General features: G+C 54.3%; 54 protein-coding genes, 1 tRNA gene and 1 pseudogene (1 of these 56 cut by a window edge). 36 read left to right on the forward strand and 20 right to left on the reverse strand.

The features are described from left to right. Positions 1-825: 825 nt before the first annotated feature. The 3 genes from JMJ95_RS01895 to JMJ95_RS01900 form a co-directional block, all read right to left on the reverse strand. Positions 826-1617 carry a hypothetical protein gene (locus tag JMJ95_RS01895; RefSeq protein WP_290681839.1) on the reverse strand — a complete coding sequence of 264 codons (792 nt, stop codon included), beginning with the start codon at positions 1615-1617 and terminating at the stop codon, positions 826-828. Positions 1618-1713: 96 nt separating this feature from the next. After that, complete coding sequence (locus JMJ95_RS13885) at positions 1714-2574, reverse strand: tetratricopeptide repeat protein (RefSeq protein WP_367153734.1); 861 nt, start codon at positions 2572-2574, stop codon at positions 1714-1716. Continuing rightward, complete coding sequence (locus JMJ95_RS01900; RefSeq protein WP_290681842.1) at positions 2571-3593, reverse strand: FlgT C-terminal domain-containing protein; 1023 nt, start codon at positions 3591-3593, stop codon at positions 2571-2573. Before JMJ95_RS01900 ends, JMJ95_RS13885 begins: the two co-directional genes overlap by 4 nt. 194 nt (positions 3594-3787) lie before the next feature. On the opposite strand from JMJ95_RS01900, the gene JMJ95_RS01905 reads away from it, so the two are divergent. From JMJ95_RS01905 to JMJ95_RS01925, 5 genes are all read left to right on the forward strand, one after another. Continuing rightward, complete coding sequence (locus JMJ95_RS01905) at positions 3788-4150, forward strand: desulfoferrodoxin (RefSeq protein ID WP_290681845.1); 363 nt, start codon at positions 3788-3790, stop codon at positions 4148-4150. 2 nt (positions 4151-4152) lie between these two features. Continuing rightward, the gene (locus JMJ95_RS01910) at positions 4153-4647 is read left to right on the forward strand and encodes a ferritin (protein ID WP_290681848.1); all 495 of its coding nucleotides are present in this window, start codon (positions 4153-4155) and stop codon (positions 4645-4647) included. 98 nt (positions 4648-4745) lie between these two features. Further along, entirely contained in the window at positions 4746-5273 is a 528-nt protein-coding gene (locus JMJ95_RS01915) for a flavin reductase family protein (protein ID WP_290681851.1), read from the forward strand. A 33-nt stretch (positions 5274-5306) separates the two neighbouring features. After that, on the forward strand, positions 5307-6182 hold the full coding sequence (locus tag JMJ95_RS01920) for a TIGR02757 family protein (protein ID WP_290681853.1): 876 nt from the start codon (positions 5307-5309) through the stop codon (positions 6180-6182). Then, complete coding sequence (locus JMJ95_RS01925; RefSeq protein ID WP_290681856.1) at positions 6152-6850, forward strand: tetratricopeptide repeat protein; 699 nt, start codon at positions 6152-6154, stop codon at positions 6848-6850. Before JMJ95_RS01920 ends, JMJ95_RS01925 begins: the two co-directional genes overlap by 31 nt. On the opposite strand, the gene JMJ95_RS01930 is transcribed toward JMJ95_RS01925, so the two are convergent. From JMJ95_RS01930 to JMJ95_RS01940, 3 genes are read right to left on the reverse strand one after another with little or no spacing between them, the layout of a single operon-like run. Continuing rightward, the gene (locus JMJ95_RS01930) at positions 6827-7867 is read right to left on the reverse strand and encodes an asparaginase (protein ID WP_290681859.1); all 1041 of its coding nucleotides are present in this window, start codon (positions 7865-7867) and stop codon (positions 6827-6829) included. The genes JMJ95_RS01925 and JMJ95_RS01930 overlap by 24 nt on opposite strands. A gap of 13 nt (positions 7868-7880) precedes the next feature. Next, a complete protein-coding gene (locus JMJ95_RS01935) occupies positions 7881-8609 on the reverse strand; it encodes a polysaccharide deacetylase family protein (protein WP_290681862.1) in 729 nt (242 codons plus the stop codon). Positions 8610-8614: 5 nt separating this feature from the next. After that, positions 8615-9853, reverse strand: a complete 1239-nt coding sequence (locus tag JMJ95_RS01940; RefSeq protein WP_290681865.1) for an MFS transporter — start codon at positions 9851-9853, stop codon at positions 8615-8617. Positions 9854-10250: 397 nt separating this feature from the next. Here JMJ95_RS01940 and JMJ95_RS01945 point away from each other — a divergent pair, with 397 nt between their 5' ends. The 10 genes from JMJ95_RS01945 (at position 10251) to JMJ95_RS01990 (ending at position 21110) form a co-directional block, all read left to right on the forward strand. Continuing rightward, entirely contained in the window at positions 10251-10760 is a 510-nt protein-coding gene (locus JMJ95_RS01945) for a dCMP deaminase family protein (RefSeq protein ID WP_290681867.1), read from the forward strand. 19 nt (positions 10761-10779) lie between these two features. Then, positions 10780-11358, forward strand: a complete 579-nt coding sequence (locus tag JMJ95_RS01950; RefSeq protein ID WP_290681870.1) for an HDIG domain-containing metalloprotein — start codon at positions 10780-10782, stop codon at positions 11356-11358. Positions 11359-11775: 417 nt separating this feature from the next. Beyond that, on the forward strand, positions 11776-12411 hold the full coding sequence (locus tag JMJ95_RS01955; RefSeq protein WP_290681873.1) for a response regulator transcription factor: 636 nt from the start codon (positions 11776-11778) through the stop codon (positions 12409-12411). Beyond that, positions 12408-13781, forward strand: coding sequence for a histidine kinase (locus tag JMJ95_RS01960; protein WP_290681876.1), 1374 nt, complete (start codon positions 12408-12410; stop codon positions 13779-13781). Before JMJ95_RS01955 ends, JMJ95_RS01960 begins: the two co-directional genes overlap by 4 nt. Positions 13782-13829: 48 nt before the next feature. Then, positions 13830-15428 (forward strand): MBL fold metallo-hydrolase, encoded by a 1599-nt coding sequence (locus tag JMJ95_RS01965; RefSeq protein ID WP_290681879.1) that lies wholly within the window; start codon positions 13830-13832, stop codon positions 15426-15428. 32 nt (positions 15429-15460) lie between these two features. Continuing rightward, entirely contained in the window at positions 15461-16972 is a 1512-nt protein-coding gene (locus JMJ95_RS01970; RefSeq protein WP_290681882.1) for a hypothetical protein, read from the forward strand. Positions 16973-17030: 58 nt separating this feature from the next. Continuing rightward, positions 17031-18311, forward strand: a complete 1281-nt coding sequence (gene tyrS / locus JMJ95_RS01975; RefSeq protein WP_290681885.1) for a tyrosine--tRNA ligase — start codon at positions 17031-17033, stop codon at positions 18309-18311. A gap of 25 nt (positions 18312-18336) precedes the next feature. Beyond that, positions 18337-19224 carry a hypothetical protein gene (locus JMJ95_RS01980; RefSeq protein ID WP_290681888.1) on the forward strand — a complete coding sequence of 296 codons (888 nt, stop codon included), beginning with the start codon at positions 18337-18339 and terminating at the stop codon, positions 19222-19224. Further along, positions 19221-20066: a lysophospholipid acyltransferase family protein gene (locus JMJ95_RS01985; protein WP_290681891.1), complete on the forward strand. Its 846-nt coding sequence runs from the start codon at positions 19221-19223 to the stop codon at positions 20064-20066. The genes JMJ95_RS01980 and JMJ95_RS01985 overlap by 4 nt, the downstream gene beginning before the upstream one ends. Before the next feature lie 123 nt (positions 20067-20189). Then, on the forward strand, positions 20190-21110 hold the full coding sequence (locus tag JMJ95_RS01990; protein WP_290681893.1) for a hypothetical protein: 921 nt from the start codon (positions 20190-20192) through the stop codon (positions 21108-21110). 61 nt (positions 21111-21171) lie between these two features. On the opposite strand, the gene JMJ95_RS01995 is transcribed toward JMJ95_RS01990, so the two are convergent. From JMJ95_RS01995 to JMJ95_RS02005, 3 genes are all read right to left on the reverse strand, one after another. Continuing rightward, positions 21172-21825: an amino acid ABC transporter permease gene (locus tag JMJ95_RS01995; protein ID WP_290681895.1), complete on the reverse strand. Its 654-nt coding sequence runs from the start codon at positions 21823-21825 to the stop codon at positions 21172-21174. Beyond that, positions 21815-22645: an amino acid ABC transporter ATP-binding protein gene (locus JMJ95_RS02000; RefSeq protein ID WP_290681898.1), complete on the reverse strand. Its 831-nt coding sequence runs from the start codon at positions 22643-22645 to the stop codon at positions 21815-21817. The genes JMJ95_RS01995 and JMJ95_RS02000 overlap by 11 nt, the downstream gene beginning before the upstream one ends. A gap of 148 nt (positions 22646-22793) precedes the next feature. Further along, positions 22794-22919, reverse strand: coding sequence for a hypothetical protein (locus JMJ95_RS02005; RefSeq protein ID WP_290681901.1), 126 nt, complete (start codon positions 22917-22919; stop codon positions 22794-22796). A 158-nt stretch (positions 22920-23077) separates the two neighbouring features. On the opposite strand from JMJ95_RS02005, the gene JMJ95_RS02010 reads away from it, so the two are divergent. Further along, the gene (locus JMJ95_RS02010) at positions 23078-23962 is read left to right on the forward strand and encodes an MBL fold metallo-hydrolase (RefSeq protein WP_290681904.1); all 885 of its coding nucleotides are present in this window, start codon (positions 23078-23080) and stop codon (positions 23960-23962) included. A gap of 5 nt (positions 23963-23967) precedes the next feature. Here the strand turns inward: JMJ95_RS02010 and JMJ95_RS02015 are convergent, their stop codons facing one another. Continuing rightward, positions 23968-24894 carry an AEC family transporter gene (locus tag JMJ95_RS02015; RefSeq protein ID WP_290681907.1) on the reverse strand — a complete coding sequence of 309 codons (927 nt, stop codon included), beginning with the start codon at positions 24892-24894 and terminating at the stop codon, positions 23968-23970. A gap of 117 nt (positions 24895-25011) precedes the next feature. Here JMJ95_RS02015 and JMJ95_RS02020 point away from each other — a divergent pair, with 117 nt between their 5' ends. After that, positions 25012-26394 (forward strand): phosphomannomutase/phosphoglucomutase, encoded by a 1383-nt coding sequence (locus tag JMJ95_RS02020; protein WP_290681910.1) that lies wholly within the window; start codon positions 25012-25014, stop codon positions 26392-26394. A gap of 24 nt (positions 26395-26418) precedes the next feature. On the opposite strand, the gene JMJ95_RS02025 is transcribed toward JMJ95_RS02020, so the two are convergent. After that, positions 26419-27123, reverse strand: coding sequence for a FadR/GntR family transcriptional regulator (locus JMJ95_RS02025; protein WP_290681913.1), 705 nt, complete (start codon positions 27121-27123; stop codon positions 26419-26421). A gap of 108 nt (positions 27124-27231) precedes the next feature. Between JMJ95_RS02025 and JMJ95_RS02030 the strand changes: the two genes are divergently transcribed. From JMJ95_RS02030 to JMJ95_RS02040, 3 genes are all read left to right on the forward strand, one after another. Further along, a complete protein-coding gene (locus JMJ95_RS02030) occupies positions 27232-28875 on the forward strand; it encodes a nucleoside kinase (RefSeq protein WP_290681916.1) in 1644 nt (547 codons plus the stop codon). A gap of 19 nt (positions 28876-28894) precedes the next feature. Beyond that, positions 28895-29743, forward strand: a complete 849-nt coding sequence (locus tag JMJ95_RS02035; RefSeq protein WP_290681919.1) for a LacI family DNA-binding transcriptional regulator — start codon at positions 28895-28897, stop codon at positions 29741-29743. Positions 29744-29854: 111 nt separating this feature from the next. Next, positions 29855-30043, forward strand: coding sequence for a hypothetical protein (locus tag JMJ95_RS02040; protein ID WP_290681922.1), 189 nt, complete (start codon positions 29855-29857; stop codon positions 30041-30043). On the opposite strand, the gene JMJ95_RS02045 is transcribed toward JMJ95_RS02040, so the two are convergent. The 3 genes from JMJ95_RS02045 to JMJ95_RS02055 form a co-directional block, all read right to left on the reverse strand. Next, positions 30040-31722 (reverse strand): glycoside hydrolase family 3 protein, encoded by a 1683-nt coding sequence (locus JMJ95_RS02045; protein ID WP_290681925.1) that lies wholly within the window; start codon positions 31720-31722, stop codon positions 30040-30042. The genes JMJ95_RS02040 and JMJ95_RS02045 overlap by 4 nt on opposite strands. Beyond that, complete coding sequence (locus JMJ95_RS02050) at positions 31719-32726, reverse strand: diguanylate cyclase (protein WP_290681928.1); 1008 nt, start codon at positions 32724-32726, stop codon at positions 31719-31721. Before JMJ95_RS02050 ends, JMJ95_RS02045 begins: the two co-directional genes overlap by 4 nt. 153 nt (positions 32727-32879) lie before the next feature. Next, positions 32880-34406: a DUF4139 domain-containing protein gene (locus JMJ95_RS02055; protein WP_290681931.1), complete on the reverse strand. Its 1527-nt coding sequence runs from the start codon at positions 34404-34406 to the stop codon at positions 32880-32882. Between the two features lie 170 nt (positions 34407-34576). Between JMJ95_RS02055 and ychF the strand changes: the two genes are divergently transcribed. After that, positions 34577-35668: a redox-regulated ATPase YchF gene (gene ychF / locus JMJ95_RS02060; RefSeq protein ID WP_290681934.1), complete on the forward strand. Its 1092-nt coding sequence runs from the start codon at positions 34577-34579 to the stop codon at positions 35666-35668. Positions 35669-35716: 48 nt separating this feature from the next. Then, positions 35717-36157: a hypothetical protein gene (locus JMJ95_RS02065; RefSeq protein ID WP_290681937.1), complete on the forward strand. Its 441-nt coding sequence runs from the start codon at positions 35717-35719 to the stop codon at positions 36155-36157. Positions 36158-36215: 58 nt separating this feature from the next. Here the strand turns inward: JMJ95_RS02065 and JMJ95_RS02070 are convergent, their stop codons facing one another. After that, positions 36216-36911 (reverse strand): lipid-binding SYLF domain-containing protein, encoded by a 696-nt coding sequence (locus tag JMJ95_RS02070; RefSeq protein WP_290681940.1) that lies wholly within the window; start codon positions 36909-36911, stop codon positions 36216-36218. 499 nt (positions 36912-37410) lie between these two features. Between JMJ95_RS02070 and JMJ95_RS02075 the strand changes: the two genes are divergently transcribed. The 6 genes from JMJ95_RS02075 to JMJ95_RS02100 all read left to right on the forward strand — a co-directional run bounded on the left by JMJ95_RS02075 (position 37411) and on the right by JMJ95_RS02100 (position 43054). After that, the gene (locus JMJ95_RS02075) at positions 37411-38331 is read left to right on the forward strand and encodes a hypothetical protein (protein WP_290681943.1); all 921 of its coding nucleotides are present in this window, start codon (positions 37411-37413) and stop codon (positions 38329-38331) included. A gap of 85 nt (positions 38332-38416) precedes the next feature. Beyond that, the gene (locus tag JMJ95_RS02080; protein WP_290681945.1) at positions 38417-38608 is read left to right on the forward strand and encodes an NAD(P)H-dependent oxidoreductase subunit E; all 192 of its coding nucleotides are present in this window, start codon (positions 38417-38419) and stop codon (positions 38606-38608) included. A gap of 2 nt (positions 38609-38610) precedes the next feature. Continuing rightward, positions 38611-39171: an ATP-binding protein gene (locus tag JMJ95_RS02085; protein WP_290681948.1), complete on the forward strand. Its 561-nt coding sequence runs from the start codon at positions 38611-38613 to the stop codon at positions 39169-39171. A gap of 257 nt (positions 39172-39428) precedes the next feature. Continuing rightward, positions 39429-40250: a formate/nitrite transporter family protein gene (locus tag JMJ95_RS02090; RefSeq protein WP_290681951.1), complete on the forward strand. Its 822-nt coding sequence runs from the start codon at positions 39429-39431 to the stop codon at positions 40248-40250. A 543-nt stretch (positions 40251-40793) separates the two neighbouring features. Beyond that, the gene (locus tag JMJ95_RS02095; protein WP_290681954.1) at positions 40794-41774 is read left to right on the forward strand and encodes an HAD family hydrolase; all 981 of its coding nucleotides are present in this window, start codon (positions 40794-40796) and stop codon (positions 41772-41774) included. Continuing rightward, positions 41771-43054 carry a replication-associated recombination protein A gene (locus JMJ95_RS02100; protein ID WP_290681957.1) on the forward strand — a complete coding sequence of 428 codons (1284 nt, stop codon included), beginning with the start codon at positions 41771-41773 and terminating at the stop codon, positions 43052-43054. Before JMJ95_RS02095 ends, JMJ95_RS02100 begins: the two co-directional genes overlap by 4 nt. A 1-nt stretch (position 43055) precedes the next feature. Here the strand turns inward: JMJ95_RS02100 and JMJ95_RS02105 are convergent, their stop codons facing one another. The 4 genes from JMJ95_RS02105 to JMJ95_RS02120 form a co-directional block, all read right to left on the reverse strand. Beyond that, positions 43056-43853 carry a YdcF family protein gene (locus JMJ95_RS02105; protein ID WP_290681960.1) on the reverse strand — a complete coding sequence of 266 codons (798 nt, stop codon included), beginning with the start codon at positions 43851-43853 and terminating at the stop codon, positions 43056-43058. Then, on the reverse strand, positions 43850-44542 hold the full coding sequence (locus tag JMJ95_RS02110; protein ID WP_290681963.1) for a GntR family transcriptional regulator: 693 nt from the start codon (positions 44540-44542) through the stop codon (positions 43850-43852). Before JMJ95_RS02110 ends, JMJ95_RS02105 begins: the two co-directional genes overlap by 4 nt. A 78-nt stretch (positions 44543-44620) precedes the next feature. After that, positions 44621-45154 (reverse strand): cob(I)yrinic acid a,c-diamide adenosyltransferase, encoded by a 534-nt coding sequence (locus tag JMJ95_RS02115; RefSeq protein WP_290681966.1) that lies wholly within the window; start codon positions 45152-45154, stop codon positions 44621-44623. A 16-nt stretch (positions 45155-45170) separates the two neighbouring features. Then, positions 45171-45641 (reverse strand): DUF2703 domain-containing protein, encoded by a 471-nt coding sequence (locus JMJ95_RS02120; protein WP_290681969.1) that lies wholly within the window; start codon positions 45639-45641, stop codon positions 45171-45173. A gap of 118 nt (positions 45642-45759) precedes the next feature. Here JMJ95_RS02120 and JMJ95_RS02125 point away from each other — a divergent pair, with 118 nt between their 5' ends. The 7 genes from JMJ95_RS02125 (at position 45760) to JMJ95_RS02155 (ending at position 53997) form a co-directional block, all read left to right on the forward strand. Beyond that, the gene (locus tag JMJ95_RS02125) at positions 45760-47523 is read left to right on the forward strand and encodes a hypothetical protein (protein WP_290681972.1); all 1764 of its coding nucleotides are present in this window, start codon (positions 45760-45762) and stop codon (positions 47521-47523) included. 67 nt (positions 47524-47590) lie between these two features. Next, positions 47591-48184 (forward strand): hypothetical protein, encoded by a 594-nt coding sequence (locus tag JMJ95_RS02130; protein ID WP_290681974.1) that lies wholly within the window; start codon positions 47591-47593, stop codon positions 48182-48184. 66 nt (positions 48185-48250) lie between these two features. Next, positions 48251-48336, forward strand: a tRNA-Leu gene (locus JMJ95_RS02135). Positions 48337-49026: 690 nt separating this feature from the next. Next, positions 49027-50874 (forward strand): gamma-glutamyltransferase family protein, encoded by a 1848-nt coding sequence (locus JMJ95_RS02140; protein ID WP_290681977.1) that lies wholly within the window; start codon positions 49027-49029, stop codon positions 50872-50874. Between the two features lie 81 nt (positions 50875-50955). Then, positions 50956-51939, forward strand: a complete 984-nt coding sequence (locus JMJ95_RS02145; RefSeq protein ID WP_290681980.1) for a tripartite tricarboxylate transporter substrate binding protein — start codon at positions 50956-50958, stop codon at positions 51937-51939. A 77-nt stretch (positions 51940-52016) separates the two neighbouring features. Continuing rightward, positions 52017-52460: a tripartite tricarboxylate transporter TctB family protein gene (locus JMJ95_RS02150; RefSeq protein WP_290681982.1), complete on the forward strand. Its 444-nt coding sequence runs from the start codon at positions 52017-52019 to the stop codon at positions 52458-52460. A gap of 19 nt (positions 52461-52479) precedes the next feature. Further along, on the forward strand, positions 52480-53997 hold the full coding sequence (locus JMJ95_RS02155; RefSeq protein WP_290681984.1) for a tripartite tricarboxylate transporter permease: 1518 nt from the start codon (positions 52480-52482) through the stop codon (positions 53995-53997). Between the two features lie 226 nt (positions 53998-54223). On the opposite strand, the pseudogene JMJ95_RS02160 reads toward JMJ95_RS02155, so the two are convergent. Beyond that, positions 54224-54364, reverse strand: a pseudogene (locus JMJ95_RS02160) (type II toxin-antitoxin system RelB/DinJ family antitoxin); the annotation flags it as partial. Between the two features lie 363 nt (positions 54365-54727). Here JMJ95_RS02160 and JMJ95_RS02165 point away from each other — a divergent pair. Then, a protein-coding gene (locus JMJ95_RS02165; protein ID WP_290681986.1) for a hypothetical protein crosses the window boundary here: on the forward strand, positions 54728-56440 show its 5' portion. 360 nt of this gene lie beyond the right edge of the window; the window shows 1713 of its 2073 coding nt (coding positions 1-1713); it begins with the start codon at positions 54728-54730; the stop codon falls past the right edge of the window.

The raw sequence follows: 56440 nt of genomic DNA on the forward strand, positions 1-56440 counted from the left end.
GATCTTGCCCTTGTTTGTCATCCTGAGGGTTGTACTACCACCCGAAGGATCTGGTTTTTGCTCCTGAAGGGCCTTAAAATCGAGGTCCATTCGGCCATTAACCCGGCCTCAGGACGACAAGGCGAGGTCCATTCGGCCATTAACCCGGCCTCAGGACGACAAGGCGAGGTCCATTCGGCCATTAACCCGGCCTCAGGACGACAGGCAAGGGCAAGAACGAGGGGGAGGGTCCGCTTTTGGCTGTCGTCTTAAGGCCGTGGAGGCCGGCCCTTGCTGTCAGGGGCACTTGTTGTAATGACCCTGCTGTCATCCTGAGGCCGTGGTCATGGCCGGAGGATCTTGCCCTTGTTTGTCATCCTGAGGGTTGTACTACCACCCGAAGGATCTGGTTTTTGCTCCTGAAGGGCCTTAAAATCGAGGTCCATTCGGCCATGAACCCGCCCTCAGGACGACAAGGCGAGGTCCTCCCCTCGCTATGCTCGGGATGCTGCGCGATTCGGGCGTGGAGCCGCCCTCAGGACGACAGGCAAGGGCAAGAACGAGGTCTTACCCTCGCCTCGCTATGCTCTGGGTGGTCAGATTTAGGATACCAAAACCACCATCCGTCTCAGGAAAGAAGGATAATGGTTTCAGAGTAGGATCGGCTGGATCTGAAAACGGCATGCTGAACCTGTCCGGATAATCTGTTTTTGATATCAGCCTGGACAGGAAGAGAAAGAAAAAGGGGAAAGAGCGCACAGACCGAAGATGAAATTCGGAGGAAAAAAGGTCGAATAGTTTTATTCTTTCCTTGGTCCTCATGGCAATGCATTCCTTCCTTGAATTTTAATGGTTGGCGAGGGGCGTGAGCCTGCCCATCCAGAGATACCCCCATACGGCAGCCTGGTGGGCTAGAAGGGGAGTGTCGCTGTCGTTCCAGTATACGTTGTTCCTATGCACCATCCTTGTGAGGGTGTACAGATGGTCCTTCAGTATCTCGGAAGGCTTTTCCGGAATATCCACCGAAGATGATGTCATTTGGTACCAGCTTCTCCCGGTCCATGCGTAGATGGCTTTCGGTCGGTCTCCTTTCCAAGCGATGGGAACTCTTGGGTTACCAAGTATGCCCATTCTGTCTACGAGTCGGTCCCACGAACCAATTGCGTTGAAAGATGGATTCACAGCCCAGGAAGGAACGGCTGTCGGAAGCAGCATTCTCCCTGATGGCGGCAGTGATGGCGGAACGGGCTGCTGAAGTCGGTGCGGGGAAACGGCATCAAGGGGAAGGACCTGAACATGGTTAAAAGAGGACACCGCAGCTGGGACCGGGTACTGAAGAAGGGGAAGGGATGCGGGATTGATCGATCCGACGACGAAGGCAGTCGGTACAAGTCCGTTTTGGCTCATTGCGCCGTAGACCCAGGCTCCTGATGAAGTCCGCACAACAGGATATCCGTCAAAGGTGACATACCATCCCGCCGGGAGGTTGTAGGGGCGATATACGTAAAAATTCATGCCGGCATAGAGCGGCTGGTTTACGAGAACAGGTTCCACGACATAAACGGAAGAAGCTCCGCAGGGTGCTGCCGGTAGAGAAAAAGAGAGAAGGGCAAGAAGAACGAGTGTAAGTCGTTTCATGATCGGGAGTCCTCCTTTCAAAGAATGCGTTCATTTCCCTGTACAAAAGAAAGGGGGAACCTTCCTGGCCTGCATTTTACAGGGAGAAAACGTCAATCAGTCCGTTTCCCCTTCCGTAGCAGCGGGATCGGGAGGAATATACACAGGGCTTGGGAAGTCTGGAACCGCGTCCGGTGAAGGCGCTGTTTCCAACTGTGCCGGGTCGGTGTTTTCTTCGTTCTGCGGGGCTATTACAATGCGCACCGGCACGAAGGGGCGCAGTTTTCTGTTCGTCTTGTCAGAAGGGAACTGCCCGGGCACGGGGGCAGCGTCCGGGGTGCTTTCTGTCGTCATTTCTTTCGGTGCTGCCTCGGGAGGAAGATGCGGGCTATCCGGAGCTTCCTGATTCGGGGCTTTATCAGGAGGAAGAATTGAAAATCCTCCGGTCGCTGCCGACAGGGCCTCGATTCTTTCCGGCCGTTTTGGATCCCAGAGAGGTTTTCGTCCGTCGCCCGGAGGATAGGCAAGAATCCTGGAGAGCGGCGGGTATTCAGGTTCCGCTTCCAGGGCCTTTTTGTATGCTTCCTGCGCCCTGGAGAACAACCCTCTTTCGTGGTATGCCCTTCCAAGGGCATGCCAGGCTACTGGATTGTCCGGCTCTTCAAGAACAGCCCGTTCAAGGAGAGGGGTTGCCCTGGAGAAATATCGCTGTCCAAGAAGAAGAATCCCCTGCTGAAGAGAAAGGTTCATGGGGGGGAGGGAATCAGGTTCTCTCTGCACCTCCTTTTTCGCTGCCGGAGCGGTGTTTTTGGATGGGGAGGCTTTTTTTGCCGGTTTCGGTTTTTTTTGTTCCGTTGCCCTTCCTTCCGGCTCGGTAACGACCACTCCATTTGCCCCTGCCGGCAGAATTTCAGAAAACAGGGGAAATGCCCAGAGAAAAAGAACCGCCCAAATGCTGATACATGCTGTTTTCTTCATTTCAGGGGAGCCGCCTTTTTCGTCCCGAACCTCGAAGTTCGTACCAGGTCGTTGAGCTGGACGGGATCATTGGGTTTTTCGTTGATCAGTACCACGACCGATTCGGAATCCATGAGTTTCGTGACTTTCACGTTGCCCACTACCCGGGGAACGATTACCACCGGATTTTCCGGGTCAACGGTGATGTATGAATCGCCCCGGATCACCTGGAGAATATCTCCCACAGCCAGGGAATTTTTCCGTCCGAGGGTGATGATGTACTCTCTTCTCTTTAGCGTCGAATCTGCGGTTGGGGCGATGATCCTGCCGATGAGGGAAAATTCATCGTCGCTGACCCCTGATATTTCTCCCGCCGCATCGGCGATTGCGTTCTTGAAGGCTTGCCAGTGTGAAGTGGAAGAAAACTGCTTCCATGTCGGCCGGCTCATTTTCTGTCCCTTGTCGGGAGGTGTCAGCCGGAGAAGGTCGAGCCCATCCTTGTGTATCCGGTCGAAAAGGTTGGTCTGGAGTATTTCCAGCACCGGGTATTCCCTGGCGTTCAGAAAATACAGTCTGTCGTCTCCGGGATTGAAAGTGTACCGCTGGTCACTGCCCGAGGCAATTCTGGAATCCTGCATTTCCCCGTTTCCCCCGTCATACATTCTGACACGGAGAGAGACATCCGTATTCTCGAAGGAACCCAGCGTCTCCCTCTCTTTCGCGAGAACGGAAAAAAGCTCCATCCGGACTGCAAAATCTCCAGGTCGGCGTTCTCCGGCGAACCATCGTTCTGCCGCCTCTTCATCGAGAATCCGGACATCTGTGAAAGGATCCCTTCGAAGCAGAGATGCCAGATATTCTGTCATTTTCCGTTCCAGGACATTGACGGGGTAAAATTTGCTTTCCCAAATTTCATAATCAGTAAAATTCAGCGTCGGCAGAAGAAGCACCGTTTTATTTCCCGATGCAGCCGCATCAGATGAAAAGAAAAAACAAAGAATTACAAGGGCAGCGACGCCCGTTTTCAGGGTCGGTTTCATGGTTTCAGCCTCCACAAAGTTTGGTGCTATCTCCGATATATGTATCGGCGGGCGGAAACCTTGAATGAAGCCATTCTGCGCCTCTCGAAGGGGAACCTCTTCCGACTTCTCTGTGAAAAGAACAAATAAATGCTATAATGAATCCGTTTACAAATAACAACGTCATTTCATATCAAAAGGAGGAAAAATACGGGATGAAGAAGCTGGATGTGTTTAAATGCGATCTGTGCGGCAATGTGGTAGAACTCCTTCACGTAGGAGGGGGAGACCTTGTGTGCTGCGGACAGCCCATGAAGCTCCTCGAGGAAAAAACCGCCGATTCGGCCACCGAGAAGCATGTTCCGGTTGTTGAAGGCAACAAGGTCAAGGTGGGAAGCGTTCCTCACCCCATGACGAACGAACATTACATCGAGTTCATCGAGATCATGGATGGTAACAGGATTTGCAGGAAATTCCTGAATCCCGGAGAGCCTGCCGAAGCCGTCTTCGAGACTTTTGCTCCAACGAAGAGCAGGGAATACTGCAATATTCATGGTTTATGGAAGGTGGATCTCTAAGTATGATAAGCAAAAAGATTGAAGACGCCTTCAACGATCAGATCAACGCTGAGCTCTATTCTGCCTATATCTATCTCTCCATGTCCGCGTATCTGAACTCTGTTGACCTCAACGGCATGGCTCACTGGATGAAAGTCCAGGCCAAGGAGGAATTGGAACATGCCACGAAATTTGCCTCCTATATCGTAGCGCGAGGCGGACGGGTTAAATATAAGGCCATCGAATGTCCCCGGGAAGAATGGGCATCCGCTCTTGAAGTCTTTAAAGGAGCTTATGAGCATGAACGGTATGTCACCAGGCGGATCAACGACCTCATGGACCTTGCCGTGACGGAGAAAGACTATGCAGCCCAGGTCTTTCTCCAGTGGTTTGTAAGCGAACAGGTCGAGGAAGAGGCCAATACCGACGGGATTGTGAAAAAGATGGAGATGATAGGAGAGGGCAGGCACGGCATGTACATGATTGACAAGGAACTCGGGGAGAGAAAGGCCGACTAGGCTGGTTTCCCCCTGCTTTCCCCGCAGTGCGAATGTGGTGTATCATTGAGCAGGAGCCTCGTGTTCCTGCTCATTTTTTCATCAAAGGGAGGACGACCATGGACGCTCAGATTGACCCAAGGGCCCTGTTCACTCTGAATTATGGAGTGTACATCCTCAGCACAAGGTACGAAGGAAAAAAGAACGGCCAGATCATCAACGCCCTCATGCAGCTGACAGCAGATCCCATCTGCATGGCGGCGTGTCTGCACAGGGATAATTACACCACCGAGCTCGTGGAAAAAAGCGGCAGGTTTTCCATTTCGGTCCTCGAAGATGCCGTCCCGCTCAAATTCATAGGAGTGTTCGGGTTCCGCTGCGGTCGCGAATTTGACAAGTTCGGCGAATGCACTTATGAAATCAGCGAGAGCGGCCTCCCGCTCGTGACTGAATACTCCCTTGCCGGTATTGAACTCAAGGTGCTTTCCGTGCAGGAAGTATTCACCCACAAGCTGATCGTCGGCCAGGTGGAGAAGGCTCAGCTCTTGAAGGAAGGAACCCCTCTCACTTATGCCAACTACCATACTGTAAAAAAAGGGAAGTCTCCGGTGAACGCACCATCCGCCGTTTTTAACCAAGTTAAGTGAAGGGCCTGCCCGTTTTTCGGAGATATTAGGAAGGTGAGACGGCTGAAAAAGGAGAATGTCCTGTCCGCAGAAGCACGGAATCTGGCAGGATTTCTGCCCCGCTTCGAGGATGTATACCGCAGGATGAACCGCCGGGAGTTCATATCCCCCGATCCCCTGGAAAAACTCTACCTTTACGACACGGTGGAGGAAAGAGAAGTCGTGGGGCTTGCCGTATCGTCCATTGCCTACGGAAGGGTAGCCCAGATTCTCAGGAATGCGGACAGGCTGCTGTCGGTCATGGGCCCCTCTCCCAGGTCCTTTCTTATGGAGACACCGGCAGGGGTACTTTCCCGTCTCCTTGGCGGGTTTCGTCACAGGTTCACATCCGGGAACGAAATGGTCTCCTTTCTTGCGGGAATAGGGAAGATACTCAGGGAATACGGCCGTCTCGAATACTTTTTTCAAGACTGTCTCAACAGAACCGGGGATTTCCTGGATGGCGCCGCACTCTTCTCCGGCGGAATCCGGGCAAGAGGTGGTCTGGGGAAGAGCTTCCTTCTCCCCTCGCCCGGCGACGGAAGTGCATGTAAAAGATTGTTCCTGTTCCTCAAATGGATGGTCCGGTCTGACGAAGTTGACCCCGGAGGCTGGAAGGTGCTTGGGCCGGAGACCCTGGTTTTCCCCATGGACGTTCACATGTTTAGGATGTGTTCGTGTCTCGGCCTGACGAAACGGAAAACTCCGGACCTGAAAACGGCTCTTGAGGTCACTGGACTTTTCAGAAAGTATATTCCGGAGGATCCGGTGAAGTACGATTTTGTGCTCACCAGGTTCGGGATTCGCAGCGAGATGGACGCGAAAGCGTTCGTCAAAACGTGCCTGGAAGGTGATGAACTGTGGAAGGAAAAGGATCGTACCGGAGAGTGAAGAAGCGGTCTGCGGCAGTATGGTGTTTCCCTGTTTTCTTTTTGGTCTTCGGTTTGTTCGGCGCTTCCGCTGTCCACGGCGGGCTCCGGGAAGCCCTGCTGAAGGCGGCGGCGGCGCCCGGCGATGCCGCCGCCCATGCAGAACTCGCCAGGGCGTACAACCTCAACAATGAACCGGGCAAAGCTTTCTTGGCGGCGCGGCAGTCCCTTGACCTGATGCCCGGATTCCCTCCAGCGGTCCTCGAACTTGCCCATGCTTCCCGGATGAAGGGAAACCACGAGGAAGCGGTGAAACTGTACGAAATGTATCTATCCGACGACCCCGTGTCGGTGGAAGCGCTCGCAGGAAACAGCGAAAGCCTTGCCAGGCTCGAGCGCTGGGATGAGTCCTTCGCTTCGGCCATGGCGGCTATCCGGGAGGCGCCGAAAAGAGCGGAGGGGTACGGTGCCCTGGGACGGGCGTACAGAATAGCCGGCCGTTTCGAGGAGGCCGTGGAGGTTCTCAGGCAGGGACTTGTTTTCCGGAGCGATTCCGTCGACATACTGTACGATCTCGGACTCTGCTGCGTTGAACTGGGAGACCGTACCTCTGCTCTGGTTCAATACGAAAGGCTCCTTGAACTGGACCCGGAGAAGGCATCCTTTCTATTCCGGACGATTTACCCCTGAGAGAGGATCTCCCCCGGGGGTGATCTCGTCGCAGAAATTCTCGTGAAGGAGGGCTTCGAGTCGGTCGGGTTCCGTCGCCGGGAGGGTAATCATGAGTTTTGCGATAATTGCCTCCCTGGTCATGTCCTTACCGGAGATCGCCCCCAGTTCCAGGGTTTTCCTCCCTACTTCGTAAACGCTCAGGTCCACTCCCCCGTAAACGCACTGGGTTGTAATGACTACCGGAATATTCTTCTCCCTGCACCGTGCAATAGGCGGGAGGAGATTCTCGCCAAGATAAGGCACACCGCCGAGGCCTAGGGCCTCCAGGACGATGGCCCGGGGCTCTGCGTCCGTCAGGTGTTCCAGGTACCGTGCCCGGAAACCGGGAAACAGGGTGACAAGGAAAATGGAGTTCTCCACGGAGAGGGAAGAAACGTCCACGGGGTAGGTTCCCGCGAGGAATGGTTCTTTCCCCAGGACTGCCTTTCCCGATAGGATGCAGCCCAGTTCATGGTAATTAATGCTTGAAAAAGCGGTTGAGTCGTGGCTCAGGATCTTCTGGGAACGGGGGCCGTGGATGAGATGCCCGTGGAATGCAATGGAAATGCCTTTTCTTCCTTGTTCCGCCAGGGCGCTGAGAAAAATGAAACCCTCCAGGATATTGGTTTCGGCGTCGGAACCTGGATCACCCATGGGAAGCATGGACCCTGTAATGACGACCGGCCTCGAAAACCCCGGCAGAAAAAAGGAGAGGGCCGAGGCGGAATAAGCCATGGTGTCCGTTCCGTGAAGAATGAGAAATCCGTCATATTCGCTTTCCTCGGCCCTGAGACACGCCGCCATCATCTTCCAGTCCTCCGGGGACATGTTTGAACTGTCCTTAGAGAGCAAATCCAGAACCGTGACTCGGCCGAATCGCTCCAGGCCCCTGACGCCGGAAAGAAGTTCCTCTCCCGGAAGGGATGGTGTCAGACCGTGCATTCCAGGCCGGGATGCAATTGTACCCCCTGTGGAAATAACCAGAAACTCAGCCACGAAATCATCTCCCTCACATGATACTGAACGGGACTTTCGCTGCACCCGCTAGAAATAGGGCATTCGCCATGTAAGCGGAAAACATTTCGTCCAGCGTCACGAATTCAAATCCGTTCTTCCTGAGACGGTCGATTATTACGGGCAGAGCGTCGATGGTCGCCTTTACTCCCGAGTGAAAGAGAAGGATGGAACCAGGGACTGCTCTCCGGACCATCCTGTTTGCGATGTAGGAAGGAGAAACTCCAGTATAGTCCCGGCTGTTGATGTCCCAGAGCACCAGTTTCATCCCGTTCTTTCTTACTCTTTCCACCGTCTTCCTGTCGTACTTTCCTCCCGGAGGACGGAAAAAACGGACCGGAACGGACGTGAGCGCCTCGAGAACAGCTGAGCATTTTAGTATGTCTTCCTCCAGCTCGTCCGCCGAAAGCGAAAGACAGCTCCTGTGGGAATAGGAATGATTCGCCACCGTATGTCCTCTGGAGCGGATTTCCCGAACGAGCCCCGGGTTCTTTTCCGCCATGGAGCCGACAAGAAAAAAGCTCACCTTCACTCCGAGGGAGTCCAGTATGTCGAGAAGAGGAGGCGTGAGCTTTTCGTTGGGACCGTCATCAAAAGTAATTGCCACCGTCCTGACAAGACTGCTTCCGGAGGCGAGCACCGTCGCTCCCTCGAGCCGGAGCGGGCCGGCAAAAACAAACACCGCAGAAAGAAGAACAACCGTCAGGCTACGGAATAATGCCACTGGTATCAGCTCCTCACTTTCCTGAGGATGACGATGCCGAGAATAAAGGTGTAGGAAAGAACGGCTATGGCCAGCCTGATGGAACCGGTGGCCTGGGTGATGAAGCCGAATACGGCGGGTCCGAATATGCCGGAGAATTTGCTCGAAATATCGTAGAATCCGAAAAATTCGGCCGTTCTTCCTGGGGGAATCATTGACGCAAAAAAGCTCCGGCTGATTGCCTGGGTACCGCCCTGAACCATTCCTACCGCTATGGCAAGGGCCCAGAAATGCCATATTTCCCTTACGAAAATGGCTGCGAAGGTAATGCAGAGGTAGAAGAAAAGCCCTGCGAGGATCGATCTTTTGCTGCCGATTTTCGAGGCAAGGGAACCGAAGGCCAGGGAAAATGGAATCCCCACGAACTGGGTAACCAGGAGAGACCCCACCAGGTGGAACATGGGTATGCCCAAGGTGGCTCCATAGATTGTCGCCATGCGGATGATGGTCCCTATGCCGTCGTTGTAAAACCAGAAAGCCAGGAGGAAAACAAAAAGGTTCTTGTAGTTCCTGATTTCCATGAAAGTCGCCCTCAACCTTTCCAGCCCCTTCAGGAAAAGGGGCGCCCCGGAAAGGTGCTTCCCTTCCGGCGAAGAGGGAGGTTCATCCACGAACAGAAACACCGGGATGGAGAAAAGGGCCCACCACAGGGCGACGGAGAGGAAGGAAAGCCGGGCTCCTGCGGTTCCGGGAAGATAGCGGATGAAAAGAAGGTTTGCCGCGAGGAGAATCCCTCCACCAAGGTAACCCAGAGCGTATCCCTGGGAAGAAACGGTGTCTATCCGGTGTGCCGGAACGAGGGAAGGAAGAAGGGCATCATAGAATATCAGGGAAGCTGAAAAGCCTATGGTCCCGCCCATCATGAGAAACAGGGCCAGAACCCAGTTACCCGGTCCTACGAAGGCCATGCATCCCGAGGAGATGACACCGACCAGTGTAAAGATAAAAAGCATTCTTTTTTTCGATCCCTTTACATCGGCCGCCGCACCCAGGATCGGGGCGAAAAAGGCGCTCAGAAAGAGGGAGATGGCAGAGGCATATGCCCAGTAGGCGGTGGAAATGTTCGGTGCCAGCCCAAGGGCGGCGACCTCCTTGAAATATACCGGGTAGACTGCAGCCATGATGGTGGTCGCGAAGGCTGAGTTCCCCACGTCGTAGGAGCACCAGGAGAAGACTTTTCGATCAATGTCACGGAAAAAAAGCATAAAGGCTCCTTTTCGCCAGGGAGTATAAGTCCGGGTAATGAAATAACCTTCCGTATCATATCATTAGAGCAGGGAGAATCTCCACATCCTGAATCCTAAATCCGCTAATTTTTCAGGCAGAGGGAGTGCCGCCGGGCATAAGGTGAATTAGCCCTCCCCAGGGGCGAAGAGATTATCCCCTAGGGGGGGAGGGCGCCTGAGGTGAGAGAAACCGACACGGAGGTCGGGTTTCACAGGCAGGCAGCCGGCGAACGCAGGAAACCGCGGGACTCGCCTGGGCAGTTGTCACGGACGACAATCCGCCCCCCGCGGGGGGCGGATTTAGGCGGAAGAGTTGGTGAGAAAGGGCTTCTCCGGGTGCTATAATCGTAATCGACGGAAAAACGGAGGATGAGACATGACTATTCAGCGGCCGGAATGGGATATTTACTTCATGATGATAGCCGGGGTAGCTGCTTCGCGAAGCACGTGTCTCCGGAGGCGTGTCGGTGCGGTAATCGTGAGGGAAAATCACATTATCAGCACGGGGTACAATGGTGCTCCAAAGGGACTGCCCCATTGCGGCGAAGTCGGCTGTCTCAGGGCGATACTCGGGATACCGTCGGGAGAACGCCACGAAATCTGCCGGGGATCCCATGCTGAAATGAACGCCATCGCACAGGCTGCCTCCGTGGGAACGAGTACGGCAGGCGCGGCGATTTACTGTACCCATGAACCCTGCTCCTTTTGCACGAAAGCGATACTCAACGCCGGAATCCGGAGAGTGGTGTACGTGCACCCCTATCCCGACGAGCTCGCAAGGAGCATGCGGGCGGATGCGGCCGTTACGGTCGACAGGCTGCCGGAAAACGTTTTTTCCATGGTTTCCCCCCTGCTCGAGGGGCTGTTTCAACCGGCGTCACAATAAACTTCGAGGAGGAAACACGATGAACATTTCACGAAACCAGGCTCTTGAACTGCTGAAGAAATACAACAAAGAAGACAGTCATATCAAGCACGCCCTTGCTGTTGAGGCCGCCATGGGTTTTTTTGCCTCCAGGATGGGAGGTGACGTGGAGAAATGGAAACTTGCGGGGCTCCTTCATGATATAGACTGGGAAATCACCCAGGAGAACCCGGAGAGGCATACCCACGAGGGAGCTCGATGGCTTGCCGACGCGGGGTATCCCGAAGACATCTCCAGGGCTGTCCTTGCCCACGGTTGGAGCATCTGTTCAGACACAAAACCGGAAAGTGACATGGAAAAGGTGCTCTTCACCGTAGACGAACTTACGGGACTGGTGATCACGGCGGCCCTGGTTCGCCCCAGCAGATCGGTCATGGACCTCGAAGTCAAATCAGTGAAGAAAAAGTGGAAGGACAAGGCCTTTGCGAGGGGAGTGGACCGGGACCTCATCGTCAAGGGGGCTGAAATGATACCCATGCCCCTGGATACCGTCATCGAGTGGGTTATCCTGGCTCTCAGGGAAGTGGAGGCCGAAATCGGCCTCGGGAGCGGGGCGTAGAAAAAGTATTTCACGCCGTTCCACTAGGCGGCTTTGTCGATGCGGATGTCCTCCCCTAAATCCGCTAATTTTTCAGGCAGAGGGAGTGTCGCCGGGCATAAGGTGAATTCGCCCTCCCCAGGGCGCGAAGAGATCTCGCTCCGCGCTCCTTGCGGAGAGGCCCCTGGGGAGGGCGCCTGAGGTGAGAGAAACCGACACGGATGTCGGCTTCACAGGCAGGCAGCCGGCGAACGCAGGGAGCCGCGGGACTCGCTTGGGCAGTTGTCACGAACGACAATCCGCACCCCCCGCCCAAGCGAGTTCCGGTGACGCTCCCAGCTGAGGTGCGGATTTAGGCCTCCGGTGCCGGTATGATCAAAAACCGGATTTCGCTTTTCCCCCCCGGGGGGATAAAAAGCATGGAAGGAGATGAAAACGATGCCCATACGGGTTGTACTTGCCGACGACCACCCTTTAACAAGGGCGGGAATTTCCGCATACCTCGCCCGGGAAAGTTCGGTTGAACTGGTCGGAGAGGCTGAAGACGGGCACGAAGCATGGAGACTAATCGACGAACTGCGGCCGGATGTGGCCCTTCTCGATATCCGAATGCCGGGTGAAGACGGAGTCGCCGTGGCCCGGAAGGTGAAAGAGTCGTCCCTTCCGGTTTCTGTGGTCATGCTTACCTCCTACGATGCCCAGCAGTATGTTCTGGCATCGCTCAGGGCCGGAGCAAGGGGATTCATCCTTAAAACCGCCACCCCCGAAGAGATTTCCCGGGCCATTTCCACCGTGGCCAAGGGAGGCTTTTACCTTGACTCGGAAGTGGCCTCGGCCGTCGGGGAAAGGGAGTTCGCTCCCGAAGCCCTTTCGGCCAGGGAGAGAGAAGTGCTCATACTCGCCTCGAAGGGGCTTTCAAGCAAGGAAGTGGCTGCCCGTCTCTTTATCAGTGAGCGGACAGTACAAACCCACTTGGCCTCCATCTACGACAAGCTTGGAGCGAAAAACAAGACCGAGGCCCTTCTCCTGGCGCTGAAGTACGGTGTCGTTACCCTTGAGGAATTGCTTGAATGAGGCGGCACCTCCTCCTGATCATAACCTTCGCGATCCTTTTGCCCGCTCTCGCGGTGCTCCTGGTCTCAGGTTTCGGCCTGATGCAGCACGAATGGGCCATGAAATCCGTGGCCCGTTCCTACGTGCAGGACATGGCGGAAAACGTGGCTTCGAGGCTCGGAGGCATCGAGACCAGAAAATGGGGGAGCGAACTCACGTCAATCGAAATTCGGAGATTCAGGGTCTTTACCTGGGGCCCTTCGCTCCCCGGCTGGGTGGCCGTGGTGTCGGCAGACGGAAGAATTCTTTTTTCATCGCCCGGAGCTGATAATCTTGCAGCAATCTGGCGGCCGTCCATCCCCATCGGCCGGGCAGTAGAGATAAGAGACAGCGAGGGAAACCTCTATACCATCGCGGTGAACCCTGTGAGCGGGGGAGACCGGTATGTCATAGCCGCAGTCGCCTGGGACCAGCTTCTTGGCCCTCTGGTGCGGGTGGGGCGACTCTGGCCCATTTTGATTCTTCTTATGGGCGTAGGTATTCTCCTCGCCCTTTGGGCCCTCTGGAAATGGCTCATCGTTCCTCTCAAGGACCTCGTTGAGGAGATCGAAACCCTCCGGTGGGGAAAAGACCTGCCCGCTCTTCCTGATCCTGTGGCGGTAAGCGAGATCGGAAGTCTGAGAACGGTTCTTTACAGGCTTGCAAGAACCGCCGTGGAGCGGACTCTCCTGCAGAACAGGTACGTGAATGACATCGTCCGGGTCCAGGAGGGGGAAAAATCCCGCATAGCCAGGGAACTTCACGACGGTCCCATCCAGAACATCACCGCCATGATCCAGCAGATCCGCCTGTCCCGAATGGCCGGGGACGGCCAGGAAATGGACAGGCATCTCGCAATAGCTGAAGAAACTGCCCATGTTGTTGTACGAGAACTGAGGGAAATGTGCGATGAACTCTCCCCTCCGTGGATCGACCTCGGTCTTGAGCAGGCCATGACTGAGCTGGCCAACCGCCTGGCCCGGCATTACAATATTTCCATCTCTATGGATGTGGACGACTCGGTGGAACTTGGAAGGGAACGGCTGCTTTCCCTGTTCAGGATCTTTCAGGAGGGGGTTTCCAATGCTGTTCGGCATGGGCAGGCAACGGAGATGCGGGCGGAGGTTTTCCGGAAGGACGGAGCTGTTGTCTTCGAGTTCCAGGACAACGGAAAGGGATTTGAACCCGACATGAATTATGAAACGCTGCGGGTGGAAGGACACAGAGGGCTCGCCAATATGCTTGAACGCATGATGCTCGTGGGAGGCAGGCTAGAAGTGGTATCAGGGCGCGGGAAAGGGACCCTGGTGCGGTGCGTCATGCCTGATTTGCCGGAAGCGGCGGCGGTGTGACCCGTAAAAAGACGCAGCGCCTTTAGTCAAAGAAGGAGGAATTTTTCGATGTTGCTGAAAATCATCGGCGCCGCCGGAGAAGTGACCGGATCAAGCTATCTTATCGAGTGCGGAACGAGCAGAGTGCTCGTAGACTGCGGCATTTTCCAGGGAAAAGACGACGACAGAAAAAACAGCGAGCCGTTTCCCTTCGCTGCCGGAAGCCTTGACGCAGTCCTTCTTACCCATGCCCACATGGATCATTCGGGCAGAATACCCCTCCTGGTGAAGGAGGGCTTCAAGGGAAAAGTCTTCGCCACTCTTCCCACCCTCGAACTGGTGAAAGTGCTCTGGTATGATTCCGCCAACCTGATGAAGGAAGAGGCGGAATGGAAAACAAAAAAGAATTCCAGAAAAGGGCTCAAACCCGTGGAGCCTCTGTATAGTGCCGAGCATGTGGACCAGGCAATCCGCCACCTTGCGGCCTCCAGCTATGACGACAGGATAACTGTGGCTCCAGGAGTCTCCGTTCGCTTCCGGGATGCAGGTCACATCCTCGGGAGTGCCATCCTCGAGATCTGGCTCACGGAAGACGAAAAGGAAGTGAAAATCGTCTTCAGCGGCGACCTCGGTCCCCAGAAAACGGTCATGGAACGAAATCCGGCCATCATTCCCGATGCCGATTACGTGGTCATGGAATCCACCTACGGCGACAGGCTCCACAGGACAAATGTCGAGAGCCGGGAGGAATTCCGGGAAGTCTTCACCAAGGTGCTTAAAAACAAGGGGAAGGTATTTATCCCCAGTTTCGTCGTGGACAGGGCCCAGAGAGTGCTCTACGAGCTTTCTCTTCTCAAGGACGAGGGAATCCTTGGAGAATCGGTCCCCATATTCTTCGATTCCCCAATGGGAGTCAAGGCGACGGAAATCTACAGAAAACACATGAATCTTCTCTCTTCGGAAATACAACAGTATGTCAGTGAGGGGAAAGATCCTTTTTCGCCGGGAAAACTGAAATACGTTTCCAGTGTCGAAGATTCACGGGCCATAAATGAAATTCGGCACGCAGTGGTCGTTGCCGGCAGCGGAATGGTCAACGGGGGAAGGATCGTCCACCATCTGAAGCACGGCATCTGGGATCCCAAAAACCACGTTGTGTTTGTCGGTTACCAGGCCAGGGGCACCCTAGGCCGCAGGATCGTCGAAGGAGAAAAGAATATCCGCATCGCCGGCGAGGATGTGACGGTGAAAGCGGAAATTCACACCATCAACGGCTTTTCGGCTCACGCAGACCGTGACGACCTACTCGCCTGGGCGTCAAACTTCACCACGCCCCCCCTGTTCCTCATCACCCACGGCGAACCTGAATCCTCTCTCGCCTTTTCCCAGACGCTCGAAAAGGCCGGGATGAAATCCGTTATCCCCTCCGCAGGACAGGAAATCCAGCTCGAGCCCAACGGTGCCGCCAAAGCGGTGAAACTTCCCGAACAGCCCGTGCTCCTGCGGGGTGAGGAAGTTCCGTCGGTGCTCACGGAGATCCTGACATTGGCTTCCGGCCTGAGGGAATCGGTTTCAGGCAAAGAAGACGAGGACATTCTTCCCCTGCTGCAGTCGACGAAGATTCTTCTTGAAACGGCCAGGGGAAAAATGTCGGCCAAAAAGGCCTAACCTTGCCAGGCCTGAAGGAGGATAACAAGCGAATGGGTGAGGGAAAAACGATGCGCCGGGCAGTTGCCTTTCTTGGAGCGCTCGCCTTGGCTGCCATGCTTTTTACCCTTGCCGGAAGCGTGCCTGAAGGGAAAAAACTTCCTTCGGCCATTCCCCCGCCCGGGGAGGGGGTTCCTTTCCTTTTCATCGAAGCCCGGGGTGATGTCTTCGCTTCAGTGCCGTCGGCATCACTACCCGGTGAATCAGGGAAAAATGCTCCGGTCCTCAGGGGGCTCCGGAGCCTTTTCCCCCTTTTAGCGGAGGCGGAAGAAGTTGCAGTGCTATTTTCCCTGGAACGGGGGCGCATACTAACAGACGGTGTGCTCCGTTTCAGCGGAGATGAATCGGAGAGCATCGCCCGGGGAACAGTCCCTGAAAGCTGGGGGACCTCGCTGGAGGCTGAGAAAGTACCCGGTGAGGGGCTTTTCGAGCTGAAGGGCGGCCCGACACCGCTTTTCCCCCTGTACTTCCGGGGCTGGAATGGGCTCACACTCGTCGGGACGACTCCGGACAGAGTGAACGCCATGATTGCTCTTCTTGAAAAGGGCACCGGAGGAATGAACATTTCATGGTCCGTGGAAAAAAGGTGGCCCAATCATTTCCTGTTCTTTGACGGCGGACTTTTCTCTCACTTCGCCTCGCAGGAGGGTATTTCCGTCGAGCCTGGAGGAATATCGGTGACTGCGGCCTGGAGGGGAGATCGCTCAGGGGGGCGGCTGAAATGGGAGGCCGACGGACTTGAAGCTCTGTTCCGCCGCGGCGAGCCGAAAAAAATAGCTCCTGTCATGTGGGACGACCGCTTCCTTGCCCCGGAACCCTTTATCGCATCCTTCGGAATCAGCCTGCCGGAAATACCCCCGTCTCTCTTCAGAAGGGCCGGCGCCGGTGAATGGAGTCTTCAGGACACGGTCGGCATCGGAGGAAAAGAACTGAATGAATTCTTGCCGGGGCCCGTAATGGTTTCTCTCGGTGGCACAGGCAAGCTCCTTGTCTTCTCACTGCCGGGAATCCTCTTCCAGCTTCCTGACAGGGGGACCGCCGGAACGGCGTTTGCCCGGTCCTTCTGGAGCCGGGAGTGGACCTCCCTTGTGCCTGCCGTTGAGAAACTCGAAGGGTTTCCCGAGGGAGGAACCGCCTCCATACCGTTCTCCATTGTGTGCGCGGCGAATTCTGAAATGCTCAGGATCGGTGTAATCGACGGGGAATCGCTGAAGTCCGAAAGGAAAAAGAAAATAACCGATTTCGTTCCCTTGATGAGGGAAGGGAAACGGGCAGTGTTTTGGGCTTTTCTGGACGGTCCCGCTTTTGCCGAAGCCATCCGGAGCCTGGCGAGAACCGGGAAGATCGTTGAAAGAATGGGCCGGACCATAGGCGTGAATATGAAAATGGTGGTCCGCGCATCAGAAATCCTTGAAAATTCTGGAGTGCTGACGGTTGTCATGCCTTCTCTTGGAGAAGGTGTCCTCGAATGGACGAAACCCCCCTCGCCGGCGAAGGGGAAATGATAGAACTCCGCCCGGAAACATACAGCCCGGAAGCGGTATACAATCAGGAGGGAGTACTATGTTCTCAGATGCGCTACAGGTCCTCAGGGAAAGGGGACACATCGAATGGTGCAGTAACGACGAGGAACTCGGGGCCCTGTTCCGGCGGGAGATGGTCACCGCCTATGTCGGATTTGACCCTACGGCGGACAGCCTTCACGTGGGACACCTGATCCCCATAATGGCTCTCGCATGGATTCAAAAATGCGGCCATCGTCCCATACCTCTTGCAGGCATGGGCACGGGGCTCATCGGTGACCCCTCCGGGAAAAGCAAGGAGAGAAACCTGCTCACCCTGGAAAAAGTAAAGGAAAATCTCGAGGGAGTGAAAAAGCAGCTAGCTTCCTTTCTCGATTTTGACAGCGGAGCAAACTCCGCCCTCTTGATCAACAATTACGAATGGCTCGGGAAGCTCACTTTCTTGGAAGTACTCCGGGATGTGGGGAAACACTTCTCGGTCAACTCCATGATTTCAAGGGAATACGTCAGGAGTCGTCTCGAAGACCCGGAGAAGAGCATTTCCTACACTGAATTTTCCTACGTCCTGCTCCAGGCTTACGACTTCCTTTACCTTTTCTCGAACTTCGGCTGCAGGCTCCAGATGGGCGGAAACGACCAACAGGGCAATATCATTTCCGGAGTGGATCTCATCCGGAAAAAAACCGGGGGAGAAGCCTTCGGGGCAACCCAGCCCCTCCTTCTCACGTCATCCGGAACAAAATTCGGAAAGACGGAAGAAGGGGCCGTATGGCTTGACCCCGCAAGAACCTCGCCCTACAAGTTCTACCAGTTCTGGATGAATGTGGAAGACCAGTCGGTGGAAAAACTGCTGAAGCTTTTCACGTTCCTGCCTCTCGACGAAATAGCCGGAATCATGACACTTCACGGAAAGTCTCCGGAGCGCCGGGAAGCCCAGAGACGCCTCGCCTGCGAGGTTACTGCCATCGTTCATGGTGCCGCAAACGCCGAAACGGTGAAGAAAGCCAGTTCGATTCTCTTCGGGGAATCTTTCGAGCCCAGGGAACTGTCGGACAACATGCTCCGGACCCTTTCGGCGGAAGTCCCCACGGGCGAGGTTCCCAGAGAATTTCCCCTTCCCCTGGTGGACCTTCTCACGTCTTCAGGCGCCTGTCCTTCAAAAAGCGAAGCCCGCCGCCTGATCAAAGGGGGCGGACTCTACGTGAACGGCGAACGGATCGTTGAAGAAAACCGTCAGGTCAAGGAAGAGGACGTACTGGGCGACCGGTATCTCTTTGTTCGGCTGGGAAAAAAACGGTTTTTCATGGTTCTTTTCCGGTAAACCTCCTCGGAGGGAGGGAATAAAAATGGCGAAGATCGAATGCTGCTGGTACATCGGAGAATCCCTCCTGCCCTGGGAGGCCTCAGTTGCGGGAACCCTTGCCAGGGCGCTGATACGAAGCGGGACTGTTCTTCACGCCTATTCCGGGTCGGGAACGGATCTCCTGAACATTCCAGGGCTTCTCTCATGGCGCTCAATGCACACCATAGAAAGGGCAGCGGCGGCCGGGACCAGGGGAAGGCTGTGGCATCTGTGGGGAACCCCTCCTTTCTGGTGGGGGCTGGTCAGGCTCAGGGCGAGAACCGTACACACCCGCTTCTCCCTGAAAACGGAATGGAAAGGCCATCCCACGGTGTTTTCCGCTACCGAGTGCTCCGGAGGAGAAACCTATATCCCCCCGGCGTTCGAGGTCAAGGTGAACTGGGGAGGAGAAGGTCCGGGAGAAACTTCCCCGGGAGATGAGTCTCTTCTCTGCCTTCTTGCGGGAGAGACTTCGGGAGAAAACGACTATTCTTCCCTTCTCGGAAGCATGGGGGCGGACTTCCGTCTGCTCGGCCGGGCAAGCGAGGAGACGATGCAGCTTCTCTCCCTCGGCAGGACAATGCTGCTCATAGAAAACCCTGTTCCCTCTCTTGCCCTTCTTTCGGCCAACGGGGCCCTTATGGGAGTCCCGACGGCGGCCCCTCGGTCGCCGGTCATGGATGAGCTCCTCGGGAAGGAAGGGTATGTCTATCTTGATCCATCTGCGGGAGCCGATGAAAAACGGTGGGTTCTGACCCGGCTCGCCGGTGAGGAAGGAAGAGCCGCTTCCGCTGCCGCAAGGCGCCATGTATCCGAACAGTTCACCCCTGAAAAGGGAGCGAAAAAGCTGGAAAACCTCTATATCTCTCTTTCCGGGGGGGACGCCCGTTGAAAGGTCGGGCAGCTGTTCTCAACGGTATCAGGGAATGGATCAGGCCAGGCTGGCGGGCTTTGGCAGTGGCGTCCTTTTTTTCCGGCGGGCTCAGGATCATCAGGCCGAGGCGGAATGTGGCCCTCGAAAATCTCCGGCTGGCCTTTCCGGACTCCGATGAAACATGGAGAAGAGATATACTGACGAAGTGTTACCAGCACATCTCCTGGATGGTGGCCGAATATCTCTCCCTTGTCTCGAATCCCTCCCTGGTGCATTCCTGGGTCGTGGAAATCGAAGGGAAAGAAATCCTGGACACATTACGGGATTCCGGCAGGGGGGCCATCATCCTGACCGGCCACGTGGGAAACTGGGAACTCCTGGCGGGATGGCTCGCTCAGGCGGGCTATCCTCTTACGGCAGTGGTCCGGAACCCGGACGACCCCAATCTCTCCGAACTTATTGAAACCTACCGTGCCGCGCTGGGAGTAAGAACCATCCAGAAACATTTCATAATGAAAGATGCCGTCCGCCTTGCGAAAAGAGGGGGGTTTATCGGACTTCTTCCGGACCAGGCATGGCATTCCACCGGAGTCCACGGTCCCTTTTTCGGCCGGATGTGCTACACGGCTGGAGGTCCGGCCGCCATTGCCCACCTGGCAGGAGTGCCTGTCGTTCCGGTTGTCTCCTACAGGCTTGCCCCCTTCAGGCACAGGGTGGTCATCTCCCCGCCGGTTCCCATGGCCGAAGGCGAGAGAAACGCAGCCATTCAGGAAAACACGCTTCGCATGAACAGGGCAATTGAAGAAATGATCCGTCCTTTTCCCGAACAGTGGCTCTGGCTTCACAGGCGGTGGAAGTAAAACCTCCCTGGGCAGAGAAAGGAATGAAGCCTGCGAAACTAGTCCTGTTCCGTATTTTTCTCTTGATACTCCGATCTTTTGATGCTATTCTATTGCAAAACATCAGAAGAGGAGGGGTTGGTCATGATATTCGAGCTCATGTCGAGAGGAAACATCGCGCGCCTCCCTGACGACATGACTGTTGACGGCCTGCCCGACGGGCCGTTTCCGAGGGTCCTCCTTCTTCTCCCTTACAACAGGTATCTCGTGGGTTCCGCGACCATGAAACACTATGAACGCTGGACTCTGGGGAAACTCGGAACGGATGAATCTACGGAAGTTTTTCTATACGAAGGAAAGCCGAAGACCCTTCTGCTCGGTGAAGTGGAGAAGGCGACCATTTCCGCCGAAGTGGTTTCACAGCTGAAAGCATTCCTTTCCGGGCAAATGCCTCCTCCGGGGGAACACATGCCTTCGGCTCTTATTCTCAGGGGGCTTATAGGGGAGGAACACCTTCTGGGAGAAGGAGAATTTCTCCAGAACGAAGAAGCCTTTTTCGATGTACTGGAAAAGGACGTTACGGCCAAGATGGCCTATTGGGCCATAAGGCTTGCCCTTTTCAGGAACGATTATGAAGCCGTATCCAGGGTCAAGACCTGGATGAAAAGTGCAGCGGATGTATTCGAGGGCGTAACCCAGCCTCCGAAGATCTGGTTTTCTCTGACAGATTTGCCCGGGAAAAAGGACATCGAGGAGATGGAAGGGCTCGCATTCTCCCTTGACGACCTCCAGAGAATGAACTCCCAGTCCTCGCGGCCGGTTGTGCTGTACAGCAAGTCGGGATACCTCATTCTCTCCGATTTTGGAGGAGAAGGCCCAGATTCAGCTTTCAGGATATGGATGTTTCTCCCCATTACTCTCTGGAATGAAATGCGGGAACGGAGAAAGCTTTCCATCCGGGAGATTGTCATGGCATCATGGGGATACCTGGACGGCCTGGGTGCGGAAAAAGAGCGGTCCCGGTACTCCCAGCGGACTGCGGCACAGGGAACAAGAACGGTATAAAAACAGGAGAGAGGCTTTTCGGCCTCTCTCCTGTTTTTATACCGGCTTTGGGAAAACCCGTTCAGCTGACTTTCCATTTCTTTTCCACACATTGAAGGGAAAAGCTCGTTACGCTCGTCATCACAAGGTAAATTATTCCCACCGCGATGAACGTTTCGAAGGACGCATAGGTAACGCTCCTCACCTGCTGTCCCACCATGGTAAGTTCTGTTATGGCAAGGGTGGACAGCAGGGAAGATTCCTTGATGAGGGTGACGAACTCGTTCCCGATGGCGGGGAGCATGTTCCTGATAGCCTGGGGAAGGATTATGAAGCGCATGGTCTTCAGGTACGAAAGACCGAGCACCTTGGATGCTTCCCACTGTCCCTTCGGCACCGCTTCAATTCCTCCCCGGACAATTTCACCCACGTATCCCGACGAATTGATTGAAAGGCCGATTATGCCGGCGGTAAAGGCAGGCAGATTCAGCCCGAGGGAGGGAAGTCCGAAGTAAATCAGGAAGAGCTGGATGAGAAGCGGTGTCCCTCTTATAATATAAATATAGGTCGCTGCGGCAGCCCGAACGGGCGCAAAGGGAACCACCCTGAGGGCACCGACGAAAATGCCGAGAATTGCCCCGAACAGGACGGAGAGAGCAGAGGCCTGAATAGTCACCTTCGCTCCGGTAAGCAGCATATGGAGATATGGGACGATGGCGGAAAAATCAAGCGTCATGCCGGCATGCCTCCTTTTTGTCTCCTTCGGTAAGCTCTTTCCCGAAGTGTACGAGCATTCTCTGGAGGAAGAGCTTTGTCCTGGGAAGTTCCGGACAAGAGAAGATTTTTTTCGGGTGTCCCTGTTCGACGATATTGCCGTCTGCCATGAAAAGCACTCTGTCAGAGACTTCTTTTGCGAACATCATCTCGTGGGTGATGATCATCATGGTCATACCGGAATCGGCGAGGCCTGCGATTACATCAAGCACTTCGCCCACGAGCTCCGGGTCGAGGGCGCTGGTCGGCTCGTCAAACAACATGATTTTGGGATTCATCGCCAGAGCTCTTGCAATGGCCACCCTCTGACACTGGCCTCCAGAGAGTTCGTTCGGCCGCGCGTTTCTCTTTTCTTCCAGCCCGACCCTCTTCAGAAGGGCCATGGCGTTCTCAAAAGCGTCTTCCCTCGAAAGTCCGAGAATTTGGATGGGGCTCAGCGTGAGATTGTCCAGGACAGAAAGATGAGGGAAGAGATTGAACTGCTGGAAAATCATACCAACCAGGCGGGCGATATCGCGGTTGGAATGGCTTGCCCCGTCGGTCCTCTTCCCGTAAAGGTAAATCTCTCCGGCGTTTATTTTCTCCAGTCTGCAGATGCACCGCGCAAGGGTGCTTTTCCCCGAACCGCTTGGTCCGATAACCGAAACCACTTCCCCTTCCCGCACTGAAAGAGAAACGTCCCGCAACACGGACAGACTGCCGAAGGATTTATGAAGACCCCGCACCTCAATTGCGGGAAGGGAAGCGGAAGAATCTGAAGGGATCGCTTCGTTATTGGACACACCCGTCACCTCCTGATTAACTGGAACATTATAGCGCAACCGGAGGCAACGTCAAAGAAAAAAACCGCCCCCTAAATCCGCACCTCAGCGGGGAGCGTCACCGGGGAACGCTTGGGCTGGGGGTGCGGATTCAGGGGGGCGGCTCGTTCTACTGGTCGTACCGGGATCTGTAAGTATCGTGATTCAAATCGGACATCAGGTTGTTGAAGGTATCGGAAGAATCGTCCCGGGAAGTGCTTTTGCCGCCTTTCAGTTCAAGTTCCGTCTTTTCCATGATGCATCTCCTTTGCTGCAGAATAAAGAATTACAAAAATGGTCCGTACCAAAGGTGAGCAAATTATAGCACATGGTCCGGACTGCGCAAGGGGGATTGCCAAGACTTTTCGTTTGCCTCACAATAAACGCAGTATACGGAATAAGGGGGACAGGCTTGTGGAAACAGTAAAGCTGGGAGCTGCGACGGAGTACATTCCGGGACGAGTGAACGTGGGGGTTTTTCTGTATCAGGACGGGGCAAGGCTGGTTGACAGCGGACTGGATGACGAAGCGGGAAGAAAAATCGCCCGTATGCTCGAGGAGAGAAAAATTCCTCTCCGGAGAATCGTGACGACCCATTCCAATGCGGACCACTGCGGAGGAAACGCCTTCCTGAGAAAAAGGACCGGCTGCTCGGTAGCGGCGACCCGCCTTGAGTCGGTAGTCATTGAAAATCCGGTCCTCGAACCTCTTCTGCTCTGGTCGGCTTTCCCCTTTGCGGAACTGGGGAACAAGTTTCTCCAGGCGAAACCGTCGGAAGTCGACATGCTCATAGAAAACAGGGGGGTGTTCGATGAATCCGGACTGGAAGCGGTACCCCTGCCGGGGCATTTTCTCGACATGATCGGCGTCAGGACGCCCGATGATGTTTTTTTTGTTGCGGACTCCGTCTTCTCGGAAGATCTCATCGAAAAATATGCCGTTATGTTCGTCCTCGATGTGGGTGCGGCCCTGGAAACCATCGACCGGCTGGTCGAGGCCCAAGCCGCCTGGTTTGTTCCAAGCCACGCGGCCGCCACCGAAAACATCGTTCCTCTTGCCGAGGCCAATCGGAAGGGGCTGCTCCGGGTGAGCGAGGCGGTTCTGGACTGCTGCGGGGAGCCGGCCGGCAGGGAGGAAATCCTTCGGGGCCTGGCGGACCGTTTTTCCCTTTCCATGTCGGTGAGTGAGTACGTTCTGAACAGCGCTGCCGTAGGAGCGCATCTTTCATGGCTGAGAAAGCAGGGGCAGGTTTCTCCCCTTGTGGAGAAAGGGGTTTTGCTCTGGCGGAAAACTTCCTGAAACAGTTAAATGCCGAGGAGCCTGATCCAGAAAGGAAGGGAGATTGCCGAAAAGATGGTTGTTACGGCAATCACTTCTCCGGCGTACTTGTCGTCCATACCCATTCCCTGGGCCACCACGAGAGAGTTTACAGCCACAGGCATGGCGCTTACGAAAACCACTACCTTAAGCATAACGGGATCCACCGGCCACACGAGAAGGAACGCCCATACCACCGCAGGCTGAACCATGAGCTTGATCAGAGTGTCCCTCCATGTTTTCCGGAGCATGGCGGGAACGGACCTGAAAGACAGCCCCGCTCCCACGGCGAGGAGCGCCATTCCCGTCCCGATGTCGCCCAAGACCTTCAGGGTGACATCCACCGGGCGCGGAAATTCGTTCACTCCTGCAAACGAAAAGCCTATCCCGACGAAGCAGGCGATCACCATGGGATTGCCGGCGAGCTTCTTTACCGAGTTGAGAATGGACTTCGGTGAAATTCCCCCGGAGAGGACAATCTGGGATGCCGCGATGGAAATTATGTGGTAGCCTACAAGGCTCATGGCGAAATACAGGGAGAGGCTCTCGAGTCCCGTTGAGCCAAGGGCGATCGAAACGGCGGGAATGCCCATGAAAACCTGGTTTGAACGCATGGAGACGAGCGCGGAGATGGCGAGCCGGTGCCGTTCCTCACCGGCTCGCCTGCCTGCGGCCCAGGCAATCAGGGGCATAAGAAGATAGCTTGCATGGACTGCCGGAAGAAGGTTCAGATTCCCTGCGGCCGTAAGGTCCGCCCTGGCAGTGAGCCGGACAAGAAGGGCAGGGATCGAAAGCCAGTAAAGAATCTTGTTGTTTTCCCTGAACGTGCTCCTCGGGATAATTCCAAACTCGGTGAAAGCCCACCCGATAAGGATGATTGCGGCAATAGGGAATATGATGGCAATTTCATTCATGAAATAAACTCCTTGTACCCCTCATCGGGCTTTTTTTCAGTGAAGTAATATTGGTCGATTATAATACAGTCGCAGGTTTCAAGGCACAACAAAAGTATACACAAAGGAGGATCGTTTATGCAAATCTCACCTGTCATTTTTCGCGAATACGACATTCGGGGTGTTGCCGATTCCGACCTTCCCGATCCGGTGGTGGAAGCCGTAGGAAAGGCCTTCGGTACCTGGCTCCGCCGCCGCGGCGTGGACAAGGTCGCTGTCGGAGGAGACGTCAGGCTCTCCACGGCAAGAATAGAGCAGGCTGCGGTGAGGGGCCTGACCTGGGCCGGGCTCGACGTGGTCAGGCTCGGAACGGTTACCACGCCCATGCTGTACTGGAGCATACCGGGGCTCTCTCTCGGCGGAGGAGTCATGATCACCGGGAGCCACAATCCGAAGGACATGAACGGCCTCAAGCTTGCCTGGGGAACGTCGACCCTTTACGGCGACGAAATTCGGGAGATTCTCCGCATGATCCTCGAGGACGATCTCCAGAAAGGTTCTGCTGAAGGCAGGGTGGAAACAGCAGATATTTCCGGCTTATACCTCGAGATGCTGCAGTCAAAAATCACCCTCGGTCCCAGAAAGCTCAAGGTTGTGGCAGACTGCGGGAACGGAACCGCCGGCCTTCATGCCCGCTCATTTCTGGAGTCCCTGGGGGTCACTGCGGTCCTGCTTTTTGAAAAGCCTGACGGGACATTTCCCAACCATCACCCCGACCCGCAGAAACGGGAAAACCTCGTTTCTCTCATGGAGGCCGTCGTCAGGGAAAAGGCCGATCTCGGCATCGCCTTCGACGGCGATGCCGACAGGCTGGGCGTGGTGGACGAACGGGGAGAGATAATTTGGGGAGATATCCTCATGACTCTATTCTGGAAGGAGATACTTCCGAAGTACCCGGGAGCGGAAGCCATTGTGGAGGTAAAGTGCTCCCAGTCCCTTGTGGATGAAATTCTCAGGCTCGGTGGAAAACCGCTTTTCTGGAAATCGGGGCACTCCCTCATCAAGGCGAAGATGAAGGAGATTGGTGCCGTTTTCGCCGGTGAGCTTTCCGGCCATTTCTTTTTCGCGGACGAGTATTACGGTTTCGACGACTCTTTCTATGCTGCGGGAAGACTCCTTCGGATACTCTCTCACGGCACGGGAAGCCTTTCTGCCATGATCTCCCATGTGCCGGTTTACCTGAGCACGGCCGAAATCAGGATCGACTGTCCGGACGAAAAAAAATTCGCCGTGGTGAACGCAATTCGTGACAAGGCGCTGAAGGATCATGAAGCCATCACCGTGGACGGGGTCCGGATACTGTACCCCGAGGGGTGGGGGCTGATCAGGGCCTCGAACACCCAGCCCGTGATCGTTACCCGGTGTGAGGGAAAAACCGAGAAAGCCCTTGAAGAAATCGGGGCCGACGTAAAAATGAGGCTCCTCGCCGAAGGACTGCCCGATTTCGAGTGGACCTTCTGAAAAAATACAGCGAAAGGGAGGTCGTCAGATCTCCCGTATCCCCTCGAGGGCAATTCCGTTCTGCAGGGTGCGGTATACCCTCTGAACATGAGCGGTCATGAGCCTGGTTACCCTGTCCAGGTCCCTTACGACGATGGCGTCGTACACGTCTTCGTGTTCTCTCAGGAAAATTTCCTTATCGTCGAGGAGCGCGTAGATTCGTTCGTGGGTGGCCATGATGAGGTTGAACGTCATCTTCACGATATTGACGAAGATGAAGTTGTGGGTGGACTCGGCAAGAACAAGGTGAAAATCGTAGTCGCACTGGGCGCGGTGTTCCAGGGATTCCACGTCTTTCCCGGTCTTTGTCAGGATCCGTCTGATTCTCGTCAGGTCCGAAGGCGAAGCGTGCTTGGCTGCCTCCACAGCGATGGCGGGTTCAAGAACGAGCCTGGCCTCAACCAGTTCCAGGATCGCTTCGTCCTGGAGAGGCACCTTTCCCATGCCGCCCCCCTCGCCCCGGGACCTGCGCACGAAACGCCCCTTCCCGGGGATGCTTTCGATAAAGCCCATCATTTCAAGGATTCGGAAACCCTCCCTGAGGGAGCTCCGACTGACGTTCAGTTCCTCGATGAGCTGCCGCTCAGGAGGAAGAGCCGACCCCTGGGGCAGGGCTCCCTCGGCGATCATTCTCTTTACCGTTTTAACGACCTGATCGTAAATCTTTGTTTTTCCTCTTCCGTTCTCCATGGGCTTCTCCTCACAGTGTTAGGCTGATAGGAATATGATAAGATACAGCATAGTCTACTTTATACATCAAGGCAACATCCTTTTTCCCACCTGAGAGGAGGAGTCTTCATGGCGTTTACCGTCCATGTGAAAAACGGGCCCGTTTTTTCGAGCGACGTTCCCGTTACAGGAAAGGCAGTTCTCTCCGAAAGCCGCCCAGAAGGCGGAGACGCTGTCGTAGCCTGGAGAGTAAATAATTATCTCAGATCCCTCGACTGGGTCATCGAAGACTCGGCGGAAGTCGAGTTCATCGACACCTCGTCCTTTGAAGGAATGGAAGTCTACCGGCGTTCCCTCAGCTTTCTCCTTGTCCTTGCCTGCCGGAAAGCCCTGGGCCGAAACATTGTCCTCAGGCATTCCATCAGTGAAGGGTATTACTGGGAAGACCCGGAAGGCGATCTTTCAGGGGAGGATCTCCAGTCCGTCAAAATAATGATGGCGGACCTGGTATCCAAGGACCTTCCCTTCGTCAGGAAAGTCGTCTCCCTCGACAAGGCACGGAAGATTTTCGAACGGCAGGGAAGCTGCGAAGTGGCGAGGCTCTTCAAATGGGCAGGGGTCGATCCGGTTGAACTGTACCGCTGCGCCGACATGTACGGCTATTACTACGCTCCCCTGGCACCGTCCACGGGATACTTGAAGCTTTTCGACCTCAAGCCCCTCGATCCGGGAATGGTGCTCCAGTTCCCGACGATCAACTACCCATCCACCCTTCCTCCTTTCAGAGCATCGAAGAACCTTTCCTCGGTGTTCCTCGACTATGCGCGGTGGCTTGAAGTTCTCGACCTGCGAACCATGGACAGTCTCCACAAGAAAGTCGCAGAGGGCAGGGCTCTCGAAGTCATTCTTATTTCCGAGGCTTTCCATGCCCGAAACCTCGGGAAGATTGCGGAAGAAATTTCCTCCAGGTCCAAGGTCAAGATCGTCGCCATTGCCGGCCCCTCGGGATCGGGGAAGACCACAATCTCGGAACGGTTGAAGATTCAGCTTCAGGTTTGCGGAAAAAATCCCGTAACCCTGGCAATGGACAACTATTTCGTCGATCGCGAGAACACCCCGAAGGACGAGGAGGGCAACTACGATTTCGAGGTTATCGAAGCTCTTGAACTCGAGCTTCTCGAGGACCACCTGAAACGCCTCCTCGCCGGTGAGGAAGTTAATGTTCCCCAGTTCGACTTCATCGAAGGAAAGAAGTGGCCCGGAAAGAAAGTTCGCCTCCATCCCCGGGACATTCTTATCATGGAAGGCATTCACGGCCTCAACGACAGGATTACCGACGTCATCCCGAAAGAAGAGCGCTACGGAATTTTCGTATCCCCCCTGACAGGCGTCTATCTTGACGACCACAACCGGACGAGCACAACCGACAACCGGCTTCTGAGGAGGCTCGTGCGGGATTCCAGAACCCGGGGACATTCCGCAGAATCGACGCTCACCATATGGCCGAAGGTCATCAGGGGAGCCATGAAATACGTCTTTCCCTACCAGAAACGGGCGGATATCATGTTCAATTCATCCCTTCCCTACGAACTCTCCGCTCTCCGGGCTTATGTCGATCCGATTCTGCACACCGTCCCGGAGGAATCTCCTGTCTACGGGGACGCCCAGCGCCTTCTTTCCATGCTTCGTTTTATTCCCATGATTCCGTCTGAAAACATTCCCAATAATTCCATAATCAGGGAATTCATCGGCGGATCCTGCTTCGACGTATAGCGGGAAGCGGGACGGCGGAATGGCGAAGGCGACCATGGAGGACGTCGCCCGTCTGGCCGGTGTGAACAAAGCCACGGTCAGCCGGGCGCTGCGGGGTGACTCCCGCATATCCCAGGCAACAAGGGAAAAGGTCTGGAAAATCGCGAAAAATCTGGGCTACAGGCTTGATCTGGCTGCAAGCAGCCTGTCGGGAGGAAAAACGGGGATTGCCGCTCTTGTCCTTGATGAAATGGATCCCTGGCTGACCGGTCCTTTCCTTGAGGGGCTCAATAGAGTGCTCTCAAGGACCGGAATGGATCTTCTCCTGAAGCTTCCCGGCTGCAATCCGGGAGAACTTTTTTCCTCCCTCGAAGCACGGCACGTAGATTGCATACTCTGGGCAGGAAGGGAGGAACGCTGTCTTGAACATAAGGGGACGTCATCTACTACTCCCATGGTCACCGCCGGCTTTTCTCTCCCCCCAAAACCCGCAGTCCTCATTTCTCCTGAAAGAACTATGGAACGCCTGAAAACTCTGGCAGGAGAAACCGGAACACTGAGATACTGGAACAGCGGAGGAGTCCCTCTCTTTCCTTTTCTCTCCCGGATGATCGTGCCATGGAAAACGGGAGAGAAAAAAATAACGCTCGTGATTGACGGAGAGGACCAAACTCCCCTGCCCGGCGAACGGTGTGTTTTTTGCACGCGGCCGGGAACACATCCTCCGCTTGGTATGTATTCCATCGAATGGCCTGCTTTTGAATTCGGCGTTACGGCGGCGCGCATCCTCGTCAATGTCCTCCATGGCCAGTCACCCGTGCCGGAAGTTACGTACCTGGTACCTACCCTGAAATCACCGGAAGGGGATACATTACCCTACGTAAAATAAACAACGGTTCACCAGAAAAAAATACATCAACCCATGTTGACAGATTCGAATCCTGATGTTATAAATAGCCCGTAAGAGAAACTAAGGTTTACATTACGGGAGGTCTTCGACATGATGTGGATAAAGGATGCTAACGGAAATTGGTACTGCGACAGTCCTCTTTGCACATGCTCCCCTAAGGCTTCCGCATGTGTATGGGACAAAAACGACGAAGGATCCTGGTTTCTCGCCCAGCCGGCGGCTTCTATCTCCGGGATGCCTTCTCTCCACTGCGGCAGCGCCATGGTCCTTGCGGGCTAAGGGGCAGGAGGCTGGAATTCTTCCTCTCCCCACCCCATCGGGTAAAGTCCGGGCAGTGCCACAGGCAGTTTGCCTCTGGGCGGTGAATTGCCGTTGAGGATTTGGCCAAGGGCCTTCATTGTGGAGGGTATGTCGCTGTAGAGCGCGAAAAAGCCTTTCACTCCGGGAAGAGACAGCAGTGAATAAGGGGTTCGGGCGGAGAGCAGGAATAATTTGTCCTGGCCAAGGGATCTCAGAAGTTCGAGCCATCGTTCATTTTTCCAGCAGTCGTAGTCGGCTGCGAAAATCACTTTCTGGCCCCCGAGTTTTCCCGACAGGAGTCTGATATCTTCGGTTTCCGGATTCATCGGGATGGTAAAAAGGGAAAAAAACGGGCAGGCATCCACGAGGATTTCTGCGGCGGCTTTCTGTTCTTCCGGCCAGACCAGCGGGATTTTTCCCCTAATTCCTATTTTTTCCGCTGCCTTCTTCCAGCTGCGAACAAGAGTCACGCTTTCAGCTGCCGTTCTGTCTGCCACCAGTTCTCCTTCAGGATCAGGCACACGGGCATTCCGCGTTTCTTTCACCTCCCTGAAGAGACCAGCCTCAGTCTTGAGTTCGAATATTCTTCTCACCGCTTCATCGAGCCTCTGCGCTGGGATGGTTCCCCTCCGGCAGGCTTCCAGGATTGTCTCGAAAATGACGAAATGCTCCTGTTCTTCGTACCCCTTGTCCGCACCGAAAAGAAGAATATCCGCACCCGAATTGAAAGCCTCTATGGCCGCCTCGGCAATGGTCCTTCCTTTTTTCAGGGCACCCATGCCCATGGAGTCAGTGATGATGACACCGGAAAAGCCCATTTCTTTTCTGAGCATGCCGAGGATGGACGGGGAGAGGGTGGCAGGCCGTTCAGGGTCGAGAGCCGGGACAAGCACATGGGCTGTCATGACCACTGGCACTCCTGATTTTACGAGGGTGCGGAAGGGAGGAAATTCCGTTTTCTCCAGTTCTTCTCTTGTGGAAGAAATAAGGGGCAGCCCGGAATGGGAGTCCGTTTCGGTGTTCCCGTGTCCCGGAAAATGCTTTGCCGACGGAATGACTCCCTCTTTTGCAAAAGCTGATGCCATAGCACCGGAGAGCCTTGAAACCAGTTCAGGGGAGGACCCGAAGGAGCGCACACCGATGACCGGATTGAAGGGGTTGTTGTTCACGTCCGCCACGGGAGCAAAATTCATGTTGATGCCCAGGGCGGAAAGTTCCCTTGCGATCACGCCTGCTGCTTCGGCGGCGAGTTTTTCGTCGTTTGCCGCTCCGAGGGCCATATTGCCGGGGAAGCGGGTGACTCCCTCCGTAATCCGCTGTATGAGACCTCCTTCCTGGTCAATCCCGATAAGAAGAGGCCATGCACCCGATGACGAGGCAAAGGACTGCAGTCTCCTGGAAAGACCGGCAACCTGTTCCGTCGAAACGATGTTTCCCCGACTCGAATAGAGTATAACTCCTCCTATCTTCAGATCGCCGATCAGCCTTTCGAGATTCGTCGAGAGTCCCGGACCCTCAAAATAACACATCATGATCTGCCCGACCTTTTCTTCGAGGGACAGACTGCCGGTCCGTTCTCCTGCTCCCGTATGCCGGATGCCCGAGAGAAGCAAAAAGAACATGAGCAGGAGAAGAAGGATATTCCGGTTCCCTGTCATTCCAATGTTCCTTCCAGGTTTGAATATAATTTTTCCAGGAACTGGTCTTTGGTCATGGGGTAATTCCCGCTGTAGTACACAAATCCGTATTCGATTTCCACGGAGAACGGGAAGGTCTTCTTGAGTTCCTGAAGGGAGTCCGGCAGATCCAGGAGCTTCAGGCTGGCGTCCTTGGCTCCCTGCTGCGGAGTTTCCGGGAGGAGAATGAGTATTTTCCTGTCGCCGAGATAAAACGCCATGTCACTGGCCCGTATGGTACTGCGAACGAAGGCGGAGTAGGCTTCAAGGAAGGAGTTTTCCTTCTCCTCCTGGTAGTTCAGTCCGGGAATATAAGTGAATTCTACGTCCAGAAGGATGCCGGAGAGCCACCTCCTGTAGCGGAAAGCCCTGTTGAGTTCCTCCGGAATACGGATGGAAGCGTATTCCGGAGAATAGAGACCGGTTACCGGGTCGTGAAGGGCAATCACTCCCCCGGTCGAGGCAGGTTTTTTCCGCTGTTCCGGCAATTCAACAAGGGCGAAAAAGAACAAATCGTCGAGAGGTGCCTTGAATATGGCGAATTCCTTGTTGCCAAGGCTGACGGAGTCTTCCCCGGGAATAAAAAAGTCGGTCACCGGCTTTCCCGCCGGCGCTGCGACCTGAACCAGGGAGGCAAATGCATCGTTTCCTTCAAGAATGATGCCCTGGGAGTCCGCGGTAAGAACGGGGAGAGGGAGATTCGCAATAGTCGGACCGGCGGGCCGGTCATAGACAGTTGCGGCCGGAAGGGGGTCAATCTCCCGGGAATGAGGTTTTCCCCGAAGAAAATGATTGAGGAGGATAATGGCACCGGAGACGGCGGAAAGCACCCCAAGCCATGAAATGATGGGGAGGGTACCTGATTCCAGGGAAACAACCGTGGCAATCATTCCCTGGGAAAGGAGCTGGATAGGATAGAGGAGATGAAAATTTTTCCTCCTGATGGCCGAGGCGTATGCGGCGCACAGAACAAAATAGACTGTCATAAGGAGCGCCCAGAAGGGCGCTCCTGTTTTCAAAGGCGCCGATTGTCCTCCGAGGAGGAAGAGCGCAACGGCGATCGGAAGGGATATGAACGGCGGGAAAGTGATCCAGGCGCTCATCGTGTGTACAGCTTCTCCGTCCTCATAACGGTGCCGTTACCTAAAAACGACGGTCTCCTCCGCAGGGAAGCTGATTCTGAAGAGGACCTCCACCCTTTTCTTCTCGCCGGGAGCAAGAGAAAGTTTCCACGACAGGATGCTTTCTTTATCCTGTTCGTCCGGCTTGGGTTCGATCTTTATGGTCTCGACCGAAATCTTTTCCCGGGCCGATACAGGAATTCTGTCCTTGAGGACCACGGAAATTTTCTTTTCAAGACCGTTGGTGATTTCAATGAAATAACCGTCTTCAAGCCGTCCCTTCCCTGTCCAGGTGCTCCCCTCCTTGGACACCATCTTCTCCCTGACGGCCTTTACCAGTGGCATCTTCCCGAAGGCCAGCAGGAGATCCGTTCCGGCCCCCTGTTCAGCGAGGCGTGTTTTCGCCGATAGCCTCCCGTCAACGGAAAGCTCTGCCGGACCGGGAAGGAGGGGAGTGGGGAGCTTCTTTGTTTCGGCCGTAATCCATGCCTCTTCAGAAAGCACGGGAACCGACACTATTGAAACGTCGCTTTTCAGATCGAATTCTCCAAGAAGAAATTCCGCTTGTCGGTTGTCTCCGGGAAGCGTCCCCTTGGCCATGGTGGTCATGTCCGTCATAGCCGTGAGAATTTCCGGCGGGGCGGCCGGGGCGGGAACAGCAAGCTCGAAATTGGCCCTCGAGGATATCTCAGCCATTTCCTTCATCACGTCACTCCGTCTCACTTTTTTCGCCGCAAAATCGGCTACGAGCGGAGGAAGATCGGGAGGGGCAACCGTAGTGGACGGCACCGCGGTATGAAAAAAAAGGTCCCCTTCCAGAACAATCCCCGTATGCTGACGGGCTCCGGCTAGGAGGGATGAGTGGATGGCGCCTGAAGGAGTATCGAGATTCATCCTGTAAAAGGGGTTCCACCCTGCCTGCTGGGTCCATGCCTCCACGAAAAGCTGATCCCCGCCCTCGACCCGGGCGGAAATCCGGACGGCCGTGTCGGAATTCGGTGGCATCCGGGAAGAAAAATCTGCCGTCAGGGCGTCAAGGATTTTCTTCGTCTCGTCCATCTCCGCGGAAACGGCGATAAGTTCCGTTTCAAGGTTCTCTCTGGTCTTCCTGGCGGCATCTACGTATTCCGGCATGTCAGATCCCTTGAGGTCTTTTGGCAGAGGCCCGGAAAGAAGCTCGAAGGACTGCTTTATCGCCGAGGTTCTGCCCGTGAGAACGGCGAGTTTTTTTTCGTTTTCTTTAATTTGGGCATGGAGATCCCTCAATGCCTCAGGAATCCACCCCGGTCGGGGAACGCCGGTCGCCTCGAAAGACATGATTTTCTGCCCGTCAGCGGGGAGAGGGCGGACTGTGGACGGGTCGAAGCTTCCCGGTAGATCAAAGTTTACGTGAGGAGCGACGGGTACCGAGAAGAGGACGCGGGCACCCCTCGGATAGAGGTCGACTTTCGCTACGTCGGGAAGAATGGGTTCAGCAGAGCCAAAGCCGGCGAAACCAAACAGGACCATAGCGTATGTTGCCAGTACAGTGCAGGCAAATTTCATTTCACTTCCTCCTTTCATCCCCTGTGCGGGGGGAGATCTTTTTCAAATGATATCAGAAAACACCCCGGAAGAACCGGATATGTCCGTCGATTCTTGTTTTTTTGTTTTTCCCCGGAAACGGGTATAATGCTTTTCGGGCAGCAAGCCCGGAAGCAAAGGAGGGGAGCAGCGTGCTCAAATGTGGAATAATAGGCCTTCCCCTGAGCGGAAAAAGTACTGTATTCAATGTGGTCACCCGCGCGGGCGCCGAGGTAAAACCCTATGCAAGCGGAAAAACAGACCCTAACAGGGCGATGGTCAACGTGCCGGATGAACGGTTCGACAACCTGGTCCGGATTTTTGGACCGCGGAAAGAAACGCCGGCGACGGTGGAATTCGTGGATCTCGCCGGGCTGTCGAGGAATGCGAGCAAGGGAGAAGGTCTGGGGAATTCTTTTCTCTCCTTCGTCTCCGAATCTGACGCTCTTGTTCATGTGATACGCCTGTTTGAAAACCCGGATGTGCCTCACCCGGAAAATACCATCGATCCAGTAAGGGACTGGTCGATAGTGGAAATGGAGCTTATTTTCCGGGACCTTGGCGTCATCGAGAACAGGCTTTCCAGGCTCAAGGCGAAGAAAAAAAACATCCCCTCCGAACAGGCCGAAGAAGTCCTGCTGGAAAAATGCCAGGCCTGTCTCCTGGAAGAGCGCCCGCTGAGGGACCTCCATCTCACCCAGGAAGAAATTCGCACCTTGAGCGGTTTTGCCTTTGTAACGCTGAAACCGGAAATGATCGTGGCCAATCTTGACGAAAGCCAGACGGATGAACACCTCCCTCTTCTGGAATCACTCCGTTCCCTCGCCACGGAAAAAGGTCTGAGCTTCGTCAGGGTTTTCGGGAAAATGGAAATGGAACTTGCGGACCTCACGCCGGAGGAGCAGGCCGAATTCATGCAGGACCTGGGAGTGAAAGAACCCGGACGAAACCGGCTTATCACCGAAGCCTACAAGCTTCTCGGCCTCATCTCCTTTTTCACTTCCGGCAAAGACGAGGTAAAGGCCTGGACGCTCCGCCAGGGAGAGACAGCCGTTGATGCGGCAGGAACGATCCACTCCGACCTGGCGCGAGGGTTTATCCGCGCCCAGGTGGTTTCCTACGACGATTTTGTCGCCCATGAAGCGTCCCTGGCGAAGTGCCGCGAAAAAGGCGTTCTTCGTCTCGAGGGGAAGGAGTACAAAGTCCTCGACGGGGACATGATAGAAATACGCTTCAATGTCTAGTATGGTAAAATCAGATTTCAAATTTTCCATAAAGAGGAGGCGCTTCTAATGGCCATGCCAATGCAGGTAAGTCTCGACGAAATTCTCTCCATGCTTCTCGCGAGGGTGGACAGCCTCGCCCTGAGCGACGAGAATTCGAAAAGCAAGTTCAATATCATCACCCGCGTACTTTACAAAAAAGGAATAATCACCGACCAGGACGTGATTGATTCCATCAGGGAAGAGCACAGAATGCTGAAGAGCCTCGGCCTGATTGCCGAAGAACCTGAAGAGGATGTTGTTTTAGCCATCGCCGAGAACATTCTCCAGTGGATCAAGGGTGACGTGAACGCCCTGAAGAAGGGCATGGAAGAATACGAGAAAAAGATGCAGGAAGCCATGAACAGGCAAAACCAGAAGCCCAAGATCGACATCGCTTCCCCGGCGGTGCTGCAGCAGCTCAACCGCATGGGGGGAAAGCAGGGAGGCGGCAGCAAGCTGATCCTGTAAAGCCTGACTGACCCGAACATGAGGGCCCGCCGTTCTTTCCGGCGGGCCCGTTTTTTCGTTACTGACTTTTTGCCGTCCGGATAATCCGTTCGATTTCAGAAAGCAGTGGTTTGACCTTTGGGTTGGAAGCTCTTTTGTTGAACGCCTGGGCTGGGGTGACCGGTGCTCCCCAGTAGACCTGGTTTGCGTTCCTGTCGACGGTAATGCTCGCCCCTTCCAGGGATAGCCCCGCAAAAAGCCCTTTCGACATGGAATAGCTGTAGATCGATGCCCTCAGCCTGTAGTCCGTTCCCAGCTCTCCCCGCCTTCCTACGGGCCCGGCAGCCACAGCCAGGTCACCTCCGAGCTTGACGTTGTTTCCCTTGAAGCCGTCAAGCCCCCTGTCATTGGTAATGACCAGCACAAGGGCTATGGACTGCGCTCCTATCTGAAGCCCCCAGGAAGCCCCGGCGATAGTGGCGAAAGAAGGACCGTACCATTTTTTCGTCCCGTGATCCCTCCTCAGAACGAGACCTTCTCCGTACTGGCCCCCGAAAACGAGGCCCGCCTTTATCACCGAAGGGAAAATGGCAACCCCTTTCGCCTGTTCCAGAAGCTCTCCCATGGTTTCGGCATCCTTCTGCCGTGCCATTTCCCTGAGGATCCTGATAGAATCCTCTATTCTCCCTGCCGGGGTGGAAGCCTCTCCGAAAGAGGGCGCCCAGAGAAAAAGAATTGAAAACAGAAAGAGTGCCGTCAGGCATTTGCTTCGCACATTCAACCCCTCCATTCCATAAATCTCTAAAAAGGGACTTTAGCACAAAGTGTTCTTTCCCGACAGGGGAAATTACCGTTCGGGCAGTAACCTTCAAGCACATTCCGCAGAACAGGGTATATCATGCGGGGTAGGACTAAATTCGCAGTTTTTCAGGCAGAGGGAGTGTCCGCCGGGCATAAGGTGATTTCGGACCGTCAGGGGCGAAGAGATCCCGCTCCGCGCACTTTGCGGCCATACCCCCTTGGGGACGGCACGGGGCGGAAAAACGGCATGGATGTCGGTTTCACAGGCAGCCATCCGCCGAACGAAGGGAGCCGCGGTGATCGATTTGGCGGTTGTCATGGACGACAACCCGCGCCCCCCCGCCCAAGCGAGTTTCGGTGACGCTCCCGTTGCCTGCGGATTTAGGAAAGGATAGGGTATTTGACTCTCTCCATGCCATGGGATACACTTCCAATCGGTAATTATCCCGCCGACAGACGGAGGTAAACATACAATGGACACCATGGACCGTATTGAAGACCTGCTGGATGAAGCTTATTCCACGGACGACCCCGAAGAGATGGAGCACCTTGCAAGGGAAGTGCTCGCCCTTGACGAAAATAACGTGGAAGCCCTCATTCTGTTGGCTGACACCCTTGAGTATTCGCAGGAAAAAATCGACATGCTTGAAAAAGCAAGGAATGCCCTGGCTGACGATATGGAGAATATACACCTTGTCTCCGGAGAAAGCCTCCTCGAAGACGAATCGGGAATGCTGTATATTGCGGTAATGCAGCGCCTGGGATTCGCCCTCTTTTCCGAGGGAAAGAACGATGAAGCACTCGCCATCGCACGGGAAATTGACCGTTATGACCCGGATAGAGAAACCCTCGGCAGAACCCTTCTGTATCGTGTTCTCCTCGAAATGGGGAAAGATTCGGAGGTCCTCCAGGAGACACTGCGCGACGAGGAAACGAGCCCTGCCATGGCTCACAGCAAGGCCATAGCGTCATTCCGTCTTTCAGGTGCCGGACGGACATCTTACAGGGCGCTCTGGGAAGCATTTGCCGCCGGACCTGACATCCCCTTTTACATTCTGGGATATTTCGACGAGCCTGAAGATGAGTCGGAAGAACTGGAGGAAGAGTACAATTTTGCTCTCCTTTTTGAGGATATCTGGTCTTCGGAAAACGAGCTGATCAAATGGCTTACACGGGGAACAATCCTCCTTGGGCTTACTGCATCCCTTTTTCCCCGGGAGACGGCGGAAAAAATGCTCATCCTGGCTGATGCCCTCGACATCGCAGATCTGGCCGAGGAAGCCATGGTCAAGGCTGAAAGCAGGGGGGACTGGGGAGTGCTTTCCAGGGAAGAGCGTATCGCCGAAGCCCTGAAAATCATTTCCGAGGGCACTTACCTTCCGCTGACGGAATGATACCTCCGGAGGGAATGTATCATCAGAGTCTGCAGGGGAACTGTCTGCCACGTGCGCGTAAGCGCCAAGATAGCCGAGATAGATAATGGAAAAGATAATGAGCATGCTCGGTATTGAGGAGAACGGGACTACGGACGATCTTCGCTTCACGCTGAAGCCCGTCCCGTGCCTTGGATGCCGGGGACTGTCCCCGGTCGTCATGATCGTTGATGACATCCACGGAAGGCTTGCTGACGATCCGGCGAAACTTCGGGCATGTCCCGACGATTATTCCTGATTATGCTTGAAGACCTTTCCCACCATATCCTTGATATCGCGGAAAACGGAGTGAACGCCGGAGCCGATGAAATATCGGTGGAAATCGACGATTCCGCAGAAAGACTTCTTTTTTCCGTGAAAGACAACGGGCGGGGAATGACGGAAGAAATGGTGAAGACCGTTGTGAATCCCTTCTATACCACGAGGACTGAACGACGGGTGGGACTCGGTCTTCCCTTTCTCAAACAGCTTGCTGAACTGTGCGGCGGAACCTTTTCCATCGACTCGGAACCCGGCAGGGGGACGGTAGTGACGGCCACCTTCCTGAAGTCGTCCATTGATTTGCCCCCCCTCGGAGACATCCCTTCGACCCTCATGACCCTTTTCATCGGGAACCCGAATATTTCATGGAAATATACCCACCGGCGGAACGGGAAAGAATTTACAGTGGACAGCAAGGAGCTCAGGGAAGCCCTCGGGGGAGGGAATCCCTTTCTCGAACCTGCGATCGCCCTGGGAGTCAGGGAATTTATCAAAACGAATATAGACGAACTGTACGAAAAACCTGGAAAAACACTCTGATCACATGGGTGAAATGAATGACCGGCAAAAAATTCGAAGCCCGGGCGCTCTAAGGAAGTTCTTGTCATCACCGCCGGCTGCCTTGACGTCGTCCCGGGTTAGATCCTGCCTCCAAGACCCCGGGATTCAAGCCGGCGCTGTCAGGGTGGAAAAATCATAGCCCTCGAATGAGTTAAAAAAGAGAAATCCGGGAAATTGTTCCGGATTCCTCCAAAGAAAAATTTCAATCACAATACGTACAGGAGGAAGGAAAGAGTATGAAAACACCTGCAGAACTTGCAAAAGCGGCGTGCGCGGTATCAAAGGTTAAGGGGAATCTTTCGGTCCGCCAGATGATGCTCATGGGTATTCTAGCGGGAGCGTACGTTGCCTTCGCAGGATGGCTGATGACGGTTGTTTCCCACGACATGACCCAGCACTTCGGCAGCGGATTCACCCGCTTTATGTCCGGCGCCGTGTTCAGTGTGGGGCTCATGATGGTGGTCATAAGCGGTTCGGAACTTTTCACGGGGAACTGCATGATGCCCCTGGGCTATTTCGCCGGCTGCACTCCACTGAAAAAGATCCTCAGGAACTGGGGATGGGTTTACACCGCCAACCTTATCGGCAGCATCCTCATCGCAGTCCTGATTTATTTCTCCGGCCTTGCGGACAACGCGGTCGGCGGAAGGGCACTCCAGGTTGCGGCGGGCAAGATGTCCCTCCCGGTCATCCAGGGATTCTTCCGCGGAATCCTCTGCAACTGGATCGTGGTCCTCGCCGTCTGGATGTCCATGGCGGCCGGTGACATCATCGGAAAGGTCTGGGCGATCTTCTTCCCCATCATGGCCTTTGTTGCAGGCGGTTTTGAGCACTGCATCGCCAACATGTACTTCATGTCTCTCGCCCTTCTTCTCAAGGGGACTCCCGCAGCGGTCAGCGCCTCCGGGCTTACGGAGCAGGCGATGTCCAGTATTTCTCTCGGCGGGTTCTTCAACAACCTCATCCCCGTGACTATTGGGAATATGGTCGGCGGCATCCTGTTTGTCGCTGTCTTTTACTACTTTATTTTCCAGGACGGCCTGACCGATCTCGAATAAAGGCCGGCAGAAGGTAATTCCATGGAGGGGCGTCCCTAAACCTAAATCCGCAGGTTTTTCAGGCAGAGGGAGTGTCGCCGGGCATAAGGTGAATTCGCCCCGCCAGGGGCGAAGAGATTATCCCCTGGGGGACAGCGCCCGGGCCGAGAAACCGACACGGATGTCGGTTTCAGGTGCAGTTGTCAAGGACGACAATCTGCACCGGCGGCCCAAGCGAGCACCGGTGACACTCCCGCTGCCTGCGGATTTAGGCTAAAGGCGTCTCTCCTTTTTTATATGGTATAATATACACAAAGAAAGAAGACGATACCCTGCGATGCCCGTGATCGTGATATTTGTCTTGAGCCAACACTCGAACCTTGCGGGGCTGACAGTTTGGGCCGGTGAAGGAGATGCTCCGGCATTGACGGAACTGAGGCTCAACAGGCCCCAAACGTTAAGGACCGGGTCAAGACGTTCATGACACGACATTGCGGGGGAGGTAGATACAGGGGCGGGGAGAAACAACCTCGCCCCTGTCTAGTGTAAAAAGGAGGCGCACCCATGTCCGCAGGCATCACCGCGCCGTTCTGGCATCCGGCTTTTTCTGAAGGTTTCATCCTCGACTGGGATGGAGTTCTTGCTGAAACACGGCTGAACTTTGCCCCCATACGCGCCAAATATTTTGACGGAAAGTTCGTCCCCCTTTTCGAGGCGGTGGAAACCCTCCCTCCCCCTCTTGGAGAACAGCTCAGAAAAGACATCTATGACGTGGAAATGGCGGGCGCTGAATCGGCGGTGGCCGTCGAAGGAGCCCGGGAATTGGTTGAATGGCTCGAAGGGGAAGATATCCCCTGGTGCGTTGTCTCAAGAAACTGCATGGACTCCATATCCCTTGCCGCCGAAAGGGCAGGTCTTACCCTTCCTCCGGTGGTCCGGAGCCGGGACGTGCCGCCTCTGAAACCTGCTCCCGAAGCACTCTGGTCTGCGGCGGAACAGATCGGCGTGCCCTCAAAGAAATGCGTCATGGTGGGAGATTTTGTCTACGATCTCGTGGGTGCCCGCCGGGCAGGAATGCGGGCCGTGCTCGTTCAGCGTCCTGAAGCGGAGTGGAAACACTGGGCGGATGTTTCCTTCGATCGGCTTTTCGAGTTCGTGGAATCCCTCAAAAATCCGGAAGCCCTGGTTCCCTGGGAGTATGCTTCTCTCGTTTCCCAGAAAGGGGCTGACAGCCTTCTCTCGGGACGAAAAAAAGGGGCGGTGCTTTCATCGAAAGCGCCGGACGTTCTTTCCCGGCTCCTGGAAAAAGCGGAGGAGGGAATGCTGTTTTTCCAACTTGACGATCAGGCCGCTCATCTTTCTCCGGACCAGTGGAAAAAACTGCCCGGCCTTTCCCCTGTCTGGCTGGACCAGCCTTTGAAAATGGCGGCTGAATACGTCCTGGAAATCCGTTTCCCCCTTGCCTCCCTTGTAGAGAAAGAAACATCCCCGGACGGGCTGGAGTGGGAAACCCTTTCCGAATGTACAGGAGGGAGCTTGGAATGAACTCCCCGGGTACAAACCGGTGGGAAGTCCCCCTTGCGGAACGGATGCGTCCGAAAACCCTCGACGAGTTTACGGGCCAGGGGCATCTTCTCGGACCGGGGGCGCCTCTCCGGAAGCTCCTGGAGTCAAACCGGACGCCGAGCTGCATTCTGTACGGCCCCCCCGGGGTTGGAAAGACGACCCTGGTCAGGCTCATGGCTTCGGAAACAGGAAGAGACATCCTGGAGATCAACGCCGTCTCGGCGAAAGTGTCGGAACTCCGTGACCTCGTAGCCGAGGCGTCCAACCTCAAGGCCATGAGAGCGGGTCACGCCGCTATCGCATTTGTGGACGAAATATACCACTTCAACAAGAGCCAGCAGAACGCCCTTCTGCCGTCGGTGGAGAAGGGAGACCTCATCCTCGTGGGCACCACCACTGAAAATCCGTGGTTTGAAATCAACAAGACCCTTCTTTCCAGGATGGTTGTTTTCCAGCTCAACCCCCTTTCGGAAGAGGAGCTCGCAACGCTGTTGAAACGGGCTCTTGCCGATCGGGAACGGGGGCTCGGGAACCTGGAAATCGACGCCGAGGAAAAAGCCTTGCGGCGGATTGCGTCCATGGCCGGGGGAGACGCCCGGCAGGCCCTCACCCGGCTTGAATTCATCGCCGCTTCCGTCGCGGCACGGGGCGGTACGATCCTTACCGAAGAAGGGGTGCTCTCCGCCCTTCCCCTGGCGGCAGTCCGGTTCGATAAGGCTTCCGAAGACCATTTCGCCGTAATTTCCGCCCTAATAAAAAGCATCAGAGGATCCGACCCCGATGCAGCCGTATACTGGCTGGCACGTCTGCTGGCCGGAGGGGAAAACCTCCGGTTCATTTGCAGGCGCCTTCTCATTTCCGCCGCTGAAGACGTGGGGCTCGCCGACCCGAATGCCCTCACTGTCGCGGCCGCCGCGGTCCAGGCCGTCGAAATGACAGGCATGCCCGAAGCCAGGATCATCCTCGCCGAGGCGGTCATCTATCTAGCCGCGGCTCCGAAGAGCAACAGCGCCTATCTTGCCGTCGACGGCGCATCCAAGGCCATCGAAAAAGGAGACCTCCAGGAAGTCCCTTTCCACCTGCGGCCCGACGGTTCGGGGTATGTCTACCCCCACGACGATCCCAGGCACTGGGTGCCCCAGAGGTACATGGACATGCAGCGCAGGTTCTATTTTCCTGGAACGCTTGGAATCGAGGGGCAAATGGCTTCCCGTCTGCGGAAATTCTGGAGACGGTTCAGCAAAGAAGAGGACTCCTAGCTTACAGGCCTTTCAGGGTGCCGAAAAGTTCGTAGGCGAGAATGCCTGCAAGCTCCCGTAGGGCGAGAGAAGTATTTCTCAGCCCCGCTGCTGAGGGAAGCAGATCGGTGGCATTGATCCTACCGGCTCCTTCAAGGCGCCCGGAGGAAAGAGCGCGCACGGGGATAGACCCGAGAAACCGGGCAGCCGAATTCATGGACCGGCGAAGATGAAACCCGGACGTCACCAGAATGACTTCATCAAATCCCCTCTCCCTGATTATCTCCGACGAGAAAAGAAAATTCTCCCAGGTAGTTCTTGACTGTCCTTCTACAAGCAGCTCGCCTGAAAAACCGATTTTCTCCGCCGTCCGCCGGACCATTTCTTCTATCCGACCGCCTGCCGCCTTTTCCGGATACCCCCCCGAATAGAGAAGGGGAGCGCCCAGTTTCCGTGCGACAGAGGCGCCTGCAACAAATCGCTGAAGGGTTTCCGGGCTCATGGTGAAGACGGTATCGCTTTCGTCGGCGGACCAGATCCCTCCCGCCGGCACAAGCACGACAGGGGCTCTTCCCTCCGCGCCGTTTATTTCCAGCGGATAGGGTTCTTCCAGGGGGATGAGGAAAAAACGGGCTGTCAGCGGAATGGAAAAGACATACAGAAAAAAGGCAAAGAAAAAAGCGAAAGAAGAAGGGGAAACCCCCTTCCTTTCGCTTTTGCGGTAAAAAAACAGTCCTCCGAGAAGTGCGCCGGTCACAAAAACCCCGGGAAGGGTCAAAAAAGCCCCGATTGCCTTGTAAAGAAAATAGGTAAAGGTCATTCTCCGTAGTTATATTCCATGGAGAGTTCAGCCCTGTGGCTCTTCAGGAATTCAAGAAGGCTGTTCTTACTTGTTGTAATGTGCGCCCTCGTTTCCTCCCTCGCCTTCGGTCTGTCTCCCGAAAGGACGGCGTCTATGATCGCAAGGTGTCCCCAAGTGAACCGGGTGATCGGGGACCGCTCGACGGAAAAGGGTCTGCAGAGGTTGATCAGGTCGGAGATATTGTTCAGCATCAGTGCAAGGAAGCGGTTTGTGCAGGCCTGATAAATCATCAGGTGGAAGGCCCTGTCCTCTCTGACGTAGGTTTCTGCAGGTGTGGCATCGGTCATTTCTTCGAAAATTTTCCGGTATTTCAGAAGTTCGTTCTTCGGCGGCCGGGTACACAGATTTTCAACGGCGAGAATTTCCAGTTCCGTCCTCAGCTCGTACAGGTCGGCCGCATCCTTCATGCTCGGCAGGGTAACAAAAGCTCCACGCCTGGGGGTCAGCGTCACTAGGCCGGTCTGGGCCAGCTGCCGGATTGCCTCGCGAACGGGGGTTCGTGAAACCGCCATCTGCTCGGCGAGTTCGATCTCTGAAAGCTTCGATCCCGGCCGGATGGCCCCGTTGACAATGGCTTCCCTCAGTTTTTCATACACAATCTGTCGCAGCCCCTGATTGAATGCCGGCGACAATGGATTCTTTTCCACAAGAATTGACCTCCCCTTACAGCACAATGTACTCATTATACTGCATGAGAAGTACTTGTAAAAGTGCCTGAAACGACCTTACGGACAGGTCGTTGGTTCTCCTTTTTTCTCCCGTTCCAGGTGGTCGTACCACAGGGAGAGGGCGTATATCCCGTCCGAGAGGCGGTTGACATATTGATACGCATCCTCCGCGAGCTCTCCTGTCCGAAAAAGCCTCACCGCCGCACGCTCAGCCCTTCGCGCCACGGTCCGGGCCACGTGCAGTGCTGCCCCTGGCGTGGAATCGCCGGGCCGGACAAAATGGAAATTCTTGCCCGTCACTTCCCCAACCTTCTCAGTAATTTCCTCCAGCATACGGATATCCGGGCAGGAGAGTCCCGGATAGAGGGCTATATATCCCATGAGTTTCCCCAGTTCCTGCTCGAGCATACACAGCCGTTCGCAGATCTCGGGGTATTCGCACAAAGACCGGGCCATTCCGATGTGTGCCTGGCATTCATCAAGAGTCCCGTAGGTTTCCACTCTCGGATGGTCCTTCGGAATTCTCTCGCCGTTTCCAATGGACGTTTCTCCCTTGTCCCCTCCTTTTGTGGTGATCCAGACATCTCCCATGGCTGACACTCCCGTCTCAGTCCTGTATGCAGCCCGCGCAGGTATCGCAGCTTCCTCCTCCGCAGCTCTCAAAGGTGGAAAACACCACACGGATGAGAGCGTCGGTCAGCACTCCGGGGGGCAGAGCCTGATACTCCCTGCCTTCAATCCCCAGGGTTCGCGTCTTGAAGGATGTGCCGTCCGGGAGGAGGCATCCCTCGCACATTTCGTAGCTTACCGGAACTCCGAGAACTTCCTCGATGCTTTTTTCTTCTGGGATTCCCGTTTCCGGCGAGAAGAAGGAAATAAAGTTCAGTTTCCCCGCGTTTCTCTCCGTTATAGTGTGGATCTCCATAACCTGGAGATCCGGCTGTATGTTCAGGTTCGCCAGCTTGGGCGAAAGATTTTCGATCACGGAAAGAAGATGCGTTTTTGTTTCTTCGCAGGGAGCGCAGGAAGCCCCTGAATCCCCTGACGGAACGTACTGTCGTATTATCAGTTTATTCATCAGTTTAACCTCCTCTTTGAATTTCTTCATTATACACTCCATGCAGGCCGGGGGGAATGAAAACCGAGCAATATGGTATAATTAAATCAATGTATAACCATACCAATTAACAAAGGAGATGATTTCCATAAAAAAATTCCTGAAAATCCAGCTTCTTTTCATCATTGCTGTGGCTGCAGCTTCTCTTCTCTCTGCAGCCCCCTCTCACGCGGCCATGGGAGAGATTCAGGGTTTTTCCTTTTCCGGTTTCGGCCCCGGGGAAAGTTCCGCCCCCGACGGCAATCCCGACGCAGTGTTTTCAGTTTCAATTACCGGCTTTGGCGCCCTTGCCGACTTCTCAATCCGTTCCGAAGACGGAAAATCCGCATGGGACACCACACCAGGAAATAACATACCCGGGATTCACGTTCAGGACGGCGCCGGGAAACTGTTGACGGACAGCAGCAGAAGTCTTCCCATTACCCCTTTCCTCCTTGGGGCTTCCTTCGTCCTCACTGTGCATGACGACGGTTCCTTGGCCAGGGGAGGCAAATTCACCCTGACCGCTCTTTTTGTCGACGGATCGCAAAGTTCGGCGACGGTGGAAATACCTCCATCCGTGAAGGAGGAACCCGCGCAGTCCGCCCAGGTACGAATCCTTTCCGCCCGGTGGAGCGATGAGGCAAAACGGGATCTCACGGGAGATTACGAAAAATTGGCGGGGGACGGTGTTCCTGACGAGGCTATACGGGTCGTGATCCAGGGCAGCGGAAAACTGACCGGCGTTACCGTGAGAAGCATCAAGGGTGACGCAGCCGAATGGGACACTCTCCCCGGAAACAGCGCCTGGCTCGTGGCTGTCACATCCTCGGAAAAAGTGCTGAACCGCAAGGACGGAAGCATCGAAGCCGACCTGAAGGGAAGAACCACCCTCGATCTTCGCCTGACCGACAACGGTTCCATCAAAAGGGGAAGATCAACCTTCGAAGTGAACCTTGCTTTTTCCGACGGCTCTGTGGTGAAACGCGAAGTGACCGCTGCACAGGCCGGGCATTCCGGAGACGCTTTCGAAGGGAGTGCGGCGCTCCTCGGCCCCGGCAACCGTGACCTTACGGGAAGAAATGAACAGAGAGCCGGCAACGGCAAGCCCGACCTCGAGGCGGAACTCAGGGTGGAAACAACGGGAACCATAGTGGCAGTAAAAATTCATACCATTTCCGGAGCCTCTGGTGAATGGGACACCATACCGGGAAACGGCAAATGGCTTGTAGTACTCACAGGTGCTGACGGCGCCATTCTCAACCGGGCGGATGGATCCGTGTCCATACCGGTGTCCGGGCCTTCGGTATTTCATCTCTGGTTTGAGGACAACGGAGCCTTTCCCGAGGCAGAGACAAGGGCCGCGGTGACATTAACATATGATGACGGCCGCGTCCTCTCCCGACAGATTCAGTCCCCTTCATCGGGACGTCCCCAGAGGGACCCCGTGCAGGATGTTCAAAAGGGACAACGGGAGATACTGCTTTCCTCTCCAAGGCAGGCATCGAGCAGCGACTACGTGGACAAGGGTGAACGCCCCGGAAGGAGCGGGAAAAAGGACTGGGTTTTCGAACTCCAGATCAAAGGAAAGGGGAGGATTGAGAGCATGTCTCTCCAGGGCACTTCCTCAACCGGCATGGCAATGTGGGACACCATAACGGGCAACGGATTTTCCCTTCTGGGCGTAAGCGCTCCGGGAAAGGGCCTCCTCAACAGGGCTGACGGAACAGTGTCCTTCGATGTGCCCCCGCACAACAACCTGACGCTCTTTGTGGAAGACGACGGATTCCTCCGCAGAAGAGGGCAGAAACAATTCAAAGTCACGGTGACATGGAGCGACGGAACCGTCACCGAAACAAACTGAGAAGCCGATAAGATCAGGGAATGAAGGGGCCCCTTCATTCCCTGATCTTCAAAAGGGGATGGTACCGATGAAACGCCTCGCATTCTCGTTGCCTGCCCTAGTCCTCCTCTTTCTTTTTCTTTCCGCCTGTCCGGCATCAGCGTACAGCGGCTACCCCCTGGGGGGAGTATGGGAATATTCAGGAACCGTCACAGTTACCATTGATGGAAAACAGGCAGTACTCAGAGATAGCGGCAGAATCACCATCGACTCCGGGTATTCCTATGACTGGTGGAGCGATGATTTCGACGAGAAAATCAGGACATTTGGAGCGAAAGGGACTTTTTCCCTTTCTCTTTCTCCGGAGATCAGGGAAGACTACAACCATTTCAGGCAGGTTTACCAGTGGTATAATTTTCGCTCCTTTGAAATCTCTGTTGATGATGCGCTGTATTTTATGGAAGTAACAGGCCGAACCCGGGCAGATCTGAAAATTACGAGGACTATCGGCGGACGTCGGGTTTCGGCGGTTTTTTCAGCGGTCCGTATCAGGTGGGACGAGGACTGGGATGACGATTACGGGGATGGATTGTTTTTCGGCGTCGGCGGTGGATGCAGTACCGGAACCCGACTTTCCGTTTTCTTCCTTCTTCCGCTGCTTTTCCTGAGCCGGAAAAAATGACCCTGAGCAGGGCCCTGTTCTGCGCTGGACATCCACAGGAGAGTATGGTAAAAATTACCAGTGCCGGCCGGGGTGGCGGAATGGTAGACGCAGCGGACTCAAAATCCGCCGTGGGCGACCACGTGGGGGTTCGAGTCCCCCCCCCGGCACCAGTTCAGTAATACCAAGGGTTTCCCGACATCCACAATGTACGGGAAACCTTTTTTGTCTTTTTGTCCATGAAACATCGTTATTTCGTCTTCGAATCCGCTGGGGTTGATTTTCCACAGTGAACCGCCGCGGTTATTGAATCAGTCCACCCATTCCAGTGTCGCGAATTCCACCTCTCCAAGACCTCGCCAGAGACCGCTTCTTTTGATGACCCCGCATCGCCCAGCCTGCCGCTGTGATGGATCAGGCCTTTTGCGTCTTCCCGGGCATTGAGGGGCAGATTTGCCTTCTGTAACGTTGGGGGCGCACCCCCCAGTGTCAATGGACACACACTTTCCCGCAGGAGCACACGTCAGCTCGTGACCATACAGATGCAATTCAGGGAACCTCTGAAAAAGCCCCGTGAAATTGCACCTTCCCTCGGTGGAGGCGTTCGCGAGCGTTTTTTCAGCGGCTCATTGATCCTCATCTCCCTGTAAGGCAATGTTCCGGAAACTTTTTCAGAGGTTCCCTGAATTTACAAGCATTAGCGTTGATGATATCATTTAGAGGGTTCAAAAAAATAATGCAAAGTTTTTGCCAGCATATATCATGCAATATCGAGAGGAAACATAATTTCAGCTCATAAAATTTCCAAATCACGGTTGCTGCCCCTTGAACAGACAGATTAGCTGATTGTTGCAACGGATTGTATGTTTTTGAAAAAACAAACAGTGCATGAAACATCAGTAGCAGAGAATTCCAGAATATACCCACTTTACCCATGCAATGCATTCATAAGAATATGTTTTTATGCTCAATTGGCAAATGAGGCAATGATTTTAATAGCATTAGCAGCATTTAATATTAGCAGCTTTAAAAGATTTTTCCTCTCTTCAGTTGCAGCTCGACTAGAAAATTTTAATAAAGTGGTCAATGGAGGTTTTTATGTCATGAATTTTGATTTTTATTATTACCCCAATCCCTCCCAACGGATCGTTACAATTTCGAAAAATGGTATGGTGGCTGCTTCACAGCCTTTGGCGGCACAGGCAGGTCTTGATGCAATGAGAAAGGGCGGCAACGCGATAGACGCCGCAATTGCTGCTGCGGCCTGTTTAACTGTTGTGGAACCCACTTCGAACGGAATTGGAGGAGACGCTTTCGCCATTGTCTGGACGAAAGGAAAGCTTTTCGGGCTGAATGCGAGCGGTTATGCCCCAAAAGGTGTTTCCATTGAGGCCATGCTCAAACTAGGGTATAAGGAAATACCCAAACACGGAATTCTTTCAGTCACAGTACCGGGAATACCATCCGCCTGGGCTGCCCTTACTCAAAGGTTCGGCATTCTGCCTTTGAAAGAGACAATCAAAGATGCTGTGAAATATGCTGCTGACGGATATCCTGTATCTCCCTCCGTTGCGTCAAATTGGGCTTCAGCTAAAAAAGAGTACGAAAAATATACCGGTGATTTATCCTTCCAGCCCTGGTTTGAGACCTTCGCGGAGGGAGGCAAAACACCGAAAGCCGGAGAGATCTGGTCGTCAAAAGCTCACGCTGAAACGCTACAGGCAATCGCTGATACCAACGGAGAAATTTTCTATAGGGGAGCATTGGCGGAAGCCATAGCAGATTTCTCAAAAAAACACGGAGGATTCTTGACAGTTGCTGATCTGGCTGAATATCGACCGGAATGGGTAGAACCGATAAAAATTCGCTACCGCGGATATGATGTGTGGGAAATACCGCCGAATGGGCAGGGGATAGTCGCGCTTATGGCTCTGAACATTCTCCAGGGATTTGAATTTCAGGCTGACTCTGTTGAAACAGTCCACCGGCAGATAGAAGCAGTCAAAATTGCTTTTGCTGACGGATTTGAGCACATTACGGATCCTGCACATATGACCCTTTCGTATTCGGACCTGCTTTCTGCAGCTTACGCTGCCAAGCGCCGTTCACTTATTTCGGAACGGGCAGTTGTGCACGAAGCAGGTGAACCTTACGGAAGCGGAACAGTTTATCTGGCAACGGCAGATGGCGAAGGAAATATGGTCTCGTACATTCAAAGCAACTACAAAGGTTTCGGTTCAGGAATTGTAGTGCCCAATACAGGAATAGCGCTCCAGAACAGAGGATGGGAGTTCTCTCTCAACCCTTCAGACCGAAATGCTCTTAAAGGAGGGAAAAAGCCATACCACACAATTATCCCCGGGTTCATTTCAAGGGATGGAAAACCTGTGGGACCTTTTGGTGTAATGGGAGGTTACATGCAGCCCCAGGGACATTTGCAGGTTGTCATGAATCTCATAGATTTTTCCATGAACCCCCAGGCTGCGCTCGATGCTCCAAGGTGGCAGTGGATGAAAGGAAAGGAAGTTAAAGTAGAGCCGAGGTTCCCTAACCATGTTGCTCAGGCCTTGGCCCGAAGAGGACATGAAATTATTTCCTCTCTGGATTCAAATGGGTTTGGAAGAGGGCAGGTTATCATACGAGATCCGGAAACAGGAATCCTTGTGGGAGGGACGGATCCAAGAGCTGATTGTCAAATCGCCGCATATTGATCAAGAGCAAGCGCTTGCTCTTGATCAATATGGCTTACTTAGGTAGTCAGAAATACAATATAATTCAGAGGAGGTAAAAAAATGATAACTGTGAAAAAAGTTTTTGCAATTTTGTTGCTGTGTGTTCTGGTGCTTGCAGGAAATGCTCCTGCAGCGCCTGTCGAGGCAGGTCCGGCAGATGATTATCCTAACAAGGCCATAAAGCTTGTGATCCCGTACGCACCCGGGGGAGCAACTGACATAATCTACCGTATCGTAGCAGAGTATGCACAGCAGGAATTGGGACAGCCCATTGCAGTAATCAATATGGGAGGCGCGTCCGGAACCATTGGTTCAAGAAATGTTAAAGATTCCGCACCTGATGGATATACAGTCCTCGGGAGCCACGATGTTATTGCGACAGCTTTTTACTCTCAAGTCGTGGATTACGCTTTTGATGCCTTCGAACCGGTTTGTCTGCTTACTTCTACTCCGAACATAGCAACAACACACGCAAAAGAGCCCTGGCACAATATGGCTGAACTTTTGGAAGACGCTGCCAAAAGACCGGGAGAAATTGTATGGTCGGTAACATTAGGTTCAACTGATCACTTTTTCCTGATGGGACTCCTGAATGCAGCAGGACTTCCCATAGATGTTCTGCGAATTGCAGGCTATGACGGAACAGGGCCTCAGATCACGGCTCTTCTCGGAAGACATACAAACGGATGCATGACGAATGTTACTTCGGGTCTTTCATACGTAAAAAGCGGAGACCTGAAATTCCTCGGGGTCGCCCATCCTGTACGTATGCCTCAAATTCCGGACGTCCCCACTTTGAGAGAACAGGGGATTCCTTTCGACCACGGAACAAACAGAGGTGTTTTCCTCCCCAAGGGAACACCGAAAGAGATTGTTGACAAACTCGCCGGTGTTTTTGAGAAAGTGATGCAACATCCCGACGTTGTAAAAAAGATCAGTGATCTTGGTACGATAGTGAACTATAAAAGCCCGCAAGAGTACAAGACTTTTCTTGACGAGACCATGAAACTTTATGGAGAGCTCAGTAAAATAGCAGACCAATAAATCCGAATGGCACCGGGAGACAGGGCCGGCTCTCCCGGTGCCATTAAGCTGAATATAGACGGGAGGGTGAGTTTGTCGTGAAAAAAGATGTCGCTCTCGGCACGGTAATGGTCATTATCTCATCAATCATGATTTGGCAGGCAAACTTGCTGCCGCGGGGGAACAAATGGGACATGCTCGGCCCTGCGGCCTACCCGAAGTGGATAAGCTGGGCATTGCTGATTCTCTCTGTCATTCTCATTTTATCCTCGCTTCGCAGGAACGGAAAAGAATCCTGGAACTGGACAGCATTAATACTTCCCGGATTCACTTTTTTGATCCTTATAGGATATGTTTTTATTATGCCGAGGATGGGATTCATCATTTCAACTCTCCTCTTCCTGGTTATCCTTCAGGCGCTTTTATCTCCTTCACAAAAAAAACCATGGCTTTATATAGCCTGTGTATCTCTCTTCTTTACCTTTGCTCTTTACCTGGTGTCTTCTTATTTGAACATTCAGCTTCCAGTCCTTGCACTGTAGCCAATGGTAGGTGAAAAAAATGGATGTTTTTGTTGCAGCTTTAGGCGAGGTTTTTACTTTCAGAATCATGGGATTAATGACGGTCGGGACCCTGGCAGGCATTGTAGCAGCGGCTATTCCCGGTTTTACGATTACCATGGCAGTGGTGCTCACATTGCCATTCACTTTCGGTATGACTCCGATAGAGGGCTTATCCACGATGATGGCTGTATATGTCGGAGGGTACTCGGGAGGTCTCGTATCAGGAATACTGCTTGGAATACCGGGGACACCCTCTTCTGTATGCACCGTTTTCGATGGTTTTCCCATGACGAAAAAAGGACAGCCCGGGAGAGCTCTCAGCCTCGGTGTATGGGCTTCCTTTTTCGGAGGGCTTATAGGCGCCGTGATTTGTATCCTTTTGGCCGTGCCGATCGCTCGTTTCGGCCTGAGATTCGGGCCATGGGAAATGGCTTCACTCATTTTCTTCGCCTTGACTCTTATGGCAAGCCTGGGATCCAAATCAATAATCAAAGGGCTTATGGGAGGTCTTCTTGGTCTTCTCCTGGCTACCGTCGGCATTGATCCCATAGGGGGAAGGCCTCGGTTCACGTTTGGGCAGTATAATCTGACAAGCGGATTTGCTTTTTTGCCTGTTCTTATAGGTCTTTTCGCTGTTCCGGCAATGATTCTGGCCGTTCATGAAATACAGGAATCAAAAAGAAAAGGTGAAACCAGGGCTGAATCATATGTGCCAAAGAATTTGGCAATTCCCTGGATTCAGTCTTTAAAAGAAATATTGCATCAATGGGTGAATGTGCTGAGATCAGGAATTATCGGTGTGATTGTCGGAGCGCTTCCCGCTGCAGGCGGCAATACGGCAACGTTTCTTGCATACGACCAGGCGCAAAAGTTTTCCAGGAGATCGGACGAATTTGGAACAGGTATACCTGACGGGATAATTGCTTCGGAGGCGGGAAATAACGGCGTTGCTGGAGGGTCATTGATTCCTACGATTGCTCTTGGGGTGCCCGGAAACTCAATTACGGCTGTTATGATCGGGGTTCTGATTCTTCACGGAATCACTCCGGGTCCTCTGTTGTTCCGTGAACAGCCCACGCTTGTCTACGGTCTCTTTATTGCACTGGTCATTGCTCATTTTTTCATGTTGGCAATCCATTTTGCGGGTATACGCTGGTTTATCCGGGTTGCCCAGGCACCCAAATATGCACTTGTAGCGGTTGTTCTTGTAATGTGTGTTGTTGGTTCGTTCGCTTTGAATAACAGGTACTTTGATGTTTGGGTATTTACCTTTTTCGGGTTGATCGGATATATCCTGAACGGGGCTGGCATGCCGCTCGGGCCGGTAGTTTTAGGCCTGATTCTCGGCCCGCTGGCAGAGTCGAATCTTCGACGGGCACTAATGACAAATCCAGACCCAATGTTGTTCTTCACGCGCCCCATTTCCATGACCCTTATACTCCTATCTTTGCTGTCCATCGTTTATTCTGGTCTGCAAATCTGGAGAGCCGAAAAACGAAAAAAACCGAAATTCTGAAAAGCGGTATAGTGGTCTATAGTGGTCGGAACGATGGAATACCCGTCCGGTGAGGGATCTGTAGGAGGACAGGGTGGTGTGGCTCGATCCTGAGAAGGATGAAAGAAAGCGGGAAACTTTAACCCCGGAAAAGCGACAAGTCGGTTGACAGACACCGCTGTCCTTGCCACGCTTCTGGACTCGTTTTACATCTCGCTTGAACTGGCTGGAATGTACCGGGTCAGCATCACACGCCCAGGTCCTCGAACAGAGCATCCGCGCTATCAAAGCGCTTACCCTTGCCAGCCTCCGGCTCTTCCATAGCTTTGGCCGTGGTGGCATTTGGCACCTGCACAGCAAAGGGCAGGCGTTTTTCATCGGCAATCCGCTCCCCGAGTTCCGCTTCGTTGAGCGCGTGGGTCTCCAGTACGATCAGGAACTTGTCCTCGGAACTCCACCGTTCAGGCCGCCCTCCGTTTCCAGGCGCGGCTTCGCCGCTGCGCGCTTCTTCCCGCCATTTCGCCAGTTTTTTTCAATATTTCCGGACCGGGTGTCTGGGAAAAAAAACCGCCTTCATGCTATCATGCTGACCGTAACCGATCACAAGGAGGGAACCTTCGTTCCTCGAAGGTCTTCAAGGTATTCCGTCGCAACTGCGGAACCATCCCGTCCTCCAAGATTGTTCAGCTGGATGCGGCCTTGTGAGCTATCGCAAAAATCCTCGCCATAGACCCGGGAGGTTCAATTGACCATGAAGCCGTTTCTGCCGAAAATCATTCTGCGTTTCATCGTTCTTATCCTCTGTTTTCTCCCCGCCTCCTCTTATGCTACTCCTTCTCGAGAAGAAGCTGAAAGGCTGTTTGCCGAAATGCTGCTCGAGATCGAGGTGGCGGCAAAAACAGCCGAGGCAGAAATTGAAAAACTTCCGAGCATTGTGGACGATGAACGTTCGCGGATCAAAAACGCTCTTGACCAGTGGGCGAATACTCGGCTGACGGAGATTGTCGAGGAAAATTACGCGGACGTGGAGAAGGCATTGGCGGAGACAAGGCTTCCCCAGGAAGAGGGGACGTTCAGCGTCTGGTGGAAGCAGACCAAGGCAGGAGCGGGCAGCCATGACGACCTGAAGAAGCTCGTGGAGCTTTTTTTCGCCAATCTGCAGCCCCGTCTGTCCTCCGTCAGCGAGGAATTCCAGAGGAAAATACTGCAAAGTCTTGAAGAAGAGACGCAGACTCATCTCAAAGAATCCATGGAAAGAATACGGAAACCCTTTCTCGGTATTCTCAGACAGCGTCTTCCTGTTTACAATACGATTCCCATTCCGAACACAGACAGGGCAGTCATGTCCTACAGTTCCTCAGGAAAAAAGAACGCCCATTCCGAAGGGACCATCCCTCTGAAAGGCCTGGTGGGCGCGGCCCTTGTGCTTCTCGGAAGAAGAATTATCACCAGGATTATGAAATTCATTGTCATCAAAATCGCCGGGAAGGTTCTCGCGAAGCTCGTCCCTGTCATCGGATGGGCCCTTTTGGCCTTTGAAGTCTATGACATGGCCGGAGCCCGTGACCGACTAGAAGAGGAGATGCGAAAATCCTTCCTCGAGGAATACAAGGCGGAAATCAGCGCGGAGACGCTGTGGTGGAAAAGTGAAAACGGAACCGGCCCTTCCATGCGGGACGAGGTGGACCGGAACATCGGGTCGCTGCTGAAAAACTGGGAACGGATCTGCCGGTCCGAAGCGGACTCCATGATCCAGAGCGCCCACATCCTTTCCTTCTCCGATGAGGTCAGAGAGTACGTTTCGCGTCAGATCAGCGAAGGTGCTGAATTTGGGACGGTGCTCCAGAAAATGAGCATCCTCTGGGACGTATTCGGCCAGCTGCTGGCCCAAGGTCAGGTCCAGGTTTTCGAATCCATGCTCGTTTCAGCCCCTGACAGGAGCGAACTGCGGCTTCTCGCAAAAAGTCTCGGCCCGAAACTTCCGGAGCTGTACGAAAAGTACGGGAGGGACTTCTTGCAGGCGGTCGGCAAGATCGGAGTGCAGAATTATCTCTCTTCCGAGGAATGGAACAGGAGAGAGATCGACTGGCACCTCCTCAACGAAAATCTAATTTCTCTTCCCGACATCGGAGACAACAGGGAGGCGGCAGCCGGTCTGCTGACCCTCCTACTGGAAGGAGCACCTCTTCAGGGGATGTCACCCGATACTCTGGCAACCATAGCGGGACAGAAGGGCCTCTTCGGGAAAATGTGGCAGATCCTCAAGCCCGACATAAACAGGACAATTCTCCTGCTGGGGAACAGAAGAGCAGCGGCCCACATCGCTGAAAGCCTGGAGCTCTATCCTGCGGCTGCATCCGTTTTCCTGAAGAGTTACGGCCCGGAGTTCTGGAGCGCATGGTCCCGGGAGGAAATCATCGACCTGCTGCAGATCACCGATTTTCGGTCGGTCAATTCCGGAAAG

The sequence above is a fragment of the Aminivibrio sp. genome (assembly GCF_016756745.1).
Lineage (GTDB): Bacteria > Synergistota > Synergistia > Synergistales > Aminobacteriaceae > Aminivibrio.

Coding starts and splice junctions, on each gene's coding strand:
- JMJ95_RS13885 (WP_367153734.1), bottom strand. CDS start 2,574: ATGAAGAAAACAGCATGTATCAGCATTTGGGCGGTTCTTTTTCTCTGG.
- JMJ95_RS01905 (WP_290681845.1), top strand. CDS start 3,788: ATGAAGAAGCTGGATGTGTTTAAATGCGATCTGTGCGGCAATGTGGTA.
- JMJ95_RS01990 (WP_290681893.1), top strand. CDS start 20,190: ATGATATTCGAGCTCATGTCGAGAGGAAACATCGCGCGCCTCCCTGAC.
- JMJ95_RS02020 (WP_290681910.1), top strand. CDS start 25,012: ATGCAAATCTCACCTGTCATTTTTCGCGAATACGACATTCGGGGTGTT.
- JMJ95_RS02045 (WP_290681925.1), bottom strand. CDS start 31,722: ATGACAGGGAACCGGAATATCCTTCTTCTCCTGCTCATGTTCTTTTTG.
- JMJ95_RS01945 (WP_290681867.1), top strand. CDS start 10,251: ATGACTATTCAGCGGCCGGAATGGGATATTTACTTCATGATGATAGCC.
- JMJ95_RS01965 (WP_290681879.1), top strand. CDS start 13,830: ATGTTGCTGAAAATCATCGGCGCCGCCGGAGAAGTGACCGGATCAAGC.
- JMJ95_RS02155 (WP_290681984.1), top strand. CDS start 52,480: ATGGATGTTTTTGTTGCAGCTTTAGGCGAGGTTTTTACTTTCAGAATC.
- JMJ95_RS01980 (WP_290681888.1), top strand. CDS start 18,337: ATGGCGAAGATCGAATGCTGCTGGTACATCGGAGAATCCCTCCTGCCC.
- JMJ95_RS01900 (WP_290681842.1), bottom strand. CDS start 3,593: ATGAAACCGACCCTGAAAACGGGCGTCGCTGCCCTTGTAATTCTTTGT.
- JMJ95_RS01910 (WP_290681848.1), top strand. CDS start 4,153: ATGATAAGCAAAAAGATTGAAGACGCCTTCAACGATCAGATCAACGCT.
- JMJ95_RS02025 (WP_290681913.1), bottom strand. CDS start 27,123: ATGGAGAACGGAAGAGGAAAAACAAAGATTTACGATCAGGTCGTTAAA.
- JMJ95_RS01895 (WP_290681839.1), bottom strand. CDS start 1,617: ATGAAACGACTTACACTCGTTCTTCTTGCCCTTCTCTCTTTTTCTCTA.
- JMJ95_RS01995 (WP_290681895.1), bottom strand. CDS start 21,825: ATGACGCTTGATTTTTCCGCCATCGTCCCATATCTCCATATGCTGCTT.
- JMJ95_RS02130 (WP_290681974.1), top strand. CDS start 47,591: ATGAAACGCCTCGCATTCTCGTTGCCTGCCCTAGTCCTCCTCTTTCTT.
- JMJ95_RS02125 (WP_290681972.1), top strand. CDS start 45,760: ATGATTTCCATAAAAAAATTCCTGAAAATCCAGCTTCTTTTCATCATT.
- JMJ95_RS02040 (WP_290681922.1), top strand. CDS start 29,855: ATGATGTGGATAAAGGATGCTAACGGAAATTGGTACTGCGACAGTCCT.
- JMJ95_RS01960 (WP_290681876.1), top strand. CDS start 12,408: ATGAGGCGGCACCTCCTCCTGATCATAACCTTCGCGATCCTTTTGCCC.
- JMJ95_RS02085 (WP_290681948.1), top strand. CDS start 38,611: ATGCTTGAAGACCTTTCCCACCATATCCTTGATATCGCGGAAAACGGA.
- JMJ95_RS01970 (WP_290681882.1), top strand. CDS start 15,461: ATGGGTGAGGGAAAAACGATGCGCCGGGCAGTTGCCTTTCTTGGAGCG.
- JMJ95_RS02075 (WP_290681943.1), top strand. CDS start 37,411: ATGGACACCATGGACCGTATTGAAGACCTGCTGGATGAAGCTTATTCC.
- JMJ95_RS02105 (WP_290681960.1), bottom strand. CDS start 43,853: ATGACCTTTACCTATTTTCTTTACAAGGCAATCGGGGCTTTTTTGACC.
- JMJ95_RS02080 (WP_290681945.1), top strand. CDS start 38,417: ATGGAAAAGATAATGAGCATGCTCGGTATTGAGGAGAACGGGACTACG.
- JMJ95_RS02005 (WP_290681901.1), bottom strand. CDS start 22,919: ATGGAAAAGACGGAACTTGAACTGAAAGGCGGCAAAAGCACTTCCCGG.
- JMJ95_RS01955 (WP_290681873.1), top strand. CDS start 11,776: ATGCCCATACGGGTTGTACTTGCCGACGACCACCCTTTAACAAGGGCG.
- JMJ95_RS01950 (WP_290681870.1), top strand. CDS start 10,780: ATGAACATTTCACGAAACCAGGCTCTTGAACTGCTGAAGAAATACAAC.
- JMJ95_RS02015 (WP_290681907.1), bottom strand. CDS start 24,894: ATGAATGAAATTGCCATCATATTCCCTATTGCCGCAATCATCCTTATC.
- JMJ95_RS02100 (WP_290681957.1), top strand. CDS start 41,771: ATGAACTCCCCGGGTACAAACCGGTGGGAAGTCCCCCTTGCGGAACGG.
- JMJ95_RS02120 (WP_290681969.1), bottom strand. CDS start 45,641: ATGAATAAACTGATAATACGACAGTACGTTCCGTCAGGGGATTCAGGG.
- JMJ95_RS02055 (WP_290681931.1), bottom strand. CDS start 34,406: ATGAAATTTGCCTGCACTGTACTGGCAACATACGCTATGGTCCTGTTT.
- JMJ95_RS02145 (WP_290681980.1), top strand. CDS start 50,956: ATGATAACTGTGAAAAAAGTTTTTGCAATTTTGTTGCTGTGTGTTCTG.
- JMJ95_RS02140 (WP_290681977.1), top strand. CDS start 49,027: ATGTTTTTGAAAAAACAAACAGTGCATGAAACATCAGTAGCAGAGAAT.
- JMJ95_RS02065 (WP_290681937.1), top strand. CDS start 35,717: ATGGCCATGCCAATGCAGGTAAGTCTCGACGAAATTCTCTCCATGCTT.
- JMJ95_RS02095 (WP_290681954.1), top strand. CDS start 40,794: ATGTCCGCAGGCATCACCGCGCCGTTCTGGCATCCGGCTTTTTCTGAA.
- JMJ95_RS01915 (WP_290681851.1), top strand. CDS start 4,746: ATGGACGCTCAGATTGACCCAAGGGCCCTGTTCACTCTGAATTATGGA.
- JMJ95_RS02115 (WP_290681966.1), bottom strand. CDS start 45,154: ATGGGAGATGTCTGGATCACCACAAAAGGAGGGGACAAGGGAGAAACG.
- JMJ95_RS02090 (WP_290681951.1), top strand. CDS start 39,429: ATGAAAACACCTGCAGAACTTGCAAAAGCGGCGTGCGCGGTATCAAAG.
- JMJ95_RS02050 (WP_290681928.1), bottom strand. CDS start 32,726: ATGACAGTCTATTTTGTTCTGTGCGCCGCATACGCCTCGGCCATCAGG.
- tyrS (WP_290681885.1), top strand. CDS start 17,031: ATGTTCTCAGATGCGCTACAGGTCCTCAGGGAAAGGGGACACATCGAA.
- JMJ95_RS02030 (WP_290681916.1), top strand. CDS start 27,232: ATGGCGTTTACCGTCCATGTGAAAAACGGGCCCGTTTTTTCGAGCGAC.
- JMJ95_RS02035 (WP_290681919.1), top strand. CDS start 28,895: ATGGCGAAGGCGACCATGGAGGACGTCGCCCGTCTGGCCGGTGTGAAC.
- JMJ95_RS01940 (WP_290681865.1), bottom strand. CDS start 9,853: ATGCTTTTTTTCCGTGACATTGATCGAAAAGTCTTCTCCTGGTGCTCC.